We start from the raw sequence: 57,671 nt of genomic DNA, 5'->3' as shown, positions 1-57,671 counted from the left end.
TAAGGCAGGCGCGACTTATATGTCACCATTTATAGGTCGTTTGGATGATATCTCTACAGATGGTCTAAACCTTATTGCTGAAATAAGAATGATTTATGATAACTACGGTTTTGAGACTGAAATATTAGCAGCTTCTGTTCGTCATACCATGCACGTGATAGATTGTGCTAAACTTGGCGCAGATGTCATGACTGGACCTTTGAGTTCAATCCTTGGATTATTGAAACACCCATTAACAGATATAGGTCTAGAGAAGTTTCTTGCAGATTACAAGAAAGGGAATTAAGCTATTTTCAGAAGTATAAAGAAAATGAACTCTTGATTAGTAATAATCAGGAGTTTTTTTATTTGAATCCAGAGCAGTTTCGATTTGGTCACCTATTTCATCACTAAATAAATCTGCATTAGACCTAACGATTATTCCATTTTTATCAACAACTAATACCTTTTGAGAATAAGCAATAGCAAACGTTTTGATGGCTTCATTAGGGTTTTTGAACATGTACTCATTTTCCGTAGGAAACTTTAAAAGCTTTAATGTTTTCTTCCAAGAGTTGGTATTCATATCATTGATATTGATCGCAATGAAATTTACTTCTGGATATCTCGCTTTTAAACTTTTCATCATATAATGATTGTTTCTATAGCTGTATTTGAAATTTGATGACCAACAATAAATTACGGTTGGTTCAGTAATAACCGAATGTAAATCCAACACCTTATTATTGAAATCTACAATTTTAATGCTCGGAATGGTATTACCAGGAAATAGATTGATGGTTGATGATACCAAATTTGTAAGGTATTCATTGTTATCATCATCGGTACTCTTTTCTAAGTATGCAGCTAACATACTTTTTGATTTTTCTGTATTATCACTATTGAAGATAAATTCACGAGTGGTATGCATAAGAACATAATTCTTAATAGTTTTATTTTGAATAACACTATCAATCACCGTTAGTTTATCAAGATTGTAGCTCAACGAGCGTCTATTAAAAGCTAAATGCGAACCATCTTTATAATATTTTTGTAATGCTATATTTTGAAAATGCCAAAGAAGAAAACGGTTATAAGAATACAACCCGCTTAGACTCTCGTCATTAAAATCGGCATCGATTCTATAATTGTAGAAGCTTTCAGGTAAGTCTTTAACATGAATCAATTTATTATTTCCGAAGTAACCAAATGGATACATTTCCTTATAAGCATAAGAATCATAGTCGATGCTCGCTTTTGCAATTTTAATAAATAAAGGAGAGGTCTGTTGCGTAGCAATGAAGCGTTCTAGGTTCTCTAGTTTTTGCCCCTTTTGACTTTCTATATGGTCTTCAAATTCTTCAGGCTCTAAACGTTGGAGTTTTTTAAACTTTTTACTTTCACTTTCATCATTTAAAAAGGCTCTTATAAAGTAGTTGTTCTTGTGTGAGCCTTCACCTGTATAAACAAGCGATTCATCAAAATCGTTGGTATTGAGTCGAAATAAAATACTATCATTAGGCTCGATAAGTAAAGTTTGGTATTCGCCGCCATGGGTAAATGAATACAAACCAGATTTTAAATCATTAATCTTATAAACGAATCTATTGTTTTGGTCTAAAAGGACGGTATCACGGTCAGTCTCATTACAATAGATGGTTATGTAATTGTTATTCGGATTAATAATTTCACCACCAAAATAAGCGACATCGCTATTTTCAGTATTAGAATCACAACCCAAAAAAAGGGAAGTTATTAAAAACGTAACTAGATAAAGTTTCATAGGTATAACTATAATGTAGGTTATTCTATTTCCAACAAAAATAAAGCTTGAGAATAGGAACTCTTGTTAATACGTTGTTAAATGTTGATTTTACTAACATTTCGTAGTAAAATACCTTGGCAATTTAAGGGTCTTAAGTTTCTTTCAATGGATTGATTTTTTTACTTTTGCAAACTATTTAAAACACGCATTATGTTATCAGTTTCAAATCTTTCAGTACAGTTCGGAAAACGAATTCTTTTTGATGAAGTCAATACAACGTTTAATAACGGAAATTGCTACGGAATCATTGGAGCCAATGGAGCAGGGAAATCTACTTTTTTGAATATTATAGCAGGAAAACAAGATCCTACTTCTGGTCGTATTCATTTAGAGCCAGGGAAGCGTATGTCTGTTTTAGAACAAAATCACAACTTATACGATGAGCATACGGTTTTAGAAACGATCATAATAGGCAACAAGCCCCTGTTTAAATTGAAATCTGAAATTGATGCGCTCTATGCGGATTATACAGATGCAAATGCCGAAAAAATTGGAGAGCTTCAAGTAGAGTTTGAAGAAATGAATGGTTGGAATGCCGATAGTGATGCCGCTGCTATGTTATCTAATTTAGGTATCAAAGAGGAATTTCATTATACATTGATGAAAGACTTAGATGGTAAGCAAAAAGTTCGTGTCCTATTAGCTCAAGCATTATTTGGTAATCCAGATGTGTTAATTATGGATGAGCCTACCAACGACTTGGATTATGAAACGATCGCTTGGTTAGAAAATTTCTTAGCAAATTATGATAACTGCGTTATTGTTGTATCGCACGATAGACACTTTTTAGATGCGGTTTGTACACATATATCAGATATTGACTTTAGTAAAATTAACCACTTTTCTGGAAACTATACATTCTGGTACGAGTCGTCTCAATTAGCAGCTAGACAACATGCACAACAGAATAAGAAAGCAGAAGACAAGAAAAAAGAACTCGAAGAATTTATTAGACGTTTCTCTGCCAATGTTGCAAAATCAAAACAAGCAACAAGTAGAAAGAAAATGATTGAAAAATTAAATATATCAGATATTAGGCGCTCTAGTCGTCGCTATCCTGCTATTATCTTTGAACGTGACCGCGAGGCGGGAGATCAAATTTTAAATATAGATGGCTTAGCATCTTCTACTGAAGGTGAGGTTTTATTTAAAAATATAGATATTAATTTAAATAAAGGTGATAAGGTCGTATTATTCTCTAAAGACTCTAGAGCAACAACGGCGTTTTATCAAATTATAAATAATAAGCAAAAGGCAAATGAAGGTAAGTTAGCCTGGGGAGTTACAACATCTCAGTCGTATTTACCATTAGACAACAGTGAGTATTTTAATAATGATCTAACCCTTGTGGATTGGTTACGTCAATGGGCTACAACCGAAGAAGAGCGTGAAGAAGTCTTCATACGGGGATTCTTAGGGAAAATGATTTTTAGTGGGGAAGAAGCGCTAAAAACATCAAAAGTGCTTTCTGGAGGAGAAAAAGTACGTTGTATGTTGAGTCGTATGATGATGGTTAGAGCTAATGTTTTGATGTTAGATGAGCCAACAAACCATTTAGACTTAGAAAGTATCACGGCCTTTAACAACTCGCTTAAAAACTTTAAAGGGACTGTGCTTTTTACCACTCACGATCATGAGTTTGCTCAAACCGTTGCTAATAGAGTTATTGAGTTAACTCCAGGCGGGGTTATAGACCGTTATACGACATTTGATGAGTATATGAGCGATAAGAAAATAAAAGAGCTACGTGAAAAAATGTATGCAGTAACTGCATAATCAAATCACATGTTGCGTGCTTCGGAAATAAAACTACTATTGGGATTCTAGTTCTGCTTTAACACTAGCAATTATAGATTGAGCGAGATCTAGTTCTTCATCATTAACATAGAGTTCTTGATAGCCTTGAAGCTTTGTGCCAAACCCAATAATTGAAGATTGAGATTCATCTTTTAAAATAGCATTGATACCTGCGCTTTTTAGGCGATCCATAGCTAACTGTACAATAATGAAACTTCCTGAAAATATTTTACTATAAGTTGTATCTGACATAGTACTTAGATTTTGAGATTAATTGTAGGACTTATAACTGACATATAAGTTACAAAAAAAGAGCCACATATCCTTTTTATTTCCTTTAAACTAAATGTTAAAATTTTGATAATAATCATTTTTTATGTTTAACTTTTATGTATATTTGTTAAACAAAAGAAAAATTATCGCTAGATAAAATTTTGATTGGTTTAGTTAGGTTGTTAAAAAGCCATATTCGAATAGAGTATGGCTTTTTTTATTTCAATAAATTCTATCAATTATAATATAAGTTATTATAATATATTTCTATTCCATAATGGCATGTAATTTCTCTAACTTTATGGAATCATAAATCAACAGTTAAATTAAAACACATAAACATGGATAACAACGGAAATCATCAAATGAATGGTGACGCAAGTCAATGCCCTTTTTTAAGCGGTACACAAAAGAAAACTGCGGGTGGAGGAACTAAAAATCGCGATTGGTGGCCTAACGAATTAAAACTAAATGTTTTACGTCAACATGCAGCTAAATCCAACCCAATGGGAGAAGATTTTGATTATGCTAAGGCTTTTAATAGTCTTGACTTTGGTGCTCTAAAACAAGATGTTATCGATTTAATGACCGATTCTCAAGATTGGTGGCCTGCAGATTATGGTCATTATGGAGGATTTATGATTCGTATGGCATGGCATGATGCCGGAACATATCGTGTAGGTGATGGAAGAGGAGGAGCAAGTACTGGTACCCATCGATTTGCACCACTAAACAGTTGGCCAGATAATGGTAACTTGGATAAAGCGCGTTTGTTACTTTGGCCTGTTAAAAAGAAATATGGGAATAAAATTTCTTGGGCAGATTTAATGATTCTTGCAGGAAATTGTGCTTTAGAGTCTATGGGCTTTAAGACATTTGGTTTTGCTGGAGGTAGAGAAGATGTTTGGGAGCCAGAACAAGATATTTATTGGGGAAGTGAAACAGGTTGGTTAGATAATGATGATCGTTATGATACAAGTGATGGTGACTTAGAAGGGCATTTAGGTGCTGTTCATATGGGATTAATTTATGTGAACCCAGAAGGTCCTAACGGAGAACCAGACCCATTAAAATCGGCACACGATATCCGAATTACTTTTGGACGTATGGCTATGAACGATGAAGAAACAGTAGCGTTAGTTGCAGGTGGACATACCTTCGGAAAAGCGCATGGTGCAGCCGATCCTGATAAATATGTTGGAGCTGAACCTCATGGTGCATCAATAGAAGAAATGAGTACAGGTTGGAAAAATACGTTTGGAACAGGTGTGTTAGATGATGCTATTACAAGTGGTATTGAAGGTGCTTGGACACCAAATCCAATACAATGGGATCATGACTTTTTTGATGTACTCTTAAATTATGATTGGGAATTAACTAAAAGCCCTGCCGGTGCTCACCAATGGACACCAACGGCGTCATCTAATGCACGTATGGCTCCAAAAGCAGGTGGTAATGGAACACAAGCTTTGATGATGACTACAGCAGATATGGCTTTGAAAATTGATCCAGGTTTCTTAGAGATATCACAACGTTTTCATACTGATCACAAAGCTTTCGAAGATGCCTTTGCTCGTGCTTGGTATAAGTTAACACATAGAGATATGGGGCCAATTTCACGTTATTTAGGCCCTGAAGTTCCAAAAGAAGAATTACTATGGCAAGATCCAATTCCTACTGTTGAATACAAGTTATCAGATGCTGATGTGTCTTCATTAAAACAGATGATTTTAGCTTCTGGACTTTCAGTGTCTCAGTTGGTAACAACAGCTTGGGCCTCTGCTTCTACATTTAGAGGTTCAGATATGCGAGGTGGAGCTAATGGTGGGCGTTTACGTCTAGAACCACAACGCAGTTGGGAAGTTAATAATCCAACAGAATTGAATAAAGTTTTAACTATTCTAGAAGGTATTCAGAATGAATTTAGTGGTGCAATTTCTATGGCAGACTTAATTGTTCTTGCTGGTGCTGCTGGAGTTGAAGCAGCCGCTAGAAATGCGGGTCATACGGTATCAGTGCCATTTACTCAAGGACGAGGAGATGCATCTCAAGAGCAAACTGACTTAGAATCGTTTGGGTATTTAGAACCCTTAGCTGACGGATTTAGAAACTACATGAATTCTAAATTGGATGTTGCTGCTGAAGACCTATTAATTGATCGTGCAAACCTTTTAACGCTTTCAATTCCTGAAATGACTGCTTTAGTTGGAGGATTAAGAGTATTAGGAACCAACTATGATGGTTCTAATCTTGGTGTATTAACTGAAAATGTTGGAAGTTTAACTAACCATTTCTTTACAAATATTCTTGATTTTACATATACTTGGAGAGCAACGTCAGAAGATGATACAATTTTTGAAGGGCGTGACCGTAGGACTGGAGAAGTGAAATTTAAAGGAACACGTGCAGATCTTATTTTTGGTTCTAATACTGAATTAAGAGCAGTCTGCGAAGTTTATGGCGCCAATGATGGACAAGACAAGTTTGTAAGTGATTTTGTTGCAGCTTGGGCAAAAGTGATGAATTTAGATCGTTTCGATTTAAAATAAACTCAAATGAAATATAAAAAAGAAGGAGTGAGTCGTTTAGGTTCATTCCTTTTTTAATATAATACAATAGTTATGACTCCTATAGAATCCTTTTTTGAAGCCATGCGAACTGGAGATAACGAGCAACTTGTAGCTCAAATAAAGATGAATCCGAAATTGGTTAACACCAAAGATTCACGAGGTTTCACACCATTGATTTTCACTACGTATTTTGATAATGAAAAAGCAACAAAGATTTTAATTGATCACAATGCTGAAATAGATACCAAAGACGGAACAGGTAATACGGCTTTAATAGGTGTTTGTTTTAAAGGCAATGAAAAGTTGGCAACCCTATTAATTGACAATGGCGCTAATATTAATGCAAAAAATAATATGGGAACGACACCTTTAATTTTTGCAACCATGTACAATAAGGAAAAAATCATCAAACTCCTTTTAATTAGAGGTGCAGATGTTTCTATAAAAGACAATGAAAGTAAAACAGCTTATCATCATGCATTAGAAAAGGAATATAATAATTTATTGGAACTACTTAAATAAAAAAAGCCACTCGATAGGAGTGGCCTTTTTTATATAAATGAGCTAGAACTAGTTCACGTGCTTTTCTAAAAAATCAGCTACACCTTCATGTGTTGCTTGCATTCCAGATTTTCCTTTGCTCCAGTTTGCTGGACATACCTCACCATTTTCCTCTACAAATTGTAAAGCATCTACCATACGTAATGCTTCATCAACATTTCTTCCTAAAGGTAAATCATTAACGATTTGGTGACGAACGATACCTTCTTTGTCGATTAAAAATAATCCACGGTAAGCAATTAGTTCACCATCTGCTTGAAGCATATCATTATCGTCATAATAGTATTCTCCAGCTAAAACGTCATAATTTTTAGAGATGGTTTTATTAGTATCAGCTATCAATGGATATGTTATTCCTTTGATGCCACCTTGATTTTTTTCCATTTGTAACCAACCAAAGTGAGATTGCTCAGTATCTGTAGATACTGCAATAACTTCAGTATTTCTAGATTTGAATTCCTCCAATTTTTCTTGAAAGGCATGCAGTTCTGTAGGGCAAACAAATGTAAAATCTTTTGGGTAAAAGAATAATACAACGTGCTTCTCTCCAATGAATTGATCCAATGAAAAATTGTCTACAAATTCGCGACCATTTACAACCGCTTGCGCATTAAATTGAGGTGCTTTTTTTCCTACTAATACAGCCATTTTCTAATTTATTTTTTTGAGTTAAATTTTAAATCCGGCTGCAAAGATATGTATTGCCAAACGATTGACAATGGAGAACTATTTTAAAAAATTATGGAATGATAGCCTATGCCAATTTACCTGAAAGTTGTCTTATTTTTATTTTGAAAGCGGCAAATAATAATGTTGTAAAAGGACTCAGCCAGTTGAATATTGCAAATGCAAAATATTCTCCAACATCAACGCCAAGAACACCAGATTGATAAGCTCCACAGGTGTTCCATGGGATAAGTACGGAAGTAACTGTTCCGGCATCTTCAAGAGTTCTACTTAAGTTTTCAGGAGCAAGACCTTTGTCTTCATAAGCTTGCTTAAACATCTTTCCTGGAATAACTAAAGCGAGATATTGATCTGAAGCAATGACATTAAGTCCTAAACAACTCACCACAGTGCTAGCAAATAATCCGAAGACCGTAGTTGCAACAGATAATAAGGCTTTGGTAATTCTAGCTAAAGCACCAATACCATCCATTACACCTCCAAAGATCATAGCGCAAATAATAAGGTAAATTGTCCAAAGCATACCATTCATTCCGCCAGCAGAAAACAAATCATTAAGTTTTTCATTTTCAGTGACAATAGATGTATCAGTAAATATTGAATTCGCGAGAGCTCCCAGTTTTGAATCTGAAAGTGTATTTAGAATTTCTGGTTGAAAAATAAACGCAAAAACACAGGCTAGAAGCACACCTGCTCCTAGAGCAATTAGTGGTTTTGTTTTAAACAATATTAAGGCAATTACAGCTCCTGGAACTAAAAATAGCCATGGAGAGATATTGAAGGTGCTATCGATCGTTCCTAAAAGATCACTTACGTCTGCGCTTCCAGATGTTTCAATTGTAGCGCTAATAATTCCGAAGGCAACCAAGGTTACAACAATAGTTGGTATAGTTGTATATGCCATGTATTTAATATGAGTAAACAAATCGGTTCCAGCCATAGCAGGAGCAAGGTTGGTGGTATCACTTAAAGGCGACATTTTATCACCAAAATAAGCTCCAGAAATCACAGCACCAGCAATCATTCCTGGATTAATACCTAAAGCGGTTCCAATACCAACAAGAGCGATACCTACAGTAGCTGAGGTCGTCCATGAACTTCCAGTTGCTATTGAAATAACTGCTGCGATAATGACAGAGGCTGGTAAAAATATTTCCGGACTTAAAACCTGTAAGCCATAATAGACCATTGCAGGAATTACACCACTAACGAGCCATGTGCCAGCAAGTGCTCCAACTAAAAACAGAATCATAATTGGGATAAAGACACTTTTAAGATTCTCCCAAACTTCTCTAACCATAATTATTGGTGATACTTTATTCATAAGACCTCCAATCATAGCAACAAAAGCTCCCATAAGTAATATAAGTTGATTTGTGTATGTACCAAACCATTCTTGATCTTCAACAAAAAAGATGTTATATGCTAGTAATCCCATTAGGATAACGACAGGAACAAGCGCTTCAAAAATATTCAACTCTTTATTCTCAATAATATTTTGCTTATCTGCTTTAAATTCTGAAATGTTATTGTCTTCGTTCATATTGATTTTCGTGGCTATTTGTTATTGTAATGTTACGATATTGTGAAGTCATTTGCAAATAGCATTTTATAGCATAGTTGTATTTTGAGTTATGCTTTGTTTAGTTATTTGGTTGTTTCATAATACATTATAAATTAATACTATAGGAGTGATTTTTCGATAAAACTTATAGCTTTATTTTTGTATTATTAAATTTTTAACAAAAAACACACCCATACATTACCTCACATTTGTATGGTTTTTCTATTTAGGCAAAAATAAATTAAACCCTAAAAGACACTAGTAGAGGTGGCTCTTGAGGCTTATTGGGTTATTTATTGTTTTGTATGGTTTTTATGTGTGTTAGTGTATCTCATATATCCTTATCTTTAATTGTAACAATACAATTCATATATAGCATGAAATCATTTCTGTATACCCTGTTTATTTTATTATTATCATTTTCTATAAATGCCCAAGTTGGAATAGGTACCACAACGCCCAACGGCGCTCTTGATATAACATCTACAACAGATGGATTATTAATTCCTAGAGTGGCCTTGGCTGCAACAACAACAGTTACAGTTTCTACACCTATTGAATCAGAGTTGGTGTACAATACAGCAACGGCTGGAGATGTTACTCCAGGCTATTATTACTTAAGTTCTGCAACTGGACCTTGGGTGAGATTTGGAGGATCTACAGGTTGGCAAATAACAGGAAATGATGACATCGTAGATGGCACAAATTTTATAGGAACTATAATTAATGTTGATGTTGCTTTAAGAAGAAATGGAGTTGCTGCTGGGAAAATTGGAGCTACAAGTACTTCCTTTGGAGTTGGTGCATTAACAAATGGTGCAGCGTCTAACAGTACAGCTATTGGCAACAATGCTTTGTCTGTTAGTACAGGAAGTAATAATGTAGCTGTTGGACAAAATGCTTTACAAAACAGTAATACTACAGCGCAATGGAATACAGCTGTTGGTAATAATGCATTAAGTGGCATTAATAGTAATGCAGCACAAAATAATACTGCTGTAGGTTATAACACTATGACTGGTGCTGGAAATGTAAGTAATGTAACCGCTATTGGCTCCAATGCACTTTCAGATAATACAGCTTCTAATAGCACTGCCGTAGGGTATAACGCACTTCAAGCTCAAACTGGTGCTGGAACGAGTAATACTGCTGTTGGTTCTGGAGCGTCAAATAATAATTCAACAGGAGATAATAATGTCAGTGTTGGTATGGCTGCCGGATTTGGCAGCACAGCTGGCTCAAATAACACGAAAGTGGGTACTAATGCTGGAAGTTTTTCAAGTGGGTCAAATAACACAGCTATTGGGTTTAATACGCTTACAGCAAATACAGGTACTGATAATTGTGTAGCAGTTGGTTTTAATGCCTTGTTAGCAAATACTGCGGATGAAATTACAGCCGTCGGTTCTAACGCTTTAAATAGTAACACTTCAGGGATTGGAAATACAGCTGTAGGTTTCAATTCGTTAAGTGCGAATACTGTAGGGACAGCACTTACCGCTGTAGGATATGGTACTTTGGAAAATAGTACAGGAATTAATAATTCAGCCTTAGGATGGGGTGCTTTAAGATTTAATACTACTGGAACTGAGAATACTGGGCTTGGTGTACAGGCTTTATATAATAACGTTGGTGGGGCAGATAATGTGGCCGTAGGAAGGAGTGCATTAATTTCAAATACAACCGGAAGTGAAAATGTAGCTGTTGGATTTGAGGCTTTAAGAGCTAGTACTGGCGCTGCTAATACTGCTATTGGTAAACAAGCTTCAGAAAACTCTGGTAATATTAATAATGTAACGTCAGTTGGTTTTCAAGCTGGATTTTCAAATAATCAATCTAATACTACGTTGCTAGGTTTTCAAGCTGGAAGCACAAATACTGGGGCTGGTGTGACTGCAGTCGGTTTTCAAGCCGGAAATTCAAATTCGGGAACTGATGCTACTGTAGTGGGCTATCAAGCCGGAAACGCAAATGCTGGAGCCGATGCAACTATTGTGGGTGCTTGGGCAGGTAGAGCAAATGCAGGGACAAGTAACACGTATATTGGTAAGAATGCTGGAGGGCTTTTAAATACAACCTCTTCTAGCAACAACACAGCGGTTGGTTTTAATGCCTTACAAGGTGGTAACGGTGAAGATAGTGCGCAGAACACGGCAATTGGTAAATCAGCTCTAGAAAATCTTAGTAATAATGCAAGTAACAACACAGCGGTTGGTAATGAAGCAGGCGCACAAACTACTACAGGTTCTAATAATGTAATGGTTGGTAATGGAACCAGGATTACTACTGGGTCTAGTAGTATAGCTATAGGTAATGCTGCTTTCACCGATACGTTCTCAAATAGTATAGCCTTTGGAAATGGAGCTTCTGTTTCTGCTTCTAATTATGTTCAAATTGGAAATGGAGCCGTAACGATTATACATGGTCAAGTGGATTGGACTTTTGGTTCTGACCGAAGATTGAAGTCGAACATTAAAAACCTTGATTTGGGATTAGATTTTATTAAAACATTGCGTCCTGTTTCTTTTTACCGTAATAATGATGAAAAGAAAAAGACAGAATATGGTTTTATTGCTCAAGAAATACAAGAAGCACTTAATAATGCAGGCGAATCAAACAATGGAGTAATTAGTACAGATGCTTATGGTATGTTAGGTTTGCGACTCGGTGATTTAACATCAATGACCGTAAAAGCAGTACAGGAACAACAAGAACAGATTGAAGAACTTCGAAAGCAAAATGCTGAACTTCAAAAAACCAATGCAGCTATCTTAAAGCGCTTGGAAGCATTAGAAAATAAATAGATCTACACTTTAAATAGGATACTTATATTATAAGTTATGACAATTGAAACACTTGATGTAAATTCGCACATCATATGGATTCATTAACTCAAATCGTTTTAGGCGCTGCTTGCGGAGAAGCCGTTTTAGGTAAAAAAATCGGTAATAAAGCGTTACTATTTGGAGCTATTGGTGGCACCATTCCTGATTTGGATGTCTTTATCGGAAGTCTCTTATACAACAATGAGATTGATGCCATGTTGTTTCATCGCGGTTTCATGCATTCTATACTATTTTCAGTTCTAGGTGCTTTTGTATTGGGTTGGCTGGTTCATAAATTATATAACAAAGGAAAACGATTAGATACAACCACTCAAAAGGATTGGATCTCTCTATTTTTCTGGTCTTTGTTTACGCATCCAATTTTAGATTGCTTTACGCCATACGGAACACAACTATTCGCGCCATTTTCTTCGTATCGTGTCGCCTTTAATAATATTGCAGTTGCAGATCTTTTGTATACCGTTCCTTTTTTGATATGCATGATTATAATCATGTTTTACAAGCGACAAAGTGATAAGCGTAAATTATGGTTAAAGCTAGGTATTGGGGTCAGTTCTGTTTATATGTTGCTTACCATTTTTAATAAGTTCTATATTGACAATGTGTTTAAATCCTCTTTAGCCGAAAAGGGTATATCCTATGAACGCTTTAGTGCGCAGCCTTCGATTTTTAATAATATTTTATGGTATGGTATTGCTGAAACTGATGACCATTATCAGGTAGCTTTTTATTCCTTGTTGGATAGGTCTGATCAATTTTCAGAATGGAAAACAATCCCTAAAAAGCGCTTGTTAAATAAGAATTATGATCAAGACATTGCTTGCTTAGCATGGTTTAGTAATGGTTATTATAACGTTCAAGCGGCAGAAGATGGCGAATTTATTTATAATGATTTAAGATATCCGTTAGTAAAAACGAGAGAAGGGTACAAGTCCGTTTTCAATTTAAAACTTTATGAGGCTGATGGTCGTTTAGACATGAAACCATTTGCTCCAGAAATGGAGGATTTCGAATTTACCATGTCGGCACTTTGGGAACGACTAAAAGGAAAATAAAAAGCCTTTTAAAAATTATACATTCAAAAGGCTTTTAAAATAATTTGTTAATTGTCTTAAGCTAGAACAACTTCGTTTTTGTTGTTTAAAATTTTAAGACTTTCCATACACTCACGCATCATGTTGTAAGTGCGTTCAATATCGGCATCTAGTCCAATCGAAAAACGAATCAAACCATCGCTTAATCCCATTTCCTGTTGTTCGTCTTCTGGTATTTCCGAAGATGTAGAGCTTCCTGGTGCTGAGAATAAGGTTTTGTAAAAGCCTAAACTTACTGCTAGATAGCCTAAGTTTCGCTCTTGCATCATTTCCATGAGTTCGTTGGCTTTGTCTAAACTACCAACATCTATGGTGAGCATTCCTCCAAATCCATACTTCTCATTCATCATCGATTTAAATAATGCATTTGAAGGATGAGAGTCCAATCCAGGATACACAGTTTTTAATCCGTCTTGTTGAAATTTTTCAGCCAAATAAGAGGCATTTAAACTATGTTGTTGCATTCTAATATGTAATGTTCTTAGATTTTTTAATACTGAAGATGCACGCAAGCTATCCATAGTTGAACCCAATAGCATAGATGCACCATCATTTACATTTCTGAGGTCATTAATAAATTCTTGAGTTCCACAAACCACGCCGCCAACAGTATCACTAGAACCATTGATGAATTTTGTTAAACTGTGAATCACGACATCAGCTCCTAATTTTGCTGGAGAAATAGATAGTGGTGAAAATGTATTGTCAACGACCAACTTTAAATTATGGCGTTTAGCAATCTCTGCTAAGCCTTTAATATCAGCAACTTCTAATAATGGATTACTAACTGACTCGCAGTATAATACTTTTGTGTTTTTTGTAATTGCAGCTTCAACAACATTAAGTTTTGTGATATCTACAAATGAAGTTTCTATATTAAAACGCGGAATAAAATTTTTAAGAAAAGCATAAGTACCACCATAAATGGTTCGACTAGAAACGATGTGGTCTCCTGCACCACACAATTGCATTAAAACTGGAGTTATGGCTCCCATTCCAGAAGCCGAAACATTAGCGGTTTCTGTTCCTTCCATTGCAGCCAAAGCTTCGCCTAAATGTAAATTTGAAGGCGTAGAGTGACGAGAATATAAGTAGCAACCATCCGCATTACCTTCGAAAGTGTCGAACATCGTTTTTGCAGATAAAAATGTGTAGGTAGACGAATCAGAAATTGAAGGATTAACCCCTCCAAATTCTCCGAAATATTGTAAGTCTTGAATGTTATTAGCTGGTTTAAATCCCATTAGAGCACAGTTTTAAGTTTATATTACATCAAATGTCGATCTATTTAGATTATATATCAATAGTCATTTAAGTATTTAGATAATAAAACTATGTTTATTTATATTTGTAGATGTTTTTACTGGGCTTATTTGGATTCAACTCATAATACTGAAAATTTTTCGAAATGATACAACTAGATGCTATTGATAAAAAATTACTACACTTTCTTCAAGAAGATAGTAAGCAAACCAATAAAGAATTATCAAATAAATTAAACCTGTCGGTTACCGCCGTTTATGAACGTATCAAAAAATTGGAGCGTGAAGGTATTATCTCTAATTATGTTGCGCTTATTGATAAAAAAGCTATAGACAAAGGATTTGTGGCGTTTTGTAGTATTAAATTAATGCAACACACAAAAAGTTATGTTATTGATTTTGAAAAAGAAGTTACCAAGTTAGATGAAGTATTAGAATGCTACCATATTAGTGGAGATTATGATTATCTATTAAAGGTTTTGGTTGCAAATATGGAAGAGTTTAGAGAGTTTATGGTAAAAAAACTGACTACGATTAGCCATATTGGAAGTACGCATAGCGCATTTATGATTAATCAAGTGAAGCATACGACAGTAATAACAATCTAATTTATCTATATTTAGAGCATGCAATCAACGTCTTATAAACTCACCGAATTTTTTATCGTCTTTATTCTAGTGCCAGTTAGTTTTGCAATTAGCTATCCGGTTTGGGTTAAGATGATTATTGGATTACTTGGGTTTTTCTACATCATATTTGTCCTATTACGAGTTGAGAAAAATAAATTCAGAATTGCTCAAAACCTAGATTGGCCATCTTTTATTAAACGAACCCTTATGCAATTGATTGGCATTGCTATACTCACAACTATTTACATGTGGTTTGTTGATCTGCCTAATCTTTTTGTTGTTGTTTTAAATAAGCCTTTACTATGGTTGACGATTTTATTCGTTTACAGTTTTTTCTCGGTATATCCTCAAGAGTTGATTTACAGAACCTTCTTTTTTCAGCGTTATCAATCGTTGTTTAAAAACAAAACACTTTTTATTATTGTTAATGCAGCTTTATTTTCATTGGCTCATATTTTCTTTAGAAATGGAATCGTCATGATCTTGACGTTTGTTGGAGGAATTCTCTTTGCATTAACATTTCAGAAAACAAAATCTACACTCTTAGTATCCATAGAACATGCTATTTATGGCTGTTGGTTATTTACAGTGGGAATGGGAGATATGTTAGGGTTTCCCCAATAAAGGTTTATTTATTTTATAATTTAGCGTAAATAAGATTGCGATTCTATGAAACACAACCAAATTAAGGATTTTTATAAGACTATTTTTAGGTCTTATGATAAACCTTCCTTAGAAACACATATTAAAAAAATTATTGAATTAGATAACTATTTACCTTATAGCTCCACGTTTTTCTGTATTACGAATACGCAAAGCTTAGAGTTTGAGTATATAAGCAAAAATTTTAAAGCATGTCTTGGGTTAGATTCTAACCTGTTAAAAACTAAAGGTATGCGCTATTTCTGGAGTAGAATTCATCCTGATGATCTTGAGAAATGGCTTAAAGCACTAAATGAATTAATGGAATTTACTTTAGGGAATATTAATTTAGAAGACCGTCAAAAAGCAAATTATACATGGAATTATAGATTTAAAAATGCCGAAGATGTTTATGTGAATTTAATTCAGAATACAACACCGTTAGCTTTTGATAGTCTTGGGAAACCTATTATTGGGCTGGCGCATTATACAGTTCTTCATTCTGACATAAAAATGGACATATCTGCATCAGCCAAACTCTTAAATAGTCAGAATGAATACGAGACCATTTATTTTAATAATTACGGGCAAAAATTATTAAGTGAAGGGATTAGTAATAGAGAAAGAGATGTTATTAGATTGTTGGTTTTAGATTATAGCAGTAAAGAGATTTCTCAAAAACTGAATATAAGTCCTCATACTGTGGATACGCATCGCAGAAATATTTTAAAAAAACTTAATATATCTTCCACAGGCGAACTTATTGGTATGCTAAAAATGAATCAAAATTTGTTTTAAAAAAATAATTCAAATTACTCAATTTAAGTATTGCATCACAATTTGTTTTGTAGGACCTTTACCTTTAGCTATTAATTAATTCGTAGGGGAATTAAAGCAAAGTGTCTACTAAGAATTGTCATTGATTCAGGTAGGCACTTTTTTTATTTTAATTATCTCAATTAAATTCCTTCAAGAATTTCTGTTTAAGAATAAAAAACGTTAATCTTCATTCGGCATTAGTCAATCAAAATCATGCTTTTGTGGACGTTTTTTAATTAAATAATGTTTTTCAGAAGACAAAACCCACACTCTTAATCTCTATAGAACATGCCATTTATGGCTGTTGGTTATTTACTGTTGGTATGGATGAGATGCTTGGGTTTCCATCATAGCTAAACATTTAACATAAAGTGATGTTAAACACCTAATTGAACGTACTCATTTTAATTATCTTTTCTGTAACTAATCAACAATTTACTATTATGAAACGAGGTAAGTTCATTAAAACAGCCGGAATAGGAGCGCTTTTAATTCCGTCCACAGCTTTTGCATTTAATATAAATTTAAAGCAAGAAGAAGAACAATTAGACAAAGGACTTGTTCAGAAATTTGTTGGCGCATCTCATGGCAAAATGGATGTTGTAAAAGAACTATTGGAAGAACATCCTACTCTAATTAATGCCGCACACGACTGGAAATTAGGAGACTTCGAAACAGGTTTAGGAGCAGCAAGTCATGTTGGTTATAAAGAGTTAGTTCAGTATTTATTAGATCATGGCGCTCAAGCCAATATCTTTACTGCTGCTTTATTTGGAAGAATGGATATACTTAAACCAATGATAGACTTTTCACCAAGTCTATTAAATGCTCGAGGACCTCATGGATTCACCTTGTTACATCATGCGGAAAAAGGTGGTGATGATGCTTCGAAAGCCAAAGAATACCTTTTAAGTAAGGGTTTAAAAGAAACAAAAATCGCCCTGTACTAAGTCCTTTAATTTTTATATTGCCTTCCCATAAAACATTCGTATTTTTGTAATCATTTATTAAAAACTGATAAATATTTTCTTATGAAATCATACGATGTAGCAATAATAGGTTCAGGTCCTGGTGGATATGTAGCAGCAATTCGTTGCGCACAATTAGGGATGAAAACAGCAATAATCGAAAAATATTCGACACTTGGAGGTACCTGTTTAAATGTAGGTTGTATTCCTAGTAAAGCCCTTTTGGCATCGTCTCATCATTATGACGAAGCAACCAAGCATTTTGAAGAGCATGGCATCGAAATTCCAGGTGACATCAAAGTGAATCTAGAAAAAATGATTGGTCGTAAACAAGCTGTAGTTGATCAAACTACTGGAGGTATTGATTTCTTAATGAAGAAAAATAAAATTGATGTCTATGAAGGTTTAGGAAGCTTTAAAGATGCTACTCATATTAAGATTGAGGGAAAGGATGCAGGTGAAATTGAAGCAAAAAATATCATTATTGCTACGGGTTCTAAACCATCAAATTTGCCGTTTATTACTTTAGATAAAGAACGTGTTATTACATCTACCGAAGCTTTAAAACTTAAGGAAATCCCTAAACACATGATTGTGATTGGTGGAGGTGTTATTGGTCTAGAACTCGGACAAGTTTACAGACGTTTAGGAGCTGAAGTCACTGTGATTGAATATATGGATAGAATCCTTCCAACAATGGATGCTGGCTTATCTAAAGAATTGAATAAAGTCTTTAAGAAGGCTAAATTTAAAATGATGATGTCTCATAAAGTACAATCTGTCGAGCGTAAAGGCGATGAGGTGATTGTGAAAGCTGAAAATAAAAAAGGAGAGGTAGTCGAATTTAAAGGCGATTACTGCTTGGTATCTGTTGGGCGTAAACCATATACTGATGGATTAAATGCCGAGGCAGCAGGCGTGAAATTAACCGACAGAGGACAGATTGAGGTGAACGATCATTTACAAACAAACGTAAGTAATATCTATGCGATTGGTGATGTAATTAAAGGCGCCATGTTAGCACACAAAGCTGAAGAAGAAGGTGTTTTTGTTGCTGAAACTTTAGCAGGACAGAAACCACATATCGATTATAACTTAATTCCTGGTGTTGTTTACACGTGGCCAGAAGTTGCTGCGGTAGGTAAAACTGAAGAAGAATTAAAAGAAGCTGGTGTAGCGTATAAAGCTGGACAATTTCCTTTTAGAGCTTTAGGTCGTGCAAGAGCAGGAGGAGATTTGGACGGATTTGTAAAAATCTTAGCCGATAAAACCACAGATGAAGTTTTGGGAGTCCATATGATTGGCGCACGTTGTGCCGATTTGATTGCTGAAGCAGTTGTCGCTATGGAATACAGAGCATCTGCCGAAGATATTTCTCGTATGTCTCATGCACATCCAACATTTGCAGAAGCCGTAAAAGAAGCCGCTTTAGCAGCAACTGATGCTAGACCGTTGCATATTTAAACAGTATTGTCATTTCGCACTTGATGCAGAATCTATGATATAAAAAAGCGAACTCATTGAGTTCGCTTTTTTATATATCTATAATTATTTAATATACTTCACCTTAGAGCCAACTAACTCAACATCAGCAGTAGACCAGCTTTCCTTTATAGCGTCTTCCATTTTACTAATGTTCTCTGAATCTCCTAGCTTTTCATAAGCTAATTTTAATCCATGTTGTGCCCAACCATTTCTTGGTAACCGGTCTAAGTCTTCTTGATATGTTGCTATAGCGTCGAGATATTGGCCGTTTTTTATAAGGACATCACCTAAATGATGACGAATAGAAAAGAACCAATCTGGTGGTTCGTTATAATTTAAGGCATCTTCTATAACAACTGCATCACGCAATAACACAATGCTAGCTTCATAATCACCTTGAGCAGCTAATAGTTCTGCTTCTAAAACCATGTCTGCTATTCCTATTAAATTTCCTACAGTATTGATGTCCCAAATGGTAATCTCGTTCATGCTTTCATCTGCTGCATAGGTTTTTAGAGCTTTTAGTTCGGTTTTGGCTTTGTTTAATTCATCTTTTGCAACATAAGCCATGCCTTTTGCATAGTGTTGCATAGCCAAAGGATATTTTAAAGTGCTAGTTTCCTCTTTAGCGAGTATCTCGTCCCACATTCCAAACTTTACCATGGAGTAATATGGAATCACATAATAATGTTGCAAAGTTCCCCAGCGTGGTTCGGCCATAATATCTGGATGTACATGTTCAGATACTTTATTGGCACCTATCATTGCCCAATGCTTATTGCCTTCTAATGCTGCTGTTGCTGCCATAAAATGATGATTATGCGGATAATAGGCTAGAGGATAAGCGCCTTGAGCATGACAAAGTGTAACATAAGTACTATCAGCTTTCACAGCATTTATATTTGAAACAGTGCCTTTGTGATAATCTCCAGTGCGGATATATATATGTGATGGCATATGCACTAAATGTCCGGCGCCAGGAATAGTACCATCGTCAAATACTTTTGCAGATGCGTAAGCACGTTCTGGAGTGCTAGAAGCTTCAACTGCATGAATATAAAAATGATTAGCTCCAGGATGTGAAGAATTCGTTTTTATAATGTTCGCTAATAGGGCTACAATTTTAGGTGTCCATGGTTTTTCGGTACCATCCTTTTCATTTAAATCCCAAGGATGTAAGTTCATTACAGATTCGGCATACAATGTTGCGACTTCAGAGTCGTTGGGATAGGTGTTGTAGATCTCTTTTAATGCATTGGAATAATTAATATCTAAATGCGAACGATCTTCAGGAGGTTTTGCAGAATAGCGTTCTGCCATAGCATTAATTAACGCTTTTTCTTTATCAGTACAATTAGTTGATACCTTTTTAGCTTCTTGAATGGCATTATATGCTCGCTCATAATGGTCATCTTCCATTCCTGCATTATAGTTTGGTCCTAAGACATAAGCATATCCCCAAAATGCCATTGCGCAATTCGGATCTAGTTTTGTAGCATAGAAAAATGAACGCGCAGCTTCAGCATGATTAAAAGCATAGGCTAAAGTTAAACCTTGATTAAAGTAACTTTGTACCAACTCTTTATCTGTTGTGATTGGATAATTTAAATGACCTAAACCTTCAAATAAAGGTGCCTTATTGTCTTTTTTATACCAATCGGCATCAGTAATCCTTGGCGCACAAGTATACTTTGCTAAAGGTGGTGTTTTTATAATAATCTCTAGTTCAGTTTGTTTGTCCGATTTGCAAGAAACGATACAGAGGTTGAGGCAAAGCAGAAACAGAATTGCGTTTTTCATATTTGTGATTGTCTTAAAATTGACTGTCTTTTATAAAGGTATTAAAAATAGCTAATAGGTATTTGTCTTGCAAGTGGTTTTGTGTGCTTGGTACAGAATACTTTATAGTTGGAAAAGTAGAAGCACAGGTCTTTTTACTATATTTAAAGTATACAATTAAAAGTTATGTGAAAGTTCCTGAAGCTATATATACTGAAACCCAACTTCTAGTTGATTATATTAATGAAAGTTATATGTTTGTCAGGTCACTTAAAACTAAATAACCACAGATAGTATCTTTATGGAAGAACTAACACTTACAACACCAGCACTATTGTTTTCTGCGATTTCTTTAATTATGTTGGCTTACACGAATCGTTTTTTAGCTTACGCTGCAGTCATTAGAAACTTGCACGATAAGTATTTGGAGAAAATGGATGAGTCTCTAATAGAACAAATTAAGAATTTGAAATTGAGATTGAACCTTACCAGATGGATGCAAATATTTGGGATAACAAGTTTGTTACTTTGTGTACTAACGATGTTCTTAATTTATATAGATTTCAATATTTTAGCAGTTTGGGTATTTGGTGCCGCTTTGATACTGCTAATTTTATCTTTGTCGCTTTTGGTTAAAGAAATTCAAATTTCAATACGTGCATTGAGCCTTCATTTACGTGATATTGAAAGTCACCTAAAAAAGAAATAGTCGTGTTATAGTTCTTTGATTAAATCGTAAATCCTCAAGCGTTTGCTATAATCATACTCGTTAACATCTCTCACAAAACAATACATGCTTATTTTTTCGCTTTTCACTTTTTCTGAAAGTTCTTCGACAGTAAATGGTCCAAATTCTTCAGATTTTTCGATGTAGTAAAACTCATGGCCATAAATTAAATCGGTCACTTTCTGCTTGTATTTCTCCCTTAAAAATGCTTTTACATCTTCAACAGAATTTAAATCCTCCCTATACTTCGTCGTATTGATAAAAAGCGCAAACTCTTTTTTGTTTTGATGGTTGAGAACCAAAACATCATCATCTTTAAAATAGGCTTTTACAGTAATGAGTCCGTCTTCAGTTTCTATCTGAAATATGTTGTTGATATTGAGTGTCCATGAGGTTTCTATTATAGATTCCTTCCTGGAAATTTGAAGAATATTATCTTTCAAAAAGGTATAAACAGATTTTTTTTCTGAAATACCATTGACTAAAACCCATTGATGATTAATAAACAAAGAATCATGATGAATTGTATAATCAAAAGCTTGTAAGTTAGGAATAGTGTTGTGCAGGTATTCTTTCATTAAGCAGACGTTTTAAAAAATAACGATTAATAAGGCAACGTCTAAAATACAGTTTTATTGAATAACTTTCAAAACTTTTCTAGATGTTTTAGGACCTCTTTCTTATAACTTCTGCTAATTGGTATGGCCTTTTTGTTAATCGTAATATATTCGTTTGTAAACGATTGGATATATGCTATAGCAATAATATATGATCTATGGATTCTTAAAAATTGCTGCTTAGGCAGTTTGGCCTCAATAGCTGTAATGGTCTCTCTAGTTACAATAGTTTCGTTCTCCTCATGAATTTTGAGATAGTCGCTATAGCTTTCAATATAACGTATTGAACCATAATCTATCTTTATCATTTTACGGTCTGAACGTACAAACATAAAATCAGATTCATCAATAGAGGATATTGGTTTTGTTTCTTTTTGTCCGTAGATTTCAAAATAGTTATGCAGCGATTTTTGTAATCTTTCAAAGGAAATTGGTTTCAGTAAATAATCGACAGCTTTAAGTTCGAAACCTTCAACAGCATAATCTCTATAGGCTGTTGTGAAAATCACTTTGATGGTACTGTTAATTGATTTCGCAAAGGAAATACCCGAAATTTCAGGCATATTAATATCTAGAAAAACCAAATCAATAGGTTGATTGCTAATATGGTTAAAAGCTTCTAAAGCATTACTGCAGCTCGCTACAACATGAATATTGTCAATTTTAGACAAATGTGTTTCAATGATTTCTCTAGCGATAGCTTCATCATCAACAATCAAACAAGAAATGGGTTGTACTTTAGGCATTAGAGGTCTTTTTTAATTGTAATTCAACTTCAAATGATGTGGCAGTATTGCTTATCGATAAGTCATATGTTTTTGGATATAACAACTCTAAGCGCTTTTTAATATTCTCTAAACCAATGCCTTGTTTTGATGAGGTGTTTTCCGAATTCGAATTTTTTATATGGAAATAGATCAGATCATCATTAGCTGTGAGTTTGATGTCTATCTCTAAAACGCCATTGTTAATGCTTCCATGTTTAAAACTATTCTCAATGAATGGAAGCAGTAACATAGGAGCAATCGTTGTGTTTTCCGAATCTAGTTGTACATCCATTTTTACATTTAATGTATTATTAAAACGCATTTTTTCTAGTGCAATATAATCTTTGATGTGTTCAATTTCTTCAGAAAGGAGTACAAAAGGTTTTTCGGCTTGATACAATAAATAGTCCAGTAAATTAGAGAGTTTTAATATCATATCTGGTGTTTGTTCAGCCTTTTTCAAAGCAAAACCATACATGGTATTTAAAGTATTAAACAAAAAATGCGGATGAATTTGCATCTTTAAATAGTTGAGCTCTTGCTCTTTGAGTTTGAGTTGCGTATCAAGAATTTTAGTCTCAAGCTCCTTCGTTTTTGAGATTTGCTCCAAATTAAGTTTTAGCAGTTTAAATGCGCTTACAATGACAACAACCAAATAAACGGCAGTGCTAATAAAAATGATATTCTTAGTAGCAGGATTCATTTCGTCATATTCAAAATTCGAAATGTAAATGAGACTAAAAAAAATGGAAACCATTAATAAATACACTGATATGATGAGTGTATATATGCTATAAAGCACAAATCGCCAGTACTGTTTGGTGATTAAATAATCTGGAATTAATTTATACGTCGATACATAAGTGGTGGCAATTGTTGTAGGCATTAAACAAAGTGAAAAGAGTAAAGTGTCGTCAAATCGGGTACTGTTTACTCCAAAAAAATAGGTATAGAAAAACAACACAGCAACCCAGAAAAGGAGGTGTAGGATTATCTGTCCGATTTTTTTTAAAATGAATTGCCTTGTAAACATATACTATAGTGTCAATACAATATTACTATATTTTTTTACTGAATTTGTCTATTTTGAGACGAACAACCAATTTAGTTCGCTTTTTGACATTGATGTCAAATCCATTCATAAACGCGTTATTGGTCGCATTAGTAAAAAGTAAGTTCGTCTAATTTTTAAGTTTGAACATGTTTAACTAAATTTAAAAACTATGAACACACTAACAATTACATTTAAAGGTTTATTCAGTCAAGCCATAGCGGCAAACATTTTTACGGATGGCGGAACACTATTTATGTCTCTTATTTTAATTTGCTTATTAGCCGCATTGTTTTTTCTTGTTAGAGGTTTTATGAACGTTAGCAAATCCTCAGAACTTTCAAATAAAATGCTACGACTGGCATCAGATGCCAGTTTATTAGGATTAACTATGGGGTTTTTAGCATCTATTATTGGGCTTATTTCGGCATTTGATTCTTTACAAGCTATGGGGAATGTTGATCCTTCAGTTTTTGCTGGCGGACTTAAAATTTCGTTATTAACTGCAACCTCTGGACTATTTACATTTGTTGTGGCTAGAATTGGGATTATTATTTTAAGACTAATGTTACCTTCTGAAGAAATTTCAGAATAAAAAACAACACCAAATTGTCATCAAGCAATAAAATAAAGTCATGAAGTATATACTAAAGTTTAAAAGAAAAAGCATTCAACATGTAGCATTCATTCTTCCGCTTATCTGTTTAGTTTTTCTTAATTCCTGCAAAGAAAAAGCTAACTCTTCAGATAGCGAACTGATACAAAAGGTTAAAGCTGTTCAAAAACAAGTGATGATACAAGGTAATATTACTGATGAAGAAAGGCAGTACATACTAAGCTTAACTAGTCTTGTAGGCAAGGAAGGTATTGCGTCTAACGGTTTTGATGAAACAACGAAGGTTGATAATGTAGAAAATGCTCCCGTATATCCAGGTTGCGAAGATCTATCTCAAGCAGAAACAAAAGCCTGCTTTAAGCAGAGTATCGCTCAGTTTTTTGACACACAGGTTGATTCTAAAATATTTAAAAACCCGAAATTCTTAGAGCCTAAAAACATTGAAATACTCTTTAATATAAACAAAAATGGTAAGATGTCCCAGCTTAAGGTACGAGATGCTGATGTTTTAATCCAGGCTGAAGCGGCTAGAGTGATAAAACTGTTGCCGATTATGAAACCTGCCACTCAAAACGGAAAAGCGGTAGATGTAATTTATATATTCTCATTACCCTACGGAGGAGAATGATCTCTAATACAAATAATACAAAATAAATTTAATACATATGAAAAGAGCAATTCGAATTACCTCTATAATAGCATTTATATTCTTTAATGTATCTGTTGACGCGCAAGCGAACCCAAATCAAGAAATTGATGTTGAGATTGTAGATAGTATATATTCAAAAACTTTAGATAGTTATCGTCAGTTTTGGGTGAAATTACCAGACAACTATAACCCTAAAAGTAATGCAAAATATCCAGTAGTATATCTGCTGGATGGGTTTTCTCTTGAGTCTACCTTAGAAATCGTTTATGATAGTTATTGGGGACATTATATGCCACATATGATTTTGGTTGGTATATCTAATAGAACCAATAGAACTCATGATTTAACGATTTCAAAAATTGAAACACGTCGAGGTTCTGCTATGCAGACAGGCAGCGGAGGAGCGGAGCAGTTTACAGAATTTATTGAAACCGATTTAATGCCTTACATTGATAAAACGTACCCTACGACAAACTATAGAACATTAATAGGACATTCGTATGCTGGCTTATTTACACTAAACGTCTTAGTGAATCATCCGCATCTCTTTACAAATTATATAGCTATCGATCCGAGTATAGAATGGGATAATCAAAAATTATTAAACGAAGCTAAAGAAAAATTAAAAACTGAAAACTTTGAAGGTAAAGGGGTGTTTGTTGCATTAGCAGCAGAGCAATTGCATATGCGAGATGCTTCAGTAACGATAGATAATCTAATGGAGGATACATCTGAATTTAGTTTATTCTCACGCTCTATTGTTGAATTCTCCCAATTTGCTTTAACACAAAAACAAAATAAATTAAACTTTATATGGAAGGTTTATCCTGAAGATCTTCATGGCACTGTTCCTTTGCCAGCAATAAGAGACGGACTTATATCATTGTTTGAGTGGTATCAATTTAAGTCTCCACAAACGTATAACAATCCAGAAACTTCGGTGGACGATTTACGGATTTTACTAAATAACCAAGAAACGATTTATAATAAAAATTTTGGTTATAAAACAGCTCCAATGATAGAAGAGTTGTTTAATGGTTATGGTTATATGAATCTTCAAATGGAACAACCAGAAAAGGCGTTTTTGTTTTTTAGTATGGCTGTAAAGTATTATCCTGAAAGCGCTAATGCTTATGATGCTATGGCAGATTATTATAGTGCTCAAAACAATAATGCAAAAGCAATTGAATATGTTGAAAAAGCTTATGAAATAAGTGGCAATACCTATCACAAAGAAAAATTAGATGCTCTAAAAATGTAATAAAGTAGATTGATAAAAAAAGCGAACTCAACTGAGTTCGCTTTTTTTATGCCTTGTTTTTTGTGTATTCAACTGTTTAATTTTATAATTTTAACATTTAAGTCTAATATTAATGTGACTTAATCTAAAGGTTAGTGTCTTAATAGAAACCAATAATACTAAATCCAACATTTTTGGAACCTTCTGTAAATATTTATAAACTGTCAGATGAAGAGCTGGTAAGCTCTATTGTCAAGGATAATAACACCCTGCTTTTTGAGGTGTTGTATGATCGTTTTGCAGGTCTGGTTTATAATAAATGTTATGGATTTGCAAAAGACGAAGACGAAGCTAAAGATCTTACACAAGATGTGTTTCTTAAGCTTTTTGTTAAGTTGGCAAGTTTTAAAGGTAAGTCTAAGTTTTCTACATGGCTATATGCTTTTACCTATAACCATTGTGTAAATTATGTGACAAGAAATACCGCTAAAAAGCTTGAAAAACAATCTGTAGATTATGCAGATATTGAAAATATTTCTGAAGACTATGATGAATCTTCAGATTTTAGCGATATGAGAGTTGAAAAACTCCAAAAGGCATTAGAATTAGTATCACCAGATGAAAAGATGATACTGTTACTAAAATACCAAGACAACCTTTCTATTAAGGAAATTGAAAGTGTTTTAGATATTGGGGAAAGTGCAGTTAAAATGAGAATTAAACGCGCAAAGGATAAATTATTAACTGTTTACGAAAATAACCTTAACTAATGGAAAATCCTTTCAGAGATCTAGATAAGCCATTGAAGTCAGTTCCGCAGGAATTGAAGTCTAAGGTTATGAACGATATTGCCATTGCAAAATTACTTATGGAATTAGCCGAACTGTTTTCATATAATCTTGGGGATGTTATTGAAACGGTTATGAGTAAAAGGGATAAAAAATAAATATAAATAGCTATTAAATTAATAATAAATCATGGATAAACTAGCAGAATATAAAGACAACGCATTAGGCTCATTATCTGACATGTGGCCTGAAATTTTAAGAATTGGAATGAACGTTATTGGAGCTTTAGCTGTACTCTTCATAGGTTGGATAATTGTGAAGGTCGTCGTTAAAGTTCTCAAGAAGGCTTTAAAACTAGCAAAAGCAAATAGATTAGATGATAAATTAAATGAAATCGAAATTGTAGAAGGGAAGAAGCTTAATTTCGATACCATTAAGATTGTTTCAACTTTCGTGAAATGGTTAATATATATTATGTTACTAATTATAGTTTCAGATATATTAAACCTTAAAATTATATCAGAGCAGATTAGTAAATTTCTAGAATACTTGCCTCAATTATTTGCTGCCCTTATCATATTTACAGTAGGTTTACTTTTTGCAAATTTTGTAAAAAAGGGACTAAAGTCCTTTTTTGATTCAATGGATTTGTCTGGAGCCAAAATTATAAGTCAAATTGTATTTTTCTTATTGCTCATTTTTATTTCAATTACTGCTCTAAATCAAGCGGGAGTAGATACAGAAATCATTACAAGTAATTTTACGATGATTCTAGGAGCCTTTCTTCTTGCATTCGCTTTGGCGTTTGGTTTAGGAGCAAGAGAAGTTGTAGGTGATTTACTGAAGACGTTTTATACGAGAAAAACCTTTGAGGTAGGCAAGAAAATAGAGTTTGAAAACAAAATCTATGAGATAGAGGCTATTGAAAATATTTCAGTTGTTCTTAAAAATGCAGAAGAAAAAATGATTATCCCAATTAAAGACATTGTAGAAAGTCGTATTAAAGTTGTAGACTAATATCTAGGGTTATTGATTAATTATGTCAGTTATATATTATCTAGTCTGCCTTTAGACTTTCTTTAATCCCTTTTCATTCATTTGAAAAGGGATTTTTTTGTAAACAATAATAGTTGTTTAATAATGTAGAACTCTACAAGATATCATTTAATACTTTTGCTAATCGAATACCCGCTTTTTGCATTTGAGATCTTGCAATATTTAAGTACTTATATGAATATCTGCTACGTAAATTTTCGTCTTTTTCTGCAGAGGCATAAGCCATTTTAGTTATTTGGTGAGTTTCAGCGATCCAATCTAACTCAGTTCCTTTTTTTATGGCTTTAATTTGAGCTTTAGAAAGGTAATCAGCATTAGCAGCTAATTCAGAAAAACTCATCCCGTAAGACTCAATCATCTGCGTATCCCAAACGCGATGCATATTAGAATCTTTATAATTCCATTGTACTTTAAAATCATTGCCACCACGATCTTCTTTTTGTCCAATATGAAATGGTTGATGTAAATCACCAATAAGATGAATTAATAGTTTTAAATAAAACACTTTATCATCATTAGAGGCTGTTTTGTCAGTTATCATGCGTTTACAATATGCAATTCCAGTGACTAAATCCCCTTCTGGGTTTTTATTAGATGTTTCATAGGTAGCATCCAAAGGCATATTCAGATAATGCCAAGTTTTAAATTTATTATAGCGCTTATCTGATTTGATTTCGTCTGCAAATGTAGAAACTAAGGCCAAAGATTTATGATTAAGTAGTTTTTCTAGCTTGCGCTTAGTGCTATTTTTTAAATAATCATCAGCTATAGCACCAACAATACGATGACCAGTTTTTCCCCAAATTGGAGGAGTCTCTGCATTTAAGTTGAAATGGGATACTAAAAAGAATAGGAGTAAAAAAATATATTTCATTATAAATTGTATGTGAGATTTAGTATGGGTTTTTTAATAAGAGTAAGCACTGAAACTGAAACTGAAACTGCAATTTATTTTTTATTATTTCGCTTGTTATAATTCTTATCGCCTTTGGTTTTTGGCTTTTTGTATTTGGCTGCTATTTTAAACTTGTAAGAGCCACCTAAGTTTTCTTTTTTGTTCTTGTCTTTCTTTTCATGAAAGGCTGGTCCTGGTGCATCTTCGTCCCTTTGTTTAAGAGGGTTATATCGTTCTCTTATTTGCGGGCGTTCTTCTTCAATCAATAAATTAGAAATTTCAACTTCCGAAGGAAACTCAATAAAATCGATGGTTTTATCCATATAGTCTTCAATACCTTCGATAGCTTCTTGTTCATTTTCTGTAGAAAACGTCAAGGCCTGTCCTTGTTGCTCAGCACGGCCAGTTCTACCTATACGATGCATATAATTTTCAGGATATTTAGGCGTGTCAAAATTAATAACCTGGCTTATGTTTTCGATATCCAAACCACGAGCCATAACATCTGTAGCAATTAAAATTCGATTTTCTCCAGCTCTAAATTGCTCTATACTTCTTAATCTGTAATTTTGAGTTTTATTAGAATGTATCACACAAGATTGACCAGGGAATCGCTCTTCTAACTCGTCAAATAAGCGATCGGCTAACTTCTTAAAGCCAACGAATACAAGAACTTTATTATAGGTTTCACTGTCATGTAGTAAATGCTCCAACAGATTAGTTTTGGTGTAAAAGTTTCTTACATCATAACGTTGTTGTTCGATATTATGCAGCGGTGTTCCAGAAACTGCTATCGTTACTTTTTCCGGTTTTGTGAAGAAATCAGTAATCAACTCATCTACATCTTCAGTCATTGTTGCCGAAAACATAATATTTTGTCTACGTTCGGGTAGAATGTCAAATATGTTTAATAGTTGGTGTCTAAATCCTAAATCTAGCATGACATCAACTTCATCAATAACTAACTTGTGTATTGATTTTAATTGTAGCACATGACTTACGGCCAAATCAAACAAACGTCCTGGAGTGGCAACAATAATATCTTGACCTTCAGCAATAGCTCGTTTTTGTGTATTGATGTTTGTTCCACCATAAACACCCAAAACCCGAACATTAATGTAAGCGGCTAATTTTTCTATTTCATCAACAACTTGAACCACTAATTCACGAGTAGGTACCAAAATAAGTACTCTCGGATTCTCTTGTGTTGAATATTTTAAGTGACGCAAAATAGGCAACATGTACGCAAATGTCTTTCCTGTTCCAGTTTGCGCAATACCAACAACATCTTTGCCAGAAGCTACGATATTAAATGCCTGCGCTTGGATAGGTGTTGGGTACTCAAAACCTAAATCACCTAAGGCATTATACAAAGGTGTATTTAAATTTAAATCGGTAAAACTGGTTTGTTGTTCCATGTTGCAAAGATAAATTTTTACTTCGGAAAAACATACTTGTTATTGCGCACTTTAATTCGGTACTTTGTTATCCTATTAAAATCCATATTGAGAACTGTAAAAACCCAACATATTTCTAATCCTGAACGCTTTAAAAAACAGCTCTTGCTTTGGAGTGGTCAGTTTGATGAAGTGGTTTGGTTAGATAGCAATAATTATAATCAGAAATATACATCTTATGATGCTGTTTTGGCTGTGGATGCGTTCACTGTTTTTCAAACCGATTACTATGATGCGTTCAATCAGCTAAAGGAATATCAAACCACTACCAACGATTGGATTTTTGGTTACCTCTCCTATGATCTTAAGAATGATGTAGAGCAATTATCTTCTAATAATTTTGACGGACTACAATTCCCGGAGCTTTTCTTTTTTCAGCCTAAAAAGCTCTTTTTTTTAAAAGGAAATGTGCTAGAAACACATTATCTCAATCTTGTTGTTGATGAGTTGAAAGAAGATGTAGATTCGATAAGCCAAACAGAAATTGAAGATGAGAAAGAGGAGCTTTCCGAAGAAAATAACATTAAGATAAAGCTTAGAATTCATAAAGATGAATATTTTAGTAAGGTAAATGAAATGTTAGCACATATGCATAGAGGCGACATTTACGAAGCTAATTTTTGTCAGGAGTTTTATGCAGAAGACACAACTATTAACCCTATTGAAACTTACCAGAAGCTCAATGCGATTTCAAAGCCGCCACTTGCTTCGTTTTTGAGAGTTTATGACAAGTATTTATTATCTGCTTCTCCAGAACGTTATATTAAAAAAGAAGGCTTAAAAATTACATCACAGCCTATAAAAGGAACAGCCAAACGCTCGTTAGATAAAGTCGAAGATGAACAATTAATAAAAACGCTTTCCGAAGATATTAAAGAACGTAGTGAAAATATTATGATTGTTGATTTGGTAAGAAATGACCTTTCAAAAACAGCAACCAAAGGAAGTGTAAACGTCGAAGAACTTTGTAAAGTCTATACCTTTGATCAAGTGCATCAAATGGTTTCTACAGTAACGTCTACTGTGAATAAAAGTACACATCCAGTTGATATTATTAAGACGACGTTTCCTATGGGAAGTATGACAGGAGCTCCAAAGATTTCAGCAATGCAGATTATTGAAGAACTAGAAGCTACAAAACGCGGACTCTATTCTGGAGCTGTGGGTTATTTTTCTCCTAATGATGATTTCGATTTTAATGTCGTGATACGAAGTATTCTTTACAATGAAACAAATAAATATGTGTCCTATTCTGTTGGTGGCGCCATAACAGCTAAAAGTGACCCACTTAAAGAATATGAGGAATGCTTGATTAAAGCCAAAGCCATGCGTACTGTATTAGAAAATTAACCTAATTTTTTTCTGAAACTTTTTTGAATGGCTTTAAATATCCTTTCCAGTCTAATGATTTCTAAGTGTTTTAGTTTTGAAATTTCTTCAAAATTGAGTTTACCAAAAACATGTAAATCAATAATATTAGCAATTTGTGGTGGTATCCAACTGTAAAAACCTCCAATTACTTTCGGTGTTTCTTGTAGACTAATATCTTGAATTTCAAAGGCATTTAGCAAAGTACTGTTATTGTCAGTGTATAAAAATAAGTGTTTGTGCTTACGATCTTGTGCATAAGAAATATCATCAAAATCTTCTTGCATAATGAAATCTAAATCGGCATCTACATAAAACTGTTCATCTAAGCCATCTAATTCTTCCTCTAAAATTGAATTGGTACTGATCGTGTTTTTATGAAAAGCTTCTTTTTTAAATAACATATCTAAGTCATTATCAACATAAGCAAACAGTCTGAGTTTCACAGCAAGAGCCTCATCATCTATATTATAACCGCCTTCATACAGCTCAAGAATAGCTGTGTCGATCAAATCATTAGAATTAAACATGTTCTTAGGTAAAATACCTGTAGACTCTGCAATGTATAGTCGATGTTTTACATAAGGTTGCAAATGTTGTATCGCAGAAAGTACTTTTTTGTCATATTCATTTTGAGCAAATTTGTCCTGAATTTCCTTTGAAGTTTTCATGGTTGTCGAATTAAATTAATGAATTAAATTTAAAATATATTTAAGTATTTAAATATGATTTATATCATTTTCAATTAAATTGTATCGTCTATTTAGTGGAGCAAAGTTGTATATTTGATTTATGATTGATGCATTTCATAGCCACATAAAAACCAATCTTGATTTTTTAAATAAAAGCAAACTCCTAATTGCCATTTCTGGTGGATTGGATAGTGTGGTATTAACGCATTTATGTCACAAGCTCAAACTTGATATGTCTTTGGCACATTGTAATTTTAATTTACGCGGAATAGAAAGTGATGCAGATGAAAGCTTTGTTCTAGAATTGGCTGATAAATTTGGACTAGAAGTTTTTGTGGAGAGTTTTAATACTGAAGATTATGCAAATGAACATAAGATGTCCATTCAAATGGCAGCTCGAGAATTACGCTATGACTGGTTTTACGATTTAGCTGAAGGTTTGGGGTTTGATTATATTCTCACGGCACATCATGCCGATGATAATCTAGAAACAGTTTTGATCAATCTCACCAGAGGAACAGGTTTAAATGGATTGACAGGAATTCCTGAAATTAACGATAATATTGTGAGACCTTTGCTTCCGTTTTCTAGAGATGATTTAGAAAACTATGCTAAAGCAAATCATATAAAATGGAGGGAAGATAGCAGCAATGCATCCGATAAATACCTTCGGAATAAACTACGACATCACGTGATTCCTGTTTTAAAAGAGGTTAATCCAGAATTGCTTAAAAACTTTAAAAAGACTTTAGGGAATTTAAATGATACTGCCGATATTGTCGATGAGAGCTTAAATGCAGTTGCTAAAAGAGCCATTGATGTTATTGATGAACATCAAATCAAATTTAAAATTTCAGAACTTAAAAAAGTCAATAACCCCAAAGCCTACCTCTATGAACTGTTAAAAGACTATGGTTTTACAGAATGGAATGATGTTGTTAACTTATTAGATGCACAATCTGGGAAGCAAGTGTTTTCTGAAACGCATCGTTTGATAAAGGATAGAGAGCATTTGATTATAACAGAATGTCATACTGAGCGCAGTGGAAGCGCTACCGAAGAACCCATTATCATCAGTGAAACTGATAAAAAGTTTCAAACGCCCATCGGAAGCTTGTTTTTTGATGAAGCAGATGCTGTTTTTGGAAAGCGAACCAATGTGATTTTTGTGGATAGAGATACTTTTAAATTTCCTTTGAGTTTGCGTCAATGGGAAAAAGGGGACAGCTTTTATCCTTTAGGAATGAAAGGTAAAAAGAAGCTTAGTAAATATTTTAAAGACGAGAAGTTGTCTTTAGTAGATAAGGAAAATGTCTGGCTTTTATGTTCAGGCGACGATGTTGTTTGGGTTGTTAATAGTCGAGCAGATGACCGATTTAAAGTCACCAAAAACACAAAACATATTTTAAAAATTGAATTAAATTAAACTATCATTCTGTCCCGAAGTGTGGGGAATTCGGAATTTAATAATAAAACTAACATATTGAAACTACAAGGACAAATAGTCGATATAAAAAACAAACGCATCTTTAAAGGAGAAGTCACCATTTCCGAAGGAAAGATTAGAGCAATAGAAGAAAAGGAACATGATATAGAACACTACATCCTTCCTGGCTTTGTAGATGCACACATTCATATAGAAAGCTCTATGTTGGTGCCTACTGAGTTTGCTCGACTTGCGGTAAATCACGGAACAGTTGCCACAGTTTCTGATCCGCATGAAATTGCAAATGTACTCGGAATTGATGGTGTAAATTTCATGATTGATAACGGAAAGAAAACGTCTTTTAAATTCAATTTTGGCGCACCATCCTGCGTGCCTGCAACGTCTTTTGAGTCGGCTGGAGCGGTTATTGATTCTGACGGAATCAAACAACTCATGGCAAATCCTGACATCAAGTATTTAGCAGAAATGATGAATTATCCTGGTGTGTTATTTGATGATGCCGAAGTCCTTAAAAAATTGGCTTGGGCAAAACATTATAATAAGCCTATTGATGGTCATGCTCCTGGAGTAGTTGGCGATGATATTACGAAATATATTAGTGCAGGAATTTCTACCGACCATGAGTGTTTTACTTATGAAGAAGGCTTAGAGAAACTTCAAAAAGGAATGAAAGTGCTCATACGTGAAGGGAGTGCAGCTAAGAATTTTGAAGCTTTAATCGATTTACTTCCTGAATATTATGACAACATGATGTTCTGCAGTGATGACAAACATCCTGATGATTTAATTATTGATCACATTAATAAATTATGTGCTCGTGCAGTGGCTAAAGGGATAGATATCTTTAAAGTATTAAAAGCGGCTTGTATTAATCCAGTAGAACATTATAATTTGGATGTTGGTTTGCTGCAAGTTGGTGATGATGCCGATTGTATTGTAGTCAAAGACTTGAAAGATTTTGAAGCTATCCAAACCTATATCAATGGCGAATTGGTAAGTGAGAATGGGATGTCTAAATTGCAATCTGTACCATTTGAAAATCTTAATAATTTCAATACAAATAAGAAAGCGGTTTCTGATTTCAGAGTACCTTCTGAAGCGAAACAAATTCGAGTTATAGAAGCCCTTGAAGGACAGTTAGTGACCAACGAGTTAATAGAGGATGCTACAATTAAAGATGGTAATCTCGTGTCGAATACTGAAAACGATATTCTAAAAATGACTGTAGTTAACCGCTATAATAACAATAAGCCAGCTATGGCTTTTATTAAAAATTTCGGATTAAAAGAAGGTGCTATTGCTTCATCTGTTGGTCATGATTCTCACAATATTATTGCTGTGGGAGTTTCTGATGAGATGATTTGTAAAGCCGTTAATCTCATCATAGAAAATAAAGGTGGGATATGTGCTGTATCAAATTCCGAGGAAAAAATCGTTCCGTTGCCAGTGGCAGGTATTATGAGCGATCAGGATGGAGAAACTATTGGGAAAGATTATGCGGTTTTAGATCAAATGGCTAAAGTATTAGGTAGTCCTCTAAATGCACCTTATATGACCTTGTCGTTTATGGCACTATTGGTAATCCCGTCATTAAAATTAAGTGATAAAGGGTTATTTAATGGAACAGAGTTTACGTTTACTTCCTTAGAAATTTAATAAAAAAGAATCCCTAAACACCTTTGGTTGAGGATCCCATTAAACCTGTCTTTCTCGTGGAAACGGGAATCATAAATAAGAATCATTCAATATAGTTTTTAAATTATTATTGACTTCTCAATAATAGCTACATTTTAATATATATTTCATATATTTGATTGGAGTGTGATTAAAAATCGTCAGTTCTATGACAAGGTTTTTATAGCATTCTTATTTTTTGTTCAAATATTAATAAAATTAATCTGAAAAGCTGATTATGAATGTAAGCGAGACACTTTCCGAAGTAAAAAATTATATAAATGGTAAATTCGAAAGAAATGGTCAAAATTCAATGGATGTTTTAAGTCCTATAGATGGCAGTAAAATTTCTTCAATTCCATTATCTACAACTCAAGATGTTGATGCTGCCGTCCAAGCTGCAAAGCAAGCATTTCCTGAATGGTCGGGAATGACTTTAAAAGAGCGTGTTCAAATATTCTTTAGATATCGTAATCTACTAGAAAAAAATATAGATGAGTTAACGAAATTAGTTCAGCTCGAAAATGGTAAAACCTATGGAGAGGCTAAAGCCGAAGTTGAAAAAAGCATGGAGCTTTGTGAATTTGCGGTGTCTATGCCACAAATTGTAGTCAATGAAGTCCAAGAAGTAAGTAAAGGTGTAGAATGCCGAATTGAGCGTAAACCATTAGGTGTTGTTGCATCAATTACACCATTCAATTTCCCAAATATGGTACCACATTGGACGCTTCCTAATGCACTAGTTTTAGGGAATACTATGGTTATGAAACCTTCTGAATTGGTCCCGCTAAGTACAGTTCGAATGGCAGAACTACTCAAAGAAGCTGGTCTTCCTGATGGCGTTTTTAATATTGTTAATGGAGGTAAAGAAGTCGTAGAAGCCATCTGTGATCATCCAAAAATTGAAGCAGTATCATTTGTAGGCTCAACTAAAGTAGCAAAAATAGTATATAAAAGAGCCACTTCTAATTTAAAACGTTGTGTAGCACTGGGTGGCGCAAAAAATCATTTATTAGTCTTTCCAGATGCTAATCCCGAAATGACAGCATCTAATGTTGTAGCCTCAATGTCTGGCTGTGCTGGACAACGATGTATGGCAGCTTCAGTAATGGTTGGTGTAGATAAGGTGCAGCATATTATTGATCGTATGGTGGAAGATGCTAAAGCTATTGTGCCTGGAGATAATTTAGGTTCTGTAATTACTGCTGAAGCGAAAAAACGTATTGAAAGATATATAGATGAAGCGGAAAAGGATGGCGCAAAAATCTTATTAGATGGTCGTAATACAACTGTTCCGGGCAAAGAAGGCGGTTATTATGTTGGACCAACAATTATAGATCATGTGACAACAGATATGTCTGTAGCTCGTGAAGAAATTTTTGGACCTGTGATTTCAATTATTAGAGCTAAAGATTTGGATGAAGCTATTGAAATTGAAAACGGATCTAATTATGGAAATGCAGCTGCTGTATTTACACAAAGTGGTGGATTAGCGAAGCAAGTAATGGATCGTGCAAGTGCTGGAATGATTGGTGTTAATATTGGAGTTCCCGTACCTCGTGAGCCTTTTTCTTTCGGTGGTTGGAATGAATCTAAATTCGGTGTTGGTGATATTACTGGACGTAGTTCTATTGAGTTCTGGACACAAAATAAGAAAACCACAACGAAGTGGAATCCAGAAGCACAAACAAATTGGATGAGTTAATTAATTTGTATATATAGCTATATTTAAAATAATGATTAATCAACTATTTGAAATTAATGAGTAACCAACAAATTATAAAAGATAATTTAGACTATACGCTATTTTCATGGGGAAAGCAAGGTGGTCTAAACCCAATAAATGCTTCACATGCCAAAGGCTCTTATATCTACGATAGAGATGGAAAAAAATACTTAGATTTCTCTTCACAATTAATGAACGTTAATATAGGTCATGGGGACCAACGAATTACTGAGGCTGTTGCTAAACAAATGCAAGAGGTGAGTTATGTGTATCCTGGTATGGCCACAGATGTTCGTGGAAAACTTGGAAAAAAACTAGCAGAGATTACACCTGGGAATTTAACTAAAACTTTCTTTACCCTTGGCGGAGCTGAAGCGATTGAAAACGCAATCAAGCTTTCAAGAATATTTACGGGTCGCCATAAAATAATTTCACATTATAGAGCGTATCATGGTGCAACTTATGGCGCAATAGCTGCCAGTGGAGATCCAAGGCGGTTTCCTGTAGATAGCCAAGTAATGCCTAATGTGGTACATGTAGAAAATCCATATGCTTACCGTTGCCCATGGAACTCTGATTCAATTGAGCAATGTGGAGAACGTGCCTTGGCACATTTGGAGCGTGTCGTATTATTAGAAAACCCAAATAATGTCGCAGCTATTTTACTAGAAGGCGAATCGGGTTCTTCGGGATGTTTAAAATATCCACCAATGTATTTGAAACACGTTCGTGAACTTTGTGACAAGTATGGAATTATGATGATTGATGATGAGGTGATGAGTGGTTTTGGACGCACAGGAAAAATGTTTGGAATAGATCATCATGGTGTAACGCCAGATTTCATGTGTCTAGCTAAAGGGTTGACTTCAGGGTATTTGCCTTTGGGCGGACTCGTAGTGACTGATGAAATTGCAGAATATTTTAATGATAATCCGATGACCATAGGATTGACTTATTCTGCGCATCCTACGCTTTGTGCGGCCGCATTAGAAAATGTACGAATCATTGAGGATGAGAATTTAGTCGAACGTGCAGCAGACATGGGATTGTATATCGAAGCCGAAGTAGAAAAATTAAAAGCAAAACATCCATCAATTGGAGACTTTAGAAATACAGGTTTATTAGGTTGTATAGAACTCGTGAAAAATAGAGACACTAAAGAACCTACGACACCTTGGAATGCAAAACCTAGTGAAATGGAAGCCACTTCAAGAATGGCTTCAAAGATTAGAGAATTAGGAATGTTCACGTTTGTTCGTTGGAATTGGATTTTTATCGCTCCTCCTTTAAATGTAACAAAAGAAGAAGTCGATGAAGGTTTGAAGATCATTTCGCAAGCTATTGCTATTGCTGATGAATATTGCTACTAAATATAATTCTGTTAAAATTTGAATCAAGAAATTTAAGAATCATGAAAACACTATTAAAAACCCTCGCTTTATTATTGATTGTTACGACACTAAATGCTCAAGAAATTACTGGAAAATGGTTCGGTGTATTAGACATACCAGGTAATTCATTACGAATACATATTAATATCAGTGAAAATGGAGATAAATATTCAGCTGTATTATTGAGTCCTGATCAAAGTAATGCTGAAATTCCAGCAACGGCTATTACTTTTGTTAATCCAAGTTTAGCATTTGAAATAACAAGTCTTGCAGTGGTCTATAAAGGCGAATTGAAAGGTAAAGAAATTCAAGGAACATTTACTCAGTCAGGAAATGACTTGCCGCTAATTTTTAAGCGTACAGAAATAGTAAAACAGGAGCCTATAACAATTGAAGGAAAAATAGATGAGGTTTTTGCTTCTTGGGATAATCCAAAAACTCCTGGAGGTGCTGTTGCTATTATGAAAAATGGAGAATTAGTCTATTCTAAAGCTTTTGGTGCGGCGAGCTTAGAATATGATGTGCTAAATACAACGGAAACCTTGTTTAATATTGGTTCAGTGTCCAAACAATTTACTGCAATGGGTATTATACTATTACATCAACAAGGTAAAATATCTGTTGATGATGATATTCGGAAATACTTAACCGATCTACCTGATTTTGGACATAAAATCACCATCAGACATTTACTGCATCATACAAGTGGTTTGCGAAGTTTGCATGCCCTTTTTGGTATTGCTGGTTGGCGTGATGATGATTCCAAAACAAATGCAGATTTAAGACGTATTATGAAATATCAAAAGGACTTAAACTTTAAGCCTGGTGATGAATATTTGTATTGCAATACTGGGTATATGTTTATGGCTGATATTATTGAAGAAGTTACAGGTGAAAAATTTACAGATTGGATGAAAAAATCTGTTTTTAACCCCTTAGGAATGGAGAATTCTTATGCGGAGGATAAGTATAATCGAATAGTTCCTAATAATGCAACATCTTATAATTATAACTCAGAAGCATTTGAGCGAGAAGTTGAATATTGGGGTTATGTGGGATCTGGTAATGTACATTCTAATACCAATGAATTATTAATGTGGTTATCTAATTTTTATGAACCTAAAGCAGGCTGGGAAAGTGCCTTTAAAATGTTAGAAACTCTTGATCCATTTAATGATGGAGGCCTTAATAATTATGCCTTTGGAGTTTTTATTGATGAGTTTAACGGTAAAAAGGTAATACAGCACAATGGAGCTGTTGGTGGCTTTAGAGCTTCTGCATCGACGTTTCCAGAAGAAAAATTAAATATTGTTATTCTTTCAAATTTTTCATCAGCTAATGTTGGAGGGAAGAGTAATGAATTGACTGAATTATTTATTAAAGAAGATAATCAGGGTAACGATTTCACATCAAAACTTCCTGATGCAATCTCAATGACTTCAGAAGACTTAAAAAAGTTTGAAGGTCAGTTCTGGAATAACAAAGAAAGCTACGCTCGAAAAATTTATGTTAAAAACGATACACTTAGATATCAGCGTACGCCAACAAATGAAAGTGTAATTGTTCCTATTGGTAATTCAAAATTTAAAATGTTGAATGTTCAGGTTGATCTGGTTGCAGAATTTGTGTACAAAAAAAACAGACTTGATAAAATGATAGTAACAGTAGATGAAGATGCTCCAACAATTATGGAAGCTTTCGAAACATTTATTCCTACTACTGATAATAAAAAATCTTATGTGGGAACATATTATAGCCCTGAATTAGAAACTCAGTATCGATTTTATTTGGAAAAGGATAAACTGAAATGGAGGCATATTCGACATGGTGAATATGAAGTTGAATTTATTGGTGAGGATATTTTGCAGATGATCCCTGGCGTAGTAATTAAGGTTAAGAGAAATCCCAAAGGTCAAGTTGAAGGATTTTATTTATCTAATGGTCGCGTCAGAAATCTTTGGTTTGAAAAAGAAGACTAACAAACAGATAGGAATTACTAAATGAACAAAGATATTGTAGAATTACAAGAAGATGTTTCTAAGTCACCATTATATAGTGAGGATTTAGCGCCTGTACCATCAAGTCAACGAACTTGGAGTAAGTGGCATTTGGCTGCTATTTGGGTTGGAATGGCGGTATGTATTCCAACATATCTTTTGGCATCTTACATGATTAAAAGCGGTTTAAACTGGTATGAAGCGCTCATTATTATTGGTGTTGCTAATTTAATTATTACTATCCCAATGGTGCTTAATGGCCATGCAGGAGTGAAATATGGAATCCCATTTCCTGTTATTGGTCGTGCAGCTTTTGGTACAAAAGGCGTGCATTTGGCTTCGGTAACTCGAGGGATTATTGCTTGTGGTTGGTTTGGTGTACAAACTTGGATAGGTGGCTTGGCTATTTATGCGATTTTTAATGCTGTTACCGGTTCTACTGGAGAGTTAGAACTCTCGGTTGGAAAATTTGTGAGCTTTGGAATTTTCTGGCTGATTAACATGTATTTCATTTGGAAAGGAACAGAAAGTATCAAATGGCTCGAAACCTATTCAGCACCTATTCTTGTGATTATGGGAATTGCTCTCATCTATTGGAGTTATGCTAAAGCTGATGGGTTTTCAGTGGTGTTAGATCAAAGTGTTCAGCTTGAAAAAACTGCTGCTACCATTACAGAAAAGGAAGATAAATTTTATCTCAATTTGAATGTTTTAAAGAATAAGGAAGGACAACTCAAAGTATCTGAATATAACATTGTATCAGATGAAAGCACTACGTGGCAAACTTTTACTGCAAATCCAATTTTGGTTAATAGTACTGAAAATGTGCAAGTGCAATTCAGGAATAATAACACTGTATCTAGTGTTGTTAATGCTAACGTAATAACTACAGATGGAAATTCTGAAAGTAAATTGTGGAGCTACTTGTTGTGGTTGACAGCGATGGTTGGTTTTTGGGCTACTATGTCTATTAGTATCGCAGATATTACGCGTTATGCCGCAACTCAAAAAGATCAAGTGGCTGGGCAATTTATCGGTTTGCCTGCAACGATGATGTTGTATTCTTTTGTTGGGATTTTTGTAACCTGTGCAGCGATTATAAATTTTAAAGACATATTGATTGCAGATGATGCACCTTGGGATCCTGTATCGCTAATCGCGAAATTTGAAAATCCAGTTGTCGTAATTGTAGCGCAAGTCTTTATGATTATTGCAACCTTAAGCACCAATATAGCTGCAAATGTTATTGCGCCTTCAAATGCTTTTTCAAACTTATGGCCCAAAAAAATAAGCTTTAAAAAAGGAGGGACTATTACTGGAATTGTAGGAATACTAATTATGCCGTGGTGGTTGCTCAATGAAATTTCTGGATTTTTAATTTTTGTTAGCGGACTCCTAGGTCCAGTACTTGGGATTTTGATTGCAGATTATTATGTGGTTAGAAAAAAGCGATTAGAACTCGCCGAATTATATAAAGAAGATGGTATGTATTCATATCAAAAAACAGGATTTAATAAAGCAGCAATGATTGCATTGTTTATTGGAGTATTTGCTGCGTTGATAGGATATTGGGTTCCTGCGTTAAGCTTTTTGTATTCCTTATCATGGTTTACAGGGTTTATCATATCATTTGCATTGTATTGTTTTCTAATGAAAAAACCAAACTAACATGAACACAAAGTATATTATATTATTTATATATTTTTCGATCCTTTTTTTAATTGGATACTTCGCTTCTAAAAAAATTAAAAGCACGAAAGATTATTATGTAGGCGGAAAACAATTAAACTTCTGGGTTGTTGCGTTCTCTGCAAGAGCTACTGGAGAATCCGCATGGTTGCTGCTAGGACTTACAGGTTTGGGCGCCATGGTAGGCGTTTCAGCCTTTTGGGTTGTGTTAGGAGAAGTCATAGGAGTCACAGTTGCGTGGTTTTTTATGGCTGAAAAATTCAAAAATCTTACAGATAAATATAATTCCATCACTATTCCAGATTATCTAGTGAGCCGATTTAAGCCAAAGACCAACACGTTGCGTATTGTTGCAGCAACTGCTTTGTCTTTATTTGTGATTATTTATGTAAGTGCTCAAATTGATGCTACAGGTTCTGCGTTTGAATCATTTCTTGGTTGGAATTATTTCACTGGAGCTATTGTTGGCTTCGTTATTGTCTTGACTTATATTTTTTCAGGAGGTTTTGTTGCTGTTGCTTGGTCTGATTTATTTCAGGGTTTAATTATGCTTTTAGGATTAGTTGCATTGCCAATAGTTGCTTATTATTCAATTTCGCCTGATGTTTCAGTAACTCAAGAACTCATAAAACTGGATCCTTCATTTTTAAATATTTGGGGAGAAGGAGGTTTTAATACTTTAAACCTATTTACAATTTTAGGTTTTATGTGTATCGGTTTAGGATTTATGGGGTCGCCTCAATTATTTGTGAGGTTTATGTCTATAAAGAGTACGGCAGAAATTAAAAAAGGACGTTGGGTCGCTATTGTGTTTACCATACTTACAGATGTATGTGCTGTGCTTATTGGGATTTTTGGAAGATATCTTTTAACAACAATTGATGCTGATCCTGAAGTGCTTTTAGGTAATGCAGCGCAAAATGTACTACCTCTTTTAGTCGAAAAAATAATGCCGCTTACTTTAATTGGAATTTATATAGCAGCTGTTTTATCAGCAATCATGTCTACTATAGATTCTCTCTTAGTCGTTGCATCTAGTGCAATATCTAGAGACTTTTATCAGCAAATTTTTAAGCCAAATAAAACAGAAAAACAATTAGCAAAAATTTCTAAAATAATTACATTATTACTTGCTGTATTCGCATTAATAGTTGCGATGATTGTTGCCGTTACAACTCCAGAAAGGACAATCTTTTGGTTTGTTATTTTTGGCTGGTCTGGAATAGCAGCTACATTTTGTCCAACAATTATTCTGTCACTTTTTTGGGGTAAATTCAATGAAAAAGGTGCTATTGCTTCTATGATAACAGGTTTTTTGTCTGTTCCTCTTTTTAAATTCGGATTTTCGTCTTTGGATACTATTGGGATCTATTTTGAAAAACTTGGAGAACTAGGTCCATCATTTGTTTTGGCAATAATCGTTGGAGTGATAGTAAGTAAAGTTTCAACTAATAATAAAACGATAAGTGAACTGAATGCTAATACTGATTAAAAACTTGTAAATTTAAGAAATCGATTAACCTATAAATTCAATACTAAAAATGTCAATTTTAATAAAAAATGGTCAAATAGTAACTGCATCGGAAACTTATATAGCTGATGTATATACTGAAGGCGAAAAAATAATTGCCATAGGAAAAGATTTAAAATATCAAGCAGATAAGGTGATTGATGCAACCAATAAACTAGTGTTTCCTGGTGGAATTGATCCTCATGTTCATCTAGACATGCCATTTATGGGCACTTATTCTAGTGATGATTATGAGACGGGAACACGAGCCGCTTTACATGGTGGTACTACAATGGTGATTGATTTTATATTGCAAACACAAGGAGATTCACTTCATAATGCATTAAAGACATGGCAACAAAAATCTAAGGGTAAAGCTGTAGGTGATTATTCGTATCATATGGCTGTGACTGATTTCAATGATGAGGTAGCCAAGGAAGTCGTTCAGATGATTGAAGAAGAAGGGATTTCATCTTTTAAAACTTTTATGGCCTATAAAGGAGCCCTAATGATCGATGATGGTCAAATGGTGCAACTTATGAAGGTTGTTAAAAAGTATGGTGGTTTGGTTACCGTTCATGCTACTAATGGTGATATGATAGATTCATTAATTGCTAAAAACCGAGCAGAGGGAAATTTGTCACCTTTATATCATTATTTGTCACAGCCGGAAGTTACTGAATCAGAGGCGTCAGGTCGCTTTGCAGATATGTTGAATTATACAGGTTGCCCAGGGTATATTGTTCATATGACTTGTGAAGGTGCCTTAAATGCTGTCCGTAAAGCTACGCAACGAAATCAAAAAATATTTGTAGAAACTTGCACGCAATATCTAATGTTAGATGCGTCACTCTATGAAAATGACTTTGAAGGGGCGAAATGGGTTATGAGTCCGCCATTAAGAGAAAAGAAAGATCAGACAGCTTTGTGGTCTGGAATAAATCAAGGTTTAATTCAAGTCGTTGGGACAGATCATTGTCCGTTCATGTGGGAACAAAAGAAAATGGGAAAAGATGATTTTTCTAAAATACCTAATGGACATCCAGCAATTGAACATCGTATGGAATTATTATTTTCTGAAGGTGTACATAAAGAAAAAATATCATTGACAAAATATGTAGAAATCAGCTCGACTAATGCAGCAAAAATCTTTGGAATGTATCCGAGAAAAGGAACAATTGCTATAGGTAGTGATGCTGATATTGTGATATTCGATCCAAATAAAGAACATGTGATTTCTGTAGAAACACATCATATGAATTGTGATTATTCAGGTTACGAAGGTCAAAAAGTTACAGGGAAAACAGAAACTGTAATTTTAAGAGGTAGAGTTGCAATTGAAAACGAAGCATGTCTTTTAAGTGCAGGACATGGACAATTTATTAAAAGAGGAAAAACCTCTAAGACAGTTATATAAACGATTAAACATATCAACAAATAAACAGTAAGAAGATGCCAAGAAAAGTAAAATCAGGATTGATACAAATGAGTCTTCCTATGACAGAAGGAGAAGGAACGATTCAAGAAATTATGGATGCAATGTATGATAAGCATATTCCGTATATAGAAGAAGCAGGACGACAAGGTGTTCAAATATTATGTTTACAAGAAATTTTTAATACACCATATTTCTGCCCAGGACAAGATAAAAAATGGTATGAATCTGCTGAATCAGTTCCAGGACCAACTACTGAGAAAATGCAGGTTTTAGCAAAAAAACATGATATGGTTATCATAGTCCCAATTTATGAAAAAGAGTCGCCTGGTGTATTGTACAATACAGCTGCAGTAATTGATGCAGATGGGACGTATTTAGGGAAATATAGAAAAAATCATATTCCACATACGACTGGGTTTTGGGAGAAATTCTTCTTTAAACCAGGGAACATGGGTTATCCAGTATTTCAAACGAAATATGCTAAAGTTGGTGTTTATATCTGTTATGATAGACATTTTCCTGATGGCGCTCGAGCTTTAGGGTTAAATGGCGCAGAGATTGTTTATAATCCTTCAGCAACAGTTGCTGGTTTAAGCGAATATCTCTGGAAATTAGAGCAACCAGCACACGCAGCAGCCAATGGTTATTTTATGGGTTGTATCAATCGTGTTGGTGAAGAAAAACCATGGAATTTAGGGAAGTTCTACGGACAGTCCTATTTTGTGGATCCACGCGGACAAATATTTTCTGAAGCGTCTCGTGATGATGACGAATTGCTTGTAGCTGAATTTGATTTAGATTTAATTGAAGAAGTGCGTTCTACTTGGCAGTTCTATAGAGATAGACGACCAGAAACTTATGGTAGATTAACAGATCTTTAGTGATTTAATTATGAATTAAGAGTTAAGAATTTCTTTAATAATGAAACTCATAACTCATAACTTTTAAACTCATAACTCTCAAATGGCAGAATATAAAAGACCAAAAACTGAAGCGGAATTCAAGAAGAATTTCAAACAGAAAAAACCCTTAATGAATGATACTGAAGCTTATTATGAAGCTTCACGATGTTTGTTCTGTTACGATGCGCCTTGTGTTCAGGCTTGTCCTACAAGTATTGATATTCCGTTATTTATCAAACAGATTCATACAGATAATATAACAGGAGCGTCCAAAACCATTTTCGATTCTAATTGGCTAGGAAATGCTTGTGGTGTTGTTTGTCCTGTAGGTGTTTTATGCGAAGGTGCTTGTGTGTATAATCATCAAGATGTACCTCCAATTCAGATTGGACGACTACAAAATTATGCGACAAACAAAACGATTGATGCAGATAAAGTTATTTTTAAAGTTGGTGAGCCTAACGGAAAAAAGATAGCCATCATTGGAGCAGGACCAGCAGGAATTGCTTGCGCTTGTGAAGCACGAACCTTAGGATATGAAGTTGATATATATGAAGGAAAAGAAAAACCTTCAGGATTAACGGTTTACGGAATTGCACCTTATAAGATTACTAACGAGGAAGTCTTAAAAGAAGTTGATTATCTTCAAAATCAGCTTGGTTTTAATATTAAATACAATAATGCCATCAATTCTAAGGAAGAGTTGAATGTATTGGAAAAGGGTTATGATGTGATCTTTATTGGTGTTGGTTTAGGAGCTACAAGACATTTGGGATTAGATGGCGAAGATAAAAATGGTGTTGTTGGTGCTGTTGAGTTTATTGAAGAACTACGTATGAAACATCACGAAGTTAAAATTCCAGCTAAAGTTGTCGTTCTTGGTGGTGGAAATACAGCTATGGATGCGGCTTCTGAGGCCGCTAGAATGGGAGCTCGTAAAACAGTTTTAGCATATAGGAATTCAAGAAAAAAAATGGGAGCTTATGGATTTGAATACGACTTGGCTATTAGTGCTGGTGTAGATAGTTTATTTAATGTTACACCAATTGCCATTACAGGAAATGGTAAAGTAGAAGGCGTCAAATTCGCGAAAACCGAAATGGTTGAAGGAAAATTACAAACGAACATGAATAATACATTTGTAGTTCGATGTGACATGGTTATAAAAGCAACTGGTCAAGCTAAGCAAGGTCATTTGTACGATTTAATAGATGGATTGGACATAGATAATAAAACAAGAATTAAAATCAACGATGAATTTCAAACGTCAAATCCAATATATTTTGCTGGAGGAGATGCTGTAAATGGAGGTGCAGAAGTTGTAAATGCAGCTTACGATGGCAAAATGGCAGCCCAAGGAATTCATAATTGGTTAACTAAATAAGGATATAAGACATGATAGATTTATCGATAGATTTTGGAGGAATCAAAGCACCTAATCCGTTCTGGTTAGCATCAGCACCACCAACAAATTCGGGCTACCAAATTATGAAAGCTTTTGAAGCAGGTTGGGGAGGTGCGGTATGGAAAACGCTTGGTGTTCCTGTGGTTAATGTCTCAAGCCGTTATGGGTCTTTGAATTATAGAAACACCAGAATGATGGGTTTCAATAATATAGAATTGATAACAGATAGACCTTTGGCAGATAATCTTCGAGAGATTGAAGAGGTGAAAAAATATTTTCCAGATCATGCTGTTATTGCGTCTTTAATGGTTGAGAGTAAAGCAGAATGGGAACAAATTATAAAAGATGTTGAAAATGCAGGCGCTGACGGTATTGAGCTTAATTTTGGATGTCCTCATGGGATGTGTGAACGTGGCATGGGATCAGCAGTTGGACAGGAGCCAGAGGTTTTGAAGACTATTGTTGGTTGGGTTAAGGAAGCCGCAAATATTCCTGTAATCACAAAATTGTCTCCCAATATCTCTCATATTACTGATCCAGGATTGGCAGCAGTTCAAGGAGGAACGGATTCTATTTCATTAATCAACACCATCAAAAGTATTGTAGGGATCGATTTAGATTCTTATGCACCTTATCCGATTGTAGATGGTAAAGGTAGTAATGGAGGTTATTGCGGACCAGCAGTAAAACCTATTGCTATGCATATGCTCAAAGATTTAGCGCAGCATCCAGAAATTGGAAAGGTGCCTTTGTCAGGAATTGGAGGAATTGAAACTTGGCGTGATGTCGTTGAATTTATATTACTTGGCGCAACTTCAGTGCAAGTGTGTACTGCTGTGATGCATTATGGGTTTGGCATTGTTCGTGAAATGGAAGCTGGTTTACGTCAGTTTATGGAAGAAAAAAATTATAGTACGATTTATGATTTTGCAGGTAAAGCTCTTCCTAATGTAACAGATTGGAAGCACCTTAATTTAAAACATAAAGTCGTAGCCGAAATAAATCCTGATAAATGTATAGGATGCGACCTTTGCTATATTTCTTGTGATGATGGAGCGCATCAAGCCATTGCATTACCAATTGATACTACTAATAGAATTCCAAGTATTATTGAAGAGAACTGTGTTGGTTGTAATTTATGTTCATTAGTTTGTCCAGTTGAAGACTGTATTACTATGGTTAAGAGAGATGACGGAACTGAGAGTTTAACATGGCACGAACGTACATTAAATGATGATATCCCAGTAACTTTTGATGATGATAGAGCAGGAGGTAAAGGTCATTTTGTACCGACACCAGAAGATGCACTGAAACATAAGCGCTAAAGTTTATTAAGAAATAGATTGAAGCTTTATAAATTATAAAAACCTTTTTTAGATGAATCTTTAAAAGGTTTTTTTATTCATTATCTTTAAACTTTTCAAAATTACACCAACTATGATTAAAAGAATTTTCATTCTTACTTTAATAGCAATTACGTTTACAAATTGTAAAGAAACACCAACAACTAATACTGATGTAGTCGAAGTTGCTGTGGTTGAAAACACCTATGTCAAAGACAACTACACCAAGAAAGAGGTAATGATAGAAATGCGTGATGGTATAAAACTCCATACAACTATCTATTCACCTAAAGATACTTCTAAGTCGTATCCAGTTCTTCTAAAACGCACACCATATAGTTGTAGACCCTATGGAGAAACTGAATTTAGCAGTAAAGTTGGACCAAATAAATACCTTATGGAAGAAGGTAATATCATGGTGTATCAAGATGTTCGCGGACGATGGAATAGTGAGGGCGTTTATGACAATATGAGAGCTTTTATTCCGAATAAAACAGGAAATCAAATCGATGAGGCTAGCGATACTTATGACACAATTGAATGGTTAATTAATAACGTTGAACATACCAATGGTAATGTTGGTACTTATGGAATTTCGTATCCTGGATTTTACGCAACATATTCTGTATTGTCTGGTCATCCAGCATTAAAAGCGGCATCTCCTCAAGCCTGTATTGGTGATTTCTATTTTGATGATTTTATTCATAATGGTGCCTTTTTATTGAGTTATTGGAGAGCAACTTCGGTATTTGGTTATATGAAAGACAAACCAACTAAAGAAGCTTGGTATGAGTTTCCAGACATAGGAACCGAAGATCAATATCAGTTTTTTGTTGATAATATGCCCTTAAGTAAATTAGATGGATATTATGGAGAAGACAATGTGTTTATGGAGCAAATTAAAACGCATCCTAATTATGATGAATTTTGGCAAAGCCGCGGAATCATTCAGCATTTAAAAGATATCAAACCCGCAACAATGATTGTAGGTGGATTATTTGATGCTGAAGATTTATATGGTCCATTCAATACGTATTCAAGTATTGAAGAGAACAGTAATAATTATAATTCAGTGGTGTTCGGCCCATGGAGTCATGGAGATTGGGCACGAGCGAAAGACCGTCAAGTGATCGGGAATATTCATTTTGGAGATAATATTTCAGACTATTTTCAGAAAGAAATTGAAACACCATTCTTCAACCATTTCTTAAAAGGTGATGCTAACGGAAATACGAAGTTGCCAGAAGCGCATATGTTTGATACAGGTAAGAAGGAATGGGTGAGTTTTGATGCTTGGCCTCCCGCTAATGCCTCTAAGAAAAGTTATTTTATGCAGCCTTACCAAAAGCTGACACAAAAGGCTAATCGTATGATTGCGACTTCAAATTTTGTGAGTGATCCTAGAAAACCAGTTCCTTATTCTGAAGATGTTAAAGTCGTATTTACACCAAGAAAATTTATGACAGACGATCAACGATTTGCGGCTAGACGTCCAGATGTTTTAATTTTTGAAACTGAAGTATTAGAAGATGATACAACCTTAGCCGGCGATATCTTAGCGAAGCTAAATGTATCTACCACAGGTACAGCGGCTGATTGGATTGTGAAAGTGGTTGATGTGTTTCCTGCAGATACAGAAACTGCCGAAGACAATGAAGATATACAAGATCATTTAAAATTGAGTAATTACCATATGCTGATTAGAAGTGAAGTGTTGAGAGGTCGCTTTAGAAACAGTATGACAACTCCAGAGCCTTTTGTGCCTAATCAGAAAACAGGTGTCAATTTAAAGCTTCAGGATGTGTTTCATACGTTTAAGAAAGGTCATAAAATCCAAGTGCAAGTACAGAGCACATTCTTTCCTTATATAGATGCTAATCCGCAAACTTATGTGGATAATATCTTTGAGGCAAAAGAAGAAGATTTTAAAGCCCAAACCCATAAGGTATTTAACGACTCGTCTATTGAATTCACGATTTTACAAAACTAAGTTTTGTATTAAAAACACTTACTGCTGACTGCAAACTGAAGACTAAAGAATGCCAATAATAGAATCATCCTACAAACCACCTTTTCTGTTTAAGAATGGGTTTATAGCCACTGTGTATTCTGGAATATTCCGAAAAATTAAAGGACTACAACAACAGCGTGAACGTATTGAAACACGTGATGCCGATTTTCTAGATTTGGACTGGAGTTATGCTGAAGATAAATCGGATGCGGTAATTATCTTGCTTCATGGCTTAGAAGGTCATGCACAACGGCCGTACGTCACAGGTACCGCCAAATTATTCAACCAAAACGGAATTGATGCTGTAGCTGTGAATTTTAGAGGTTGTAGTGGTGAAGATAATCGGTTCTACCATAGTTATCATTCTGGCGCAACTAACGATTTAGATGATGTGGTGCAGCATTGTATTCAGAATAAAAGCTATTCCAAAGTTTATATTAAAGGGATTAGTTTAGGCGCAAATATTACACTCAAGTATTTAGGTGAAAAACGAATTATTCCGAAGGAAATTAAGTCGGCAATTGCTATTTCTGTACCCGTTCATCTTAATGGTTCCGCTCGTGAATTACATGCTTTAAAAAATAAGGCCTTTGCTATTAGGTTTCGGCAACACTTAGTTGATAAACTAAAAGTTAAAATTAAAAGGTTTCCTGATAGAGTGACTGTTGAGGACATTAAGTCAATTAAAACTTTAAGAGACTTTGATGAGTATTATACGTCAAAAGCGCACGGTTTTTTGGACGCATCAGATTATTATGAGAAAGCAAGTAGCTTGCAATTCTTGGAAAACATAGAAGTTCCAACGCTTATTATGAATGCACTAAATGATTCTTTTTTATCTCCAGAATGTTATCCCGTCAAAGAAGCTAAGGCAAATGCTAATGTCTATTTAGAAATGCCCAAATTTGGTGGTCATGTAGGGTTTATTCAAAAAGGAAATATCTATTATAGCGAAAAACGTGCTTTGGAGTTTGTGCAAAAATAATTTTCGGATTAGAAGCGTAAAAATTTTTCGAAAAACAGTATATTTCATATCTATTTATAATTCAATAATTTAACTAGACTACATAATGAATGATTTAGAAATTGCAAAGCAAGTAAAGCTTAAGCATATCAGCACTATTGCTAAAAAGTTAGGATTAGATCCAGATACTATTGAGATGTATGGCAAGTACAAAGCAAAATTACCACATTCAATAATAGATAAAGATAAAGTAAAGAATAGCAATTTGATTTTGGTAACCGCTATTTCGCCTACACCTGCAGGCGAAGGAAAAACAACCATGTCTATTGGGCTCTCGGAAGGGTTAAACCAACTGGGTAAGCAAACTACAGTAGTACTAAGGGAACCATCATTGGGTCCCGTTTTTGGAATAAAAGGTGGAGCTACAGGAGGAGGTTATTCTCAAGTGTTACCAATGGAAGACATTAACTTACATTTTACTGGAGATTTTTCAGCAATTGAAAAGGCACATAATTTATTGTCTGCAGTTATAGACAATAATATTCAGAGTAAAACAAATTCATTAGGATTGGACCCGCGAACGATCACATGGAAACGTGTAATGGATATGAATGATCGCGCGCTAAGAAACATCGTTGTTGGTTTAGGAGGTGCGACATCTGGAATTCCTAGGGAAACAGGATTTGATATTACTGCTGCTTCTGAAATAATGGCTATTTTGTGTTTGTCTGATGATTTAGAAAATTTAAAAAAACGTCTTGGAAATATTTTTGTGGGATATACTCTTAATAAAGAGCCGATTTATGCCAGAGATTTAAAAGTTGAAGGCGCTATGGCTGCTTTGTTAAAGGATGCTATTAAACCAAATCTTGTACAAACAATAGAAGGAAATCCGGCAATTATACATGGAGGACCATTTGCAAATATTGCGCAAGGAACAAATTCTGTAATAGCCACTAGAATGGGTATGTCGCTTTCTGATTATACAGTAACAGAAGCTGGTTTTGGTGCAGATTTAGGTGCTGAAAAATTCTTGGACATTAAATGTCAGAGCGCTGGATTGTCACCTAAGGCTGTAGTATTAACAACTACCATTAGAGCACTAAAATACCATGGTGGTGCTGACTTAAAATCACTAACGGATGAAAATGTTGATGCGCTTAAAAAAGGTATTCCCAATCTAGAAAAGCACATTGAAAATGTTAAACAATTTAATTTAACTCCAATTATAGCAATCAATAGATTTATCACTGATAGTGATGCAGAAATTAAAGCTATTCAACAATTTGCAAAAGAAAATAATGTACGTGTTGCATTAGCTGAAGTATGGGCTAAAGGAGGGAAAGGTGCTTTAGATTTAGCAAGACATGTGGTTGAAGTGGTTGAAGAACACACATCTGATTTTACGCCAATGTATGATTGGAATATGAGTGTAGTTGATAAAATTGAAGCGATAGCCACTAAAGTCTATGGGGCTAAGCAGGTTGATTATTCCGCGGAAGCTAAAAAGAATTTACGAACCATTTCAAATTTAGGATTAGATAGTCTTCCAATTTGCATGGCGAAAACTCAAAAATCACTGTCAGATAATCCAAAATTACTGGGACGTCCGAAAGATTTCACAATTACTGTTCGAGAAATAGAAATTGCAGCAGGCGCAGGGTTTTTGGTTCCAATTACTGGAGCTATGATGAGAATGCCTGGATTACCAGCTCATCCTGCATCTGAAAAAATTAATATCGATAATGACGGAAATATTTCTGGTTTGTTCTAGTTTGATTTTAGCATGAAAGCCTCTGTTTTGGCGGCACTTTTTTTTAACAATTGCATTTCGAAAAAATCCATTAACTTTGTGTAAACCGCACTTCAGAATGCGATGTTAGGTATGGCAACTCGAAACTACGAAGGGAAGAAATTTGAATTGGTTAAGGCACAAAATATTGTGGATGCTTTAACCGTAGAAGAAGCCTTGCAAATTAATATTAATGGAAAGCCTTTTACTGTGTCTATGCGAACACCAGGTGAAGATACTAATCTTGTTCGTGGGTTATTACATTCGGAGGATTTATTGAACGATCCAAATTATAATCCAGAGCTCATTTTGACTAAAGAAAATGAAGATGGTATTGTAACGATTGTTAATCTAGATATTCCTAAAGATTTATTAGGAGATGGATATGCAAATAGTAGAAGTTTGCTTTCTGTGTCTTCCTGCGGCATATGTGGAAAAACGGAACTCGGTGATTTAGCACATATTGGCAAAGCCATTGATGATAAAAAGAAAATAAATATTGCTATAATTCATCAGCTGTTTGATAAAATGAAAATACAGCAACATGATTTTAAGAAATCTGGGGGAACGCATGCTGCGGCTGCATTTACTATTGATGGATCCTTGTTGTGTTCGATGGAGGATATAGGTCGCCACAATGCGGTTGATAAGGTTGTTGGGAAATTAATCTTAACAGATAAATTGAGTGATGCAAAAATTATAACTGTAAGTGGGCGTATTTCTTATGAAATAGTCATTAAATGTTTTAAGGCAAAAATTCCATTTTTAGCAGCTGTTTCTGCGCCATCATCCTTGGCTGTAGACTATGCAAAAGAACTAGGAATAACCTTATTTGCATTCTGTAGAGATGACAGAGCAACATGTTATTCGAATCCACAACGAACAAAATTGAATAAAATCGATACAAAAGCGAGTTAATAATATATGTCAGATAATTTAAGTGAGTTATTAGGAAGAAAAGGAGTCAACGAAAATCTCTTTGATACGCTCGGTAAAATGGCTAAATCGGAAGGGGCACCAAGTGATATCGAATTAGCAAAACTTGCTGAAGAGTTTTTAGTTGGGAAAGCAAACACCTTTGGAACAGCTAGTTTTTACGATTTTTTAAAACCTGAAAACAAAGGAAAAAAAGTGTATGTCTGTAATGGTACGGCATGTGTATGTGCCGGAACTCAAGATAAAGTAATTGAATCATTAACTGATCATTTTGAAGCAGATGAAATTGGCCATATGACCTGTTTAGGACGGTGTCATGAGAATTCTGCGTTTCATTATGATGGAAAAAACTATTCTGGAAAAGCCAGTGAAAGCTTAAAAGCTATTATTGATTCTTCAGGTGATTTAAATAGCGACACCTACAATGTTAAGGCGAGTGGGAAACAAATCTTAACTAAAGCGTTTACAAATGTAGTAGATTATTACAAGCCATTTAGAGACGCTTTAAAAATAGATTCGTCTGAAATATTAGAGGAAATTAAGATTTCAAATGTTCGTGGACGAGGAGGTGCTGGATTTCCTATGGGATTAAAGTTAGAGTTTTGTCGTAATGTTGAAAATGAAACGAAATTTATTATATGTAATGCCGATGAAGGAGATCCAGGAGCATACTCTGATCGTTATTTACTAGAGCATCAACCGCATTCTGTCTTATTTGGAATGTTGATTTCTGGTTATGTAACGCATGCTAGTTATGGTATAGTTTATATAAGAGCAGAATATCCTGAGTCAGTAAAAATTGTTCAGGATGCAATTGATGACCTTCAAAGGGAAGGTTTAATTGGTAACAATATTGACGAGAGTGGTTTTAGTTTTCAGTTTAAAATTATTCAGGCTCAAGGATCATATATATGTGGAGAAGAAACGGCTTTAATTAACTCGATTGAAGGTCAACGACCTGAAGTTAGAATACGTCCTCCTTTTCCAGCTCAAAAAGGGTTGTTTAATAAACCGACTACAGTTAATAATGTGGAGACTTTGGCCGCATTGCACTATATAATTCAAAATGGTGGAAGTTCTTGGAAGGCTATTGGTACGGAGCGTTCTTCAGGAACTAAACTTGTATGTTTGGATAGTTTTTTTAATGAGCCAGGAATGTATGAAGTTGAAATGGGAACGCCTTTATCAATAGTAGTAAATGAGTTAGGTGGTGGTTTTAAATCTGAAGTAAAAGCATTGCAAATTGGTGGGCCTCTCGGAGGATTAGTACCAGTTTCGAAAATTAAAGATTTGACAATTGATTTTGAATCTTTCACAAAAGAAGGATTTTTACTAGGACATGCGTCTATAGTTTCCGTACCTTCTGATTATCCGATTCTAAAATTTATTGAACATCTTTTTGATTTTGCTGCTTATGAAAGTTGTGGCAAATGTTTTCCATGTAGACTGGGAACAAAGCGTGGTCAAGAGCTCGCTGAAAAAGCATTAACATCAGATTATAAAATCGATCGCAAGTTATTTACCGATTTATTGACCACATTAGAACAAGGATCATTGTGCGCTCATGGTGGAGGTATTCCACTTCCTGTTAGAAACGCGTTACAGTATTTTGATGATGAATTAAAATCACATTTCAACTAAAACGAACCCATGAAAACGGCGTATATAGATAATCAAGAATTCGAAATAGTTGAAGGTGAAACTATGCTGACTTTTATCCGACGTTATAGAGAAATCGGACTAGTTCCTACCTTGTGTGATGCTCCTAATTTGGATCCATTTGGGTCTTGTCGTGTTTGTAGTGTGGAAGTCGCTCTTGAAGAAAACGGTCCAGTAAAAACAATGGCGTCTTGCCATGCACCTGTAGCTGCAGGCCAACATATTTATACAAGTACAGATTCAGTAAAAGCATTGAGAAAAAATATTATAGAGTTGGTTTTAACCGATCATCCTCTTGATTGTTTGACTTGTGAAGTAAATGGTAACTGTGAATTACAAACTGTAGCTGCTCAGGTAGGCATACGTGAAGTGCGTTATCCAGAAGGGGATAACCACTTATATAGAATGAAGGATTTAAGTCATCCATATATGACTTCAGATTTATCTAAATGTATTAATTGTTATCGTTGTGTAAGAGCTTGTGATGAGGTGCAAGGAGAGTTCGTGTTGAGTATGTCGGGTCGAGGATTTGATTCACATATTATCAAAGGATTGGATGACTCTTTTATGGATTCCGATTGTGTGAGTTGTGGTGCTTGTTCACAAGCATGTCCAACATCTGCAATTTCTGATGTCTTTCAGTCAAAAGCCATTCAAGCTACAGATACTACGAGAACGATTTGCACTTATTGTGGTGTTGGTTGCAATTTAGAAGTGTCAACGAGTAATGGTGAAATATTAAGTATAACAGCACCATATGATGCTGAAGTAAATCAAGGACATACCTGTATTAAAGGACGCTATGCCTTTAAGTTTTATAATCATCAAGATCGTTTAGATTCACCAATGATAAAACGAAATGGAACTTTTGAAAAAGTTTCATGGGATGAAGTATATGAGTATATAGCATCAAAATTGAGTTATTATAAATCGGAGTTTGGTTCAGATTCAATTGCCGGAATATCTTCAGCAAGATGTACCAATGAAGAGAACTACTTAATGCAGAAATTTATTAGGACTGTTATAGGAACAAATAATATTGATGGATGCGCAAGAGTTTGTCACTCTCCAACAGCATTAGGAA

General features: G+C 34.6%; 48 protein-coding genes (2 of these 48 only partly in view). 36 read left to right on the top strand and 12 right to left on the bottom strand.

Going from position 1 to position 57,671, the window contains the following annotated elements; all coding sequences use genetic code 11:
• On the top strand, positions 1-286 hold the 3' end of the coding sequence (fsa, locus tag V7719_RS07415; RefSeq protein ID WP_335729247.1) for a fructose-6-phosphate aldolase. Its footprint begins 368 nt before the window's first position; only the last 286 of its 654 coding nucleotides appear in the window; its start codon lies off the left edge, out of view; it ends in the stop codon at positions 284-286.
• A gap of 36 nt (positions 287-322) precedes the next feature.
• Here the strand turns inward: fsa and V7719_RS07410 are convergent, their stop codons facing one another.
• A complete protein-coding gene (locus tag V7719_RS07410) occupies positions 323-1,762 on the bottom strand; it encodes a TlpA family protein disulfide reductase (protein ID WP_335729246.1) in 1,440 nt (479 codons plus the stop codon).
• Between the two features lie 192 nt (positions 1,763-1,954).
• On the opposite strand from V7719_RS07410, the gene V7719_RS07405 reads away from it, so the two are divergent.
• Positions 1,955-3,580, top strand: a complete 1,626-nt coding sequence (locus tag V7719_RS07405) for an ABC-F family ATP-binding cassette domain-containing protein (RefSeq protein ID WP_335729245.1) — start codon at positions 1,955-1,957, stop codon at positions 3,578-3,580.
• A 36-nt stretch (positions 3,581-3,616) separates the two neighbouring features.
• Here the strand turns inward: V7719_RS07405 and V7719_RS07400 are convergent, their stop codons facing one another.
• Positions 3,617-3,853, bottom strand: a complete 237-nt coding sequence (locus V7719_RS07400) for a putative signal transducing protein (protein ID WP_335729244.1) — start codon at positions 3,851-3,853, stop codon at positions 3,617-3,619.
• Positions 3,854-4,215: 362 nt separating this feature from the next.
• Here V7719_RS07400 and katG point away from each other — a divergent pair, with 362 nt between their 5' ends.
• Both katG and V7719_RS07390 read left to right on the top strand, forming a co-directional pair.
• On the top strand, positions 4,216-6,423 hold the full coding sequence (katG, locus tag V7719_RS07395; protein ID WP_335729243.1) for a catalase/peroxidase HPI: 2,208 nt from the start codon (positions 4,216-4,218) through the stop codon (positions 6,421-6,423).
• Between the two features lie 72 nt (positions 6,424-6,495).
• Positions 6,496-6,966, top strand: a complete 471-nt coding sequence (locus tag V7719_RS07390) for an ankyrin repeat domain-containing protein (protein ID WP_335729242.1) — start codon at positions 6,496-6,498, stop codon at positions 6,964-6,966.
• 48 nt (positions 6,967-7,014) lie between these two features.
• Here V7719_RS07390 and V7719_RS07385 read toward each other — a convergent pair whose 3' ends face one another.
• On the bottom strand, positions 7,015-7,653 hold the full coding sequence (locus tag V7719_RS07385; protein ID WP_335729241.1) for a peroxiredoxin: 639 nt from the start codon (positions 7,651-7,653) through the stop codon (positions 7,015-7,017).
• A 106-nt stretch (positions 7,654-7,759) separates the two neighbouring features.
• Positions 7,760-9,235, bottom strand: coding sequence for a Na+/H+ antiporter NhaC (gene nhaC / locus V7719_RS07380; RefSeq protein WP_335729240.1), 1,476 nt, complete (start codon positions 9,233-9,235; stop codon positions 7,760-7,762).
• A gap of 398 nt (positions 9,236-9,633) precedes the next feature.
• Between nhaC and V7719_RS07375 the strand changes: the two genes are divergently transcribed.
• Both V7719_RS07375 and V7719_RS07370 read left to right on the top strand, forming a co-directional pair.
• Complete coding sequence (locus V7719_RS07375) at positions 9,634-12,060, top strand: tail fiber domain-containing protein (RefSeq protein ID WP_335729239.1); 2,427 nt, start codon at positions 9,634-9,636, stop codon at positions 12,058-12,060.
• Positions 12,061-12,134: 74 nt separating this feature from the next.
• Entirely contained in the window at positions 12,135-13,157 is a 1,023-nt protein-coding gene (locus tag V7719_RS07370; protein WP_335729238.1) for a metal-dependent hydrolase, read from the top strand.
• A 56-nt stretch (positions 13,158-13,213) separates the two neighbouring features.
• Here V7719_RS07370 and V7719_RS07365 read toward each other — a convergent pair whose 3' ends face one another.
• On the bottom strand, positions 13,214-14,440 hold the full coding sequence (locus V7719_RS07365) for an aminotransferase class I/II-fold pyridoxal phosphate-dependent enzyme (protein WP_335729237.1): 1,227 nt from the start codon (positions 14,438-14,440) through the stop codon (positions 13,214-13,216).
• Positions 14,441-14,607: 167 nt separating this feature from the next.
• Between V7719_RS07365 and V7719_RS07360 the strand changes: the two genes are divergently transcribed.
• The 5 genes from V7719_RS07360 (at position 14,608) to lpdA (ending at position 18,980) form a co-directional block, all read left to right on the top strand.
• A complete protein-coding gene (locus V7719_RS07360) occupies positions 14,608-15,066 on the top strand; it encodes an Lrp/AsnC family transcriptional regulator (protein WP_335729359.1) in 459 nt (152 codons plus the stop codon).
• Positions 15,067-15,084: 18 nt separating this feature from the next.
• Entirely contained in the window at positions 15,085-15,711 is a 627-nt protein-coding gene (locus V7719_RS07355) for a CPBP family intramembrane glutamic endopeptidase (protein ID WP_335729236.1), read from the top strand.
• Between the two features lie 45 nt (positions 15,712-15,756).
• A complete protein-coding gene (locus V7719_RS07350; RefSeq protein ID WP_335729235.1) occupies positions 15,757-16,527 on the top strand; it encodes a LuxR C-terminal-related transcriptional regulator in 771 nt (256 codons plus the stop codon).
• A 464-nt stretch (positions 16,528-16,991) separates the two neighbouring features.
• Complete coding sequence (locus V7719_RS07345; protein ID WP_335729234.1) at positions 16,992-17,498, top strand: hypothetical protein; 507 nt, start codon at positions 16,992-16,994, stop codon at positions 17,496-17,498.
• Positions 17,499-17,579: 81 nt separating this feature from the next.
• The gene (gene lpdA / locus V7719_RS07340; RefSeq protein ID WP_335729233.1) at positions 17,580-18,980 is read left to right on the top strand and encodes a dihydrolipoyl dehydrogenase; all 1,401 of its coding nucleotides are present in this window, start codon (positions 17,580-17,582) and stop codon (positions 18,978-18,980) included.
• 84 nt (positions 18,981-19,064) lie between these two features.
• On the opposite strand, the gene V7719_RS07335 is transcribed toward lpdA, so the two are convergent.
• Entirely contained in the window at positions 19,065-20,801 is a 1,737-nt protein-coding gene (locus V7719_RS07335) for a tetratricopeptide repeat protein (RefSeq protein WP_335729232.1), read from the bottom strand.
• 280 nt (positions 20,802-21,081) lie between these two features.
• Here V7719_RS07335 and V7719_RS07330 point away from each other — a divergent pair, with 280 nt between their 5' ends.
• Positions 21,082-21,489: a DUF2721 domain-containing protein gene (locus V7719_RS07330; RefSeq protein ID WP_335729231.1), complete on the top strand. Its 408-nt coding sequence runs from the start codon at positions 21,082-21,084 to the stop codon at positions 21,487-21,489.
• 5 nt (positions 21,490-21,494) lie between these two features.
• On the opposite strand, the gene V7719_RS07325 is transcribed toward V7719_RS07330, so the two are convergent.
• The 3 genes from V7719_RS07325 to V7719_RS07315 all read right to left on the bottom strand — a co-directional run bounded on the left by V7719_RS07325 (position 21,495) and on the right by V7719_RS07315 (position 23,777).
• Positions 21,495-22,085, bottom strand: a complete 591-nt coding sequence (locus tag V7719_RS07325) for a hypothetical protein (protein WP_335729230.1) — start codon at positions 22,083-22,085, stop codon at positions 21,495-21,497.
• Between the two features lie 68 nt (positions 22,086-22,153).
• A complete protein-coding gene (locus V7719_RS07320) occupies positions 22,154-22,870 on the bottom strand; it encodes a LytR/AlgR family response regulator transcription factor (RefSeq protein WP_335729229.1) in 717 nt (238 codons plus the stop codon).
• Entirely contained in the window at positions 22,863-23,777 is a 915-nt protein-coding gene (locus V7719_RS07315; RefSeq protein ID WP_335729228.1) for a sensor histidine kinase, read from the bottom strand. Before V7719_RS07315 ends, V7719_RS07320 begins: the two co-directional genes overlap by 8 nt.
• Before the next feature lie 337 nt (positions 23,778-24,114).
• Between V7719_RS07315 and V7719_RS07310 the strand changes: the two genes are divergently transcribed.
• The 6 genes from V7719_RS07310 to V7719_RS07285 all read left to right on the top strand — a co-directional run bounded on the left by V7719_RS07310 (position 24,115) and on the right by V7719_RS07285 (position 28,252).
• Positions 24,115-24,537 carry a MotA/TolQ/ExbB proton channel family protein gene (locus V7719_RS07310; RefSeq protein WP_335729227.1) on the top strand — a complete coding sequence of 141 codons (423 nt, stop codon included), beginning with the start codon at positions 24,115-24,117 and terminating at the stop codon, positions 24,535-24,537.
• Positions 24,538-24,577: 40 nt separating this feature from the next.
• A complete protein-coding gene (locus tag V7719_RS07305) occupies positions 24,578-25,186 on the top strand; it encodes a hypothetical protein (protein ID WP_335729226.1) in 609 nt (202 codons plus the stop codon).
• Between the two features lie 37 nt (positions 25,187-25,223).
• Complete coding sequence (locus V7719_RS07300) at positions 25,224-26,468, top strand: alpha/beta hydrolase-fold protein (RefSeq protein WP_335729225.1); 1,245 nt, start codon at positions 25,224-25,226, stop codon at positions 26,466-26,468.
• A gap of 173 nt (positions 26,469-26,641) precedes the next feature.
• Positions 26,642-27,217 carry an RNA polymerase sigma factor gene (locus tag V7719_RS07295; RefSeq protein WP_335729224.1) on the top strand — a complete coding sequence of 192 codons (576 nt, stop codon included), beginning with the start codon at positions 26,642-26,644 and terminating at the stop codon, positions 27,215-27,217.
• Positions 27,217-27,393, top strand: a complete 177-nt coding sequence (locus V7719_RS07290) for a hypothetical protein (RefSeq protein WP_335729223.1) — start codon at positions 27,217-27,219, stop codon at positions 27,391-27,393. Before V7719_RS07295 ends, V7719_RS07290 begins: the two co-directional genes overlap by 1 nt.
• Positions 27,394-27,424: 31 nt before the next feature.
• Positions 27,425-28,252, top strand: a complete 828-nt coding sequence (locus V7719_RS07285; protein ID WP_335729222.1) for a mechanosensitive ion channel family protein — start codon at positions 27,425-27,427, stop codon at positions 28,250-28,252.
• Between the two features lie 133 nt (positions 28,253-28,385).
• Here the strand turns inward: V7719_RS07285 and V7719_RS07280 are convergent, their stop codons facing one another.
• Positions 28,386-29,165 (bottom strand): S1/P1 nuclease, encoded by a 780-nt coding sequence (locus tag V7719_RS07280; RefSeq protein WP_335729221.1) that lies wholly within the window; start codon positions 29,163-29,165, stop codon positions 28,386-28,388.
• A 74-nt stretch (positions 29,166-29,239) separates the two neighbouring features.
• A complete protein-coding gene (locus V7719_RS07275) occupies positions 29,240-30,604 on the bottom strand; it encodes a DEAD/DEAH box helicase (RefSeq protein WP_335729220.1) in 1,365 nt (454 codons plus the stop codon).
• A gap of 84 nt (positions 30,605-30,688) precedes the next feature.
• On the opposite strand from V7719_RS07275, the gene pabB reads away from it, so the two are divergent.
• On the top strand, positions 30,689-31,993 hold the full coding sequence (gene pabB, locus V7719_RS07270) for an aminodeoxychorismate synthase component I (protein WP_335729358.1): 1,305 nt from the start codon (positions 30,689-30,691) through the stop codon (positions 31,991-31,993).
• On the opposite strand, the gene V7719_RS07265 is transcribed toward pabB, so the two are convergent.
• Positions 31,990-32,682 carry a hypothetical protein gene (locus V7719_RS07265; protein ID WP_335729219.1) on the bottom strand — a complete coding sequence of 231 codons (693 nt, stop codon included), beginning with the start codon at positions 32,680-32,682 and terminating at the stop codon, positions 31,990-31,992. The genes pabB and V7719_RS07265 overlap by 4 nt on opposite strands.
• Positions 32,683-32,803: 121 nt before the next feature.
• On the opposite strand from V7719_RS07265, the gene tilS reads away from it, so the two are divergent.
• The 17 genes from tilS to fdhF all read left to right on the top strand — a co-directional run.
• The gene (gene tilS / locus V7719_RS07260) at positions 32,804-34,129 is read left to right on the top strand and encodes a tRNA lysidine(34) synthetase TilS (protein ID WP_335729218.1); all 1,326 of its coding nucleotides are present in this window, start codon (positions 32,804-32,806) and stop codon (positions 34,127-34,129) included.
• Between the two features lie 57 nt (positions 34,130-34,186).
• On the top strand, positions 34,187-35,806 hold the full coding sequence (gene ade / locus V7719_RS07255; protein WP_335729217.1) for an adenine deaminase: 1,620 nt from the start codon (positions 34,187-34,189) through the stop codon (positions 35,804-35,806).
• A gap of 256 nt (positions 35,807-36,062) precedes the next feature.
• Positions 36,063-37,529 (top strand): CoA-acylating methylmalonate-semialdehyde dehydrogenase, encoded by a 1,467-nt coding sequence (locus V7719_RS07250; protein WP_335729216.1) that lies wholly within the window; start codon positions 36,063-36,065, stop codon positions 37,527-37,529.
• A 56-nt stretch (positions 37,530-37,585) separates the two neighbouring features.
• Positions 37,586-38,920, top strand: a complete 1,335-nt coding sequence (locus V7719_RS07245; RefSeq protein ID WP_335729215.1) for an aminotransferase class III-fold pyridoxal phosphate-dependent enzyme — start codon at positions 37,586-37,588, stop codon at positions 38,918-38,920.
• A gap of 41 nt (positions 38,921-38,961) precedes the next feature.
• Positions 38,962-40,920 carry a serine hydrolase domain-containing protein gene (locus V7719_RS07240; RefSeq protein WP_335729214.1) on the top strand — a complete coding sequence of 653 codons (1,959 nt, stop codon included), beginning with the start codon at positions 38,962-38,964 and terminating at the stop codon, positions 40,918-40,920.
• Between the two features lie 21 nt (positions 40,921-40,941).
• Positions 40,942-42,606 (top strand): NCS1 family nucleobase:cation symporter-1, encoded by a 1,665-nt coding sequence (locus V7719_RS07235; RefSeq protein ID WP_335729213.1) that lies wholly within the window; start codon positions 40,942-40,944, stop codon positions 42,604-42,606.
• A 1-nt stretch (position 42,607) separates the two neighbouring features.
• The gene (locus tag V7719_RS07230) at positions 42,608-44,119 is read left to right on the top strand and encodes a sodium/proline symporter (protein ID WP_335729212.1); all 1,512 of its coding nucleotides are present in this window, start codon (positions 42,608-42,610) and stop codon (positions 44,117-44,119) included.
• A gap of 49 nt (positions 44,120-44,168) precedes the next feature.
• Positions 44,169-45,554, top strand: coding sequence for a dihydropyrimidinase (gene hydA, locus V7719_RS07225; protein ID WP_335729211.1), 1,386 nt, complete (start codon positions 44,169-44,171; stop codon positions 45,552-45,554).
• Between the two features lie 35 nt (positions 45,555-45,589).
• Positions 45,590-46,456 carry a nitrilase-related carbon-nitrogen hydrolase gene (locus V7719_RS07220; protein WP_335729210.1) on the top strand — a complete coding sequence of 289 codons (867 nt, stop codon included), beginning with the start codon at positions 45,590-45,592 and terminating at the stop codon, positions 46,454-46,456.
• 82 nt (positions 46,457-46,538) lie between these two features.
• Positions 46,539-47,861: an FAD-dependent oxidoreductase gene (locus V7719_RS07215; RefSeq protein WP_335729209.1), complete on the top strand. Its 1,323-nt coding sequence runs from the start codon at positions 46,539-46,541 to the stop codon at positions 47,859-47,861.
• A gap of 11 nt (positions 47,862-47,872) precedes the next feature.
• Complete coding sequence (gene preA, locus V7719_RS07210; RefSeq protein WP_335729208.1) at positions 47,873-49,207, top strand: NAD-dependent dihydropyrimidine dehydrogenase subunit PreA; 1,335 nt, start codon at positions 47,873-47,875, stop codon at positions 49,205-49,207.
• A 112-nt stretch (positions 49,208-49,319) separates the two neighbouring features.
• Complete coding sequence (locus V7719_RS07205) at positions 49,320-51,215, top strand: CocE/NonD family hydrolase (RefSeq protein WP_335729207.1); 1,896 nt, start codon at positions 49,320-49,322, stop codon at positions 51,213-51,215.
• 49 nt (positions 51,216-51,264) lie between these two features.
• A complete protein-coding gene (locus V7719_RS07200; RefSeq protein WP_335729206.1) occupies positions 51,265-52,221 on the top strand; it encodes a YheT family hydrolase in 957 nt (318 codons plus the stop codon).
• A gap of 85 nt (positions 52,222-52,306) precedes the next feature.
• Positions 52,307-53,974: a formate--tetrahydrofolate ligase gene (locus V7719_RS07195; protein ID WP_335729205.1), complete on the top strand. Its 1,668-nt coding sequence runs from the start codon at positions 52,307-52,309 to the stop codon at positions 53,972-53,974.
• A gap of 111 nt (positions 53,975-54,085) precedes the next feature.
• Positions 54,086-54,910, top strand: a complete 825-nt coding sequence (gene fdhD, locus V7719_RS07190; RefSeq protein ID WP_335729204.1) for a formate dehydrogenase accessory sulfurtransferase FdhD — start codon at positions 54,086-54,088, stop codon at positions 54,908-54,910.
• Positions 54,911-54,916: 6 nt separating this feature from the next.
• Positions 54,917-56,569, top strand: a complete 1,653-nt coding sequence (locus tag V7719_RS07185; protein ID WP_335729203.1) for an NADH-ubiquinone oxidoreductase-F iron-sulfur binding region domain-containing protein — start codon at positions 54,917-54,919, stop codon at positions 56,567-56,569.
• A 9-nt stretch (positions 56,570-56,578) separates the two neighbouring features.
• Positions 56,579-57,671: the 5' end (the start) of a formate dehydrogenase subunit alpha gene (gene fdhF, locus V7719_RS07180; RefSeq protein ID WP_335729202.1), read on the top strand. 1,634 nt of this gene lie beyond the right edge of the window; the window shows 1,093 of its 2,727 coding nt (coding positions 1-1,093); it begins with the start codon at positions 56,579-56,581; its stop codon lies beyond the right edge, outside the window.

Origin of the sequence: Psychroserpens sp. (genome assembly GCF_036960315.1) — a bacterium.
Lineage (GTDB): Bacteria > Bacteroidota > Bacteroidia > Flavobacteriales > Flavobacteriaceae > Psychroserpens.
The sequence above is the reverse complement of the archived record's forward strand: the minus strand, read 5'-3'. Positions and strand labels throughout refer to the sequence as shown.

What these genes read in the sequence shown, in the direction of transcription:
- V7719_RS07310 (WP_335729227.1), top strand. Translation starts at nt 24,115, where the DNA reads ATGAACACACTAACAATTACATTTAAAGGTTTATTCAGTCAAGCCATA.
- fdhD (WP_335729204.1), top strand. Translation starts at nt 54,086, where the DNA reads ATGGCAACTCGAAACTACGAAGGGAAGAAATTTGAATTGGTTAAGGCA.
- V7719_RS07375 (WP_335729239.1), top strand. Translation starts at nt 9,634, where the DNA reads ATGAAATCATTTCTGTATACCCTGTTTATTTTATTATTATCATTTTCT.
- V7719_RS07305 (WP_335729226.1), top strand. Translation starts at nt 24,578, where the DNA reads ATGAAGTATATACTAAAGTTTAAAAGAAAAAGCATTCAACATGTAGCA.
- V7719_RS07280 (WP_335729221.1), bottom strand. Translation starts at nt 29,165, where the DNA reads ATGAAATATATTTTTTTACTCCTATTCTTTTTAGTATCCCATTTCAAC.
- V7719_RS07325 (WP_335729230.1), bottom strand. Translation starts at nt 22,085, where the DNA reads ATGAAAGAATACCTGCACAACACTATTCCTAACTTACAAGCTTTTGAT.
- nhaC (WP_335729240.1), bottom strand. Translation starts at nt 9,235, where the DNA reads ATGAACGAAGACAATAACATTTCAGAATTTAAAGCAGATAAGCAAAAT.
- V7719_RS07315 (WP_335729228.1), bottom strand. Translation starts at nt 23,777, where the DNA reads ATGCCTACAACAATTGCCACCACTTATGTATCGACGTATAAATTAATT.
- V7719_RS07410 (WP_335729246.1), bottom strand. Translation starts at nt 1,762, where the DNA reads ATGAAACTTTATCTAGTTACGTTTTTAATAACTTCCCTTTTTTTGGGT.
- tilS (WP_335729218.1), top strand. Translation starts at nt 32,804, where the DNA reads ATGATTGATGCATTTCATAGCCACATAAAAACCAATCTTGATTTTTTA.
- V7719_RS07285 (WP_335729222.1), top strand. Translation starts at nt 27,425, where the DNA reads ATGGATAAACTAGCAGAATATAAAGACAACGCATTAGGCTCATTATCT.
- katG (WP_335729243.1), top strand. Translation starts at nt 4,216, where the DNA reads ATGGATAACAACGGAAATCATCAAATGAATGGTGACGCAAGTCAATGC.
- V7719_RS07265 (WP_335729219.1), bottom strand. Translation starts at nt 32,682, where the DNA reads ATGAAAACTTCAAAGGAAATTCAGGACAAATTTGCTCAAAATGAATAT.
- V7719_RS07390 (WP_335729242.1), top strand. Translation starts at nt 6,496, where the DNA reads ATGACTCCTATAGAATCCTTTTTTGAAGCCATGCGAACTGGAGATAAC.
- V7719_RS07330 (WP_335729231.1), top strand. Translation starts at nt 21,082, where the DNA reads ATGGAAGAACTAACACTTACAACACCAGCACTATTGTTTTCTGCGATT.
- V7719_RS07345 (WP_335729234.1), top strand. Translation starts at nt 16,992, where the DNA reads ATGAAACGAGGTAAGTTCATTAAAACAGCCGGAATAGGAGCGCTTTTA.
- V7719_RS07230 (WP_335729212.1), top strand. Translation starts at nt 42,608, where the DNA reads ATGAACACAAAGTATATTATATTATTTATATATTTTTCGATCCTTTTT.
- V7719_RS07335 (WP_335729232.1), bottom strand. Translation starts at nt 20,801, where the DNA reads ATGAAAAACGCAATTCTGTTTCTGCTTTGCCTCAACCTCTGTATCGTT.
- V7719_RS07215 (WP_335729209.1), top strand. Translation starts at nt 46,539, where the DNA reads ATGGCAGAATATAAAAGACCAAAAACTGAAGCGGAATTCAAGAAGAAT.
- V7719_RS07290 (WP_335729223.1), top strand. Translation starts at nt 27,217, where the DNA reads ATGGAAAATCCTTTCAGAGATCTAGATAAGCCATTGAAGTCAGTTCCG.
- V7719_RS07240 (WP_335729214.1), top strand. Translation starts at nt 38,962, where the DNA reads ATGAAAACACTATTAAAAACCCTCGCTTTATTATTGATTGTTACGACA.
- V7719_RS07370 (WP_335729238.1), top strand. Translation starts at nt 12,135, where the DNA reads ATGGATTCATTAACTCAAATCGTTTTAGGCGCTGCTTGCGGAGAAGCC.
- preA (WP_335729208.1), top strand. Translation starts at nt 47,873, where the DNA reads ATGATAGATTTATCGATAGATTTTGGAGGAATCAAAGCACCTAATCCG.
- V7719_RS07300 (WP_335729225.1), top strand. Translation starts at nt 25,224, where the DNA reads ATGAAAAGAGCAATTCGAATTACCTCTATAATAGCATTTATATTCTTT.
- V7719_RS07235 (WP_335729213.1), top strand. Translation starts at nt 40,942, where the DNA reads ATGAACAAAGATATTGTAGAATTACAAGAAGATGTTTCTAAGTCACCA.
- V7719_RS07320 (WP_335729229.1), bottom strand. Translation starts at nt 22,870, where the DNA reads ATGCCTAAAGTACAACCCATTTCTTGTTTGATTGTTGATGATGAAGCT.
- V7719_RS07355 (WP_335729236.1), top strand. Translation starts at nt 15,085, where the DNA reads ATGCAATCAACGTCTTATAAACTCACCGAATTTTTTATCGTCTTTATT.
- V7719_RS07205 (WP_335729207.1), top strand. Translation starts at nt 49,320, where the DNA reads ATGATTAAAAGAATTTTCATTCTTACTTTAATAGCAATTACGTTTACA.
- V7719_RS07365 (WP_335729237.1), bottom strand. Translation starts at nt 14,440, where the DNA reads ATGGGATTTAAACCAGCTAATAACATTCAAGACTTACAATATTTCGGA.
- lpdA (WP_335729233.1), top strand. Translation starts at nt 17,580, where the DNA reads ATGAAATCATACGATGTAGCAATAATAGGTTCAGGTCCTGGTGGATAT.
- V7719_RS07250 (WP_335729216.1), top strand. Translation starts at nt 36,063, where the DNA reads ATGAATGTAAGCGAGACACTTTCCGAAGTAAAAAATTATATAAATGGT.
- V7719_RS07185 (WP_335729203.1), top strand. Translation starts at nt 54,917, where the DNA reads ATGTCAGATAATTTAAGTGAGTTATTAGGAAGAAAAGGAGTCAACGAA.
- V7719_RS07275 (WP_335729220.1), bottom strand. Translation starts at nt 30,604, where the DNA reads ATGGAACAACAAACCAGTTTTACCGATTTAAATTTAAATACACCTTTG.
- V7719_RS07245 (WP_335729215.1), top strand. Translation starts at nt 37,586, where the DNA reads ATGAGTAACCAACAAATTATAAAAGATAATTTAGACTATACGCTATTT.
- V7719_RS07220 (WP_335729210.1), top strand. Translation starts at nt 45,590, where the DNA reads ATGCCAAGAAAAGTAAAATCAGGATTGATACAAATGAGTCTTCCTATG.
- V7719_RS07405 (WP_335729245.1), top strand. Translation starts at nt 1,955, where the DNA reads ATGTTATCAGTTTCAAATCTTTCAGTACAGTTCGGAAAACGAATTCTT.
- V7719_RS07195 (WP_335729205.1), top strand. Translation starts at nt 52,307, where the DNA reads ATGAATGATTTAGAAATTGCAAAGCAAGTAAAGCTTAAGCATATCAGC.
- V7719_RS07350 (WP_335729235.1), top strand. Translation starts at nt 15,757, where the DNA reads ATGAAACACAACCAAATTAAGGATTTTTATAAGACTATTTTTAGGTCT.
- V7719_RS07400 (WP_335729244.1), bottom strand. Translation starts at nt 3,853, where the DNA reads ATGTCAGATACAACTTATAGTAAAATATTTTCAGGAAGTTTCATTATT.
- V7719_RS07385 (WP_335729241.1), bottom strand. Translation starts at nt 7,653, where the DNA reads ATGGCTGTATTAGTAGGAAAAAAAGCACCTCAATTTAATGCGCAAGCG.
- hydA (WP_335729211.1), top strand. Translation starts at nt 44,169, where the DNA reads ATGTCAATTTTAATAAAAAATGGTCAAATAGTAACTGCATCGGAAACT.
- V7719_RS07200 (WP_335729206.1), top strand. Translation starts at nt 51,265, where the DNA reads ATGCCAATAATAGAATCATCCTACAAACCACCTTTTCTGTTTAAGAAT.